We start from the raw sequence: 57414 nt of genomic DNA, 5'->3' as shown, positions 1-57414 counted from the left end.
CCTGGCGAATCGACGCCATCACTTTGGTCAGATCGTAGACGTGCGGCAGGACATTTTTACCGGCGGCGGTGAGACACATCCGCCGGCCAATTTTCTCAAACAGCGGGATAGCAAGCTCCTGCTCAAGCTGCTGGATATGAAAGGTTACGGTGGACTGGGTGCAGCACAGTTTCTGCGAGGCGCGCAGAAAGGATCCTTCTTCGACAACCGTTTTGAAGGTGATAAAGCGTCGCAGATCCATATTTCCTCTTTATATCGACATTCTCGAATTCAGAATGAAAAAACATTCATTTTTTTAAATTATCAGCTTCGGGTACTGTCTGCCAGTCAAGAGGAGAAAACACGTGACACCTACCCTGATTAGCGCCTTTTTAACTTACACCCTGATCACCGCCCTGACGCCCGGGCCGAATAATATTCTGGCGCTGAGCAGCGTCACCGCGCACGGCCTTCGACGGAGCATGCGGGTTCTGGCCGGCATGAGCCTGGGGTTTGTGAGCATCATGCTGATTTGTGCCGGGCTGACGTGCACTCTCGTTACCCTGGATGAGGGGATAACCTCCCTGCTACGCTGGGTCGGCGCGGGGTATGTCCTGTGGCTGGCCTGGCACATTGCGCGCAGCGACCCGGCCAGCGGTGGGCAGGAGGAGCGGCCTGTCAGCTTCTGGGCCAGCCTGGGGCTGCAGTTTGTGAATGTAAAAATTATCCTGTACGGCATCACGGCCCTGTCGACCTTTGTTCTGCCGGTGACTCGCGAGCCATTCTGGCTGGTGATGATAAGCCTGTTGCTATCAGTAATAGGCGTTGCCGGCAATCTTTGCTGGGCGCTGGCCGGTCAGCTGTTTCAGCCGGTGTTCGAACGCCATGGAAGAGGGTTAAATCTGCTGCTGGCGCTGCTGCTGGTCTGGTGCGCGGTACGAATGTTTATGGAATGAATTAAGGGAGCGTAACGCTCCCCTGCGGTTATTTATCCTGCGGCAGGGCGGCTTGCCCTTCATTTACCCAGGTCATAAAGATCCGGTAACCGATGGCCAGCAGGGTGGCGCCGAGGAACATACCGAGAATGCCGTTAGAGGCCATTCCGCCAAGGGCGCCCAGCAGCACCACGGGCATTGGCGCATCGACTCCGCGCCCCAGCAGCAGTGGTTTGAGGACGTTATCGGCCATACCGGCGACGATCAGCAGGACAGTATAGAAGATATCCATTCCGGTACTGTGGGTGCCGAGACTCCACATCAGCGCGATGGCCGGGGCCGTCACCAGGATCACCGGCACCTGTGCAATGCCGAGGATCAGGGCAAGTATAAAGAAGATCCCGACGGCGGGGATGCTGGCCATCAGCATGATCACCCCGACCAGCAGCGCCTGGATCAGTGCCACCCCGATGACGCCCTGGGCGACCGCGCGGATGGTGCTGGTGCACAGGCGGGTGAGGGTCACGCCTTTATTCTCATCGGTAATACGGATGGCAATACGCTGCGCGCTGATGGCGCCCGCCGCGCCCCAGGCCATCATAATACCCGAGACGATAAACGAAATAATAAAGCCAATCAGCCCGCCGCCCATGCTGGCTAATATGCTGAGGAACTGTTTGGCAATATCGCCAATTTGCGAACGGTAATTGCTGAGCAATCCTGGCAGATCCACGGACGCCCGCATCCACAGAGCGCTAAGCCGTTCGCCAACGATCGGTAAAGAGGCAATTCGTGAAGAGGGTGGGGGAATGGTAAAGCTCTGGCTGCCCATCCGGTCGATCATCGCGCTGGCGCTTTCCGCCAGCGAGGTGATCATCAGCACTGTGGGGATAATAATCAGTAAAATACCTAACAGCACCAGCACCACCGACGCCAGCCCCTGTTTACCGGCGAAAAGCCCGGCAAAATATTGATGTAAAGGATAGAGCGCCACGGCCAGAATCAACGCCCAGAGCATCATATTGACGAAGGGAGAAAAGACGGTAAAACAGAATGAGGCCAGCGCCAGAATAAGACTGAACCGAATAAACATATCGAGAAAGCGGGTGACCAGCCGTTTTTCTATTAACTGAAGATTATTATTATCCATTTTCCATTACGCTCATAAAATATGCATACGCCAACGCTCAGCCGGGTTCAACAAAACAAGCTGGCAACAGAAAAGTCATGCGTTTACAACGCAGAAGTTAATTGAAAATGATCTCCGCCCGTTTGGTTGTGGGCCGTTTAATGAGTGTAGAACAGAAATGAAGGGCGCCTTGTAAATATTCTGCTGGGCGCGGCAAGAGGAAATTCCGCTTTCTTTTCCCGCAGAAGGGGGAAGAAAGCGGAGGGGGATTAATCCAGAGTAAAAGGATCGGCATCGCGCCAGGCGGGGAATTTTTCACGATATTCCTGGAGGGCGCTCAGCGACAGTTCGGCGTCAAGACGAGTGGCCTGATGCGGATCGGCGGTGGCGACAATCTCCCCCTGGGGACTGATAATCCGGCTATCACCGCGGTAATGATGACCGTTGCCGTCGGTGCCGACCCGGTTACAGCCGGCGACGTAGGCCTGGTTCTCAATCGCGCGGGCGACCAGCAGCGACTGCCAGTGCAGCGAGCGCGGCGCCGGCCAGTTCGCCACATACAGCGCCAAATCATAGTCGTTAAGGTTACGCGACCATACCGGAAAGCGCAGGTCGTAACAGACCAGCGGCAGGATCCGCCATCCGCGCCATTCAAAGACCACGCGCTTGTCTCCGGCCTCATAGTGATGGTGTTCATCCGCCATACGAAACAGGTGACGTTTATCATAATGATGGACCGTGCCGTCAGGCTCGACCAGCAGGAAGCGGTTAACGGCCCCGCGCTCAGTTTGCAGCGCCGCGCTGCCGGCGATCAGCGCCTGGGTTTGCGCCGCCCGGGCATGCATCCACGCTACCACCTCGGCCTCGGGTAAAGATTGTTTTGCCGCTTCCATCGCAAAGCCGGTGGTAAACATCTCAGGTAAAACAATGATATCGCGCCCGACAATCCCTTCCAGTTGGCGATCAAAATGGCGCAGGTTAGCAGGGCCGTCCATCCAGACCAGCGGTTGTTGCAACAGCGTAATTTTCAGGCCAGGCACAATGGTCAACTCCATTCTCATGAGGGGGTTAGGTTAACTGTAACACCTTATCAGCCTCGCGGCGGTCCGCGGAATATTTTGTTAAAAAAATGCTACTAACAGGAACGGCGGGGGAAGGAGAGACGAAAAAAAGGCGGGGAAAATTCCCCGCCCGGCGTGTGATGTGGTTGTTGTTTTATTATGCGGCTTCAACGTTGCGAACTTTTTCCGGCAGCTTTACCGGCTGGGTTGCCAGCTCCTCTGGCGCAAAGTCGTCAACGTTAATGCTGCGCAAGCGACTGTGCTCTGCTCGGGTCAAAATGGCGGCTTCATCCTGACTGATTAAGCCTTTCGCCAGGGCATGGGCGGCCAGTTCGTCGAGACGGGTGAACGGCAGATTTTTACCCAACTCTTTGCAGATACGCTGGTGGATAGGATCGGCCGCCATCACTTCCAGCAGCGCCTCTTCCAGCAGGCCGACCGGGTTATGCTCGCTCGGCGTCAGGTACTGACCGCGACCGATGCGGGAGCGGGTGGCGCTGGGCACCTGCAGAATTTTAGCGACTTTATGGTCCAGCTTATCCGACGGCGCATGATGATGACGACCGGTCGGGAAGATGACCAGGCGCATTGCGCCAGCCACCAGACGGTTGGGGAAGTTTTTCAGCAGATCGTCGATGGCCTGCTCGGCCTGATGCAGCGCATCCTGCACCCCCCAGTGAACCAGCGGCAGATCGGCTTCATTGCGTCCTTCATCGTCATAGCGTTTCAGCACCGCCGAGGCCAGGTACAGCTGGCTTAACACATCCCCCAGACGCGCGGAGATACGTTCGCGACGCTTGAGACTGCCCCCCAGCACCGCCATCGAGACGTCTGACAGCAGCGCCAGGTTAGCGCTCAGACGGTTCATTTGCTGATAGTAGCGGCGGGTGACGTCGCGGGTCGGCGCGCTGCTGGTGCGTCCGCCGGTCAGGCCCAACCAGAAACTCCGTACTTTGTTACTGCCGACATGGCCGATATGTTTGAACAGCAGCTTGTCATAGGCGTTCAGGTCGTTGTTCTGCGCGGCAGCCATCTCCTCCAGCACGTACGGATGGCAGCGAATCGCACCCTGACCGAAGATCATCATGCTACGGGTCAGAATATTCGCACCTTCCACGGTGATGGCGATAGGCGCGCCCTGATATGCCCGGGCGAGGAAGTTGCCTTCGCCCAGCATAATGCCTTTCCCGCCGGTAATATCCATTGCGTCGATAATGGAGCGCTGGCCGCGGTGGGTGCAGTGATATTTCACGATCGCGGAGAGCACCGCCGGTTTCTCGCCGAGCATAATGCCGTAGGTGATCAGCGACGCCGCAGCATCCATCACATAAGCATTACCGGCAATGCGCGCCAGCGCCTCTTCAATGCCTTCCATTTTACCGATCGAGATTTTGAACTGGCGGCGAATATGGGCGTAAGCCCCGGTCGCCATAGCCACCGATTTCAGGCCGCCGGTGGAGTTGGACGGCAGCGTAATACCGCGGCCCACCGACAGACATTCAACCAGCATGCGCCAGCCCTGACCGGCCATCCCCGGCCCACCGATGATGTAATCGATCGGCACGAAGATATCTTTGCCGCGGGTTGGGCCGTTCTGGAACGGGACGTTAAGCGGGAAGTGGCGACGGCCAATTTCCACGCCCGGGGTGGAGGTCGGGATCAGCGCGCAGGTGATGCCCAGCTCTTCTTCCCCGCCCAGCAGACGATCCGGGTCAGAAAGTTTAAAGGCCAATCCCAGCACGGTGGCGATAGGCGCCAGCGTAATGTAGCGTTTGTTCCATGTCAGGCGCATACCCAGCACCTGCTGGCCCTGCCAGTCGCCCATGCAGACCACGCCGGTATCCGGGATGGCGCCGGCGTCGGAGCCCGCTTCCGGACTGGTGAGTGCGAAGCAGGGGATCTCCAGCCCGCGCGCCAGACGCGGCAGGTAATGGTTTTTCTGCTCTTCAGTACCGTAATGCTGCAGCAGCTCGCCCGGCCCCAGTGAGTTCGGGACGCCGACGGTGATCGCCAGAATGCCGGAGACGCCAGAGAGCTTCTGCAGCACCCGCGACTGGGCATAAGCGGAGAATTCAAGCCCGCCATACTCTTTCTTGATGATCATCGCGAAGAAGCGGTGTTCTTTCAGATACGCCCACAGCTCCGGCGGCAGATCGGCCATTTCGTGGGTGATGGCGAAGTCGTTAGCCATCCGGCAGGCTTCTTCCACCGGGCCGTCGAGGAAGGCTTGCTCTTCGGCGGTCAGACGCGGCTGCGGATAGTTATGCAGCTTATGCCAGTCAGGATTACCGCGAAACAGATCCCCCTCCCACCAGGTGGTCCCGGCGTCGATGGCCTCTTTTTCGGTACGCGACATCGGCGGCATGACCTTGCGGAAGGCGCGAAACGCCGGTGCGGAAATCATGGATTTACGCATAGGCGCAAAGTTAAACGGCAACAGAATGATCGCCAGCGGCAGCAGCAGCCAGATATTCCACAGACCGGCCGCGCCGAGCGCTGCGGTCCAGGCGAGCAAAATCACGCTGCTGAGCAGCAGGCTGACCCGGTGATAGAAGAGCGCACCGAGTAAAACAACGGTTGCAACAATACTCAAAATCATCATAGAGAAATGCTCCCTGTGCTTGTAGGAGGTCTGACCACTTGTGATGTATTGGTTGTAGTGCATGCCTTTTTATTTAGCAATGTGTTTACAAAATAATTACAACCTTGCTCACATTGTTGTATGCAAAAGCGGCACATAAAATCAAAAGGGCGGGGGATAACGCAGCCTGCTGCTTCTCGCTTCGGCGGCTATCCGGTACACTGCCAGGGTTATTCCACTCATACTGAAGGATTATCCTCATGTACCAGGATCTTATTCGTAACGAACTGAACGAAGCCGCGGAAACGCTGGCTAACTTTCTGCAGGACGAAGCCAATATCCATGCTATCCAGCGTGCCGCTGTCCTGCTGGCGGATAGCTTTAAGGCGGGTGGTAAAGTGCTGTCCTGCGGCAACGGCGGTTCACATTGCGATGCGATGCATTTTGCGGAAGAACTGACCGGACGTTATCGCGAAAACCGCCCGGGATATCCGGCCATTGCGATCTCCGACGTCAGCCATCTCTCCTGCGTGAGCAATGATTTTGGCTATGAGTATGTCTTCTCCCGCTACGTTGAATCCGTCGGCCGCGCGGGCGATGTGCTGCTCGGCATCTCCACCTCCGGCAACTCCGGCAACGTAATCAAGGCCATTGAGGCCGCGCGGGCGCAGGGGATGAAAGTGATCACCCTGACCGGTAAGGACGGCGGTAAAATGGCCGGTAGCGCCGATGTGGAAATTCGCGTGCCGCACTTTGGCTACGCCGACCGCATTCAGGAGATCCACATCAAAGTGATCCATATCCTGATTATGCTGATCGAAAAAGAGATGGCGAAAGGCTAACAGGCAGGTGAGTGTGTACTGTTGACGGCGGCCTCGCTTCGGCGCCGTCGTGATTTGTGATGGTGAGGTGATCTATGTGCGAACTGCTCGGGATGAGCGCCAATGTGCCAACAGATATCTGTTTTAGCTTTACCGGGCTGGTACAGCGCGGAGGCGGGACGGGGCCGCATAAAGACGGCTGGGGCATCACCTTCTATGAAGGCAAAGGCTGTCGCACATTCAAAGATCCGCAGCCGAGCTTTCAGTCGCCGATCGCGAAACTGGTCCAGGATTACCCCATTAAGTCCTGTTCCGTCGTCGCGCATATCCGCCAGGCCAATCGCGGGATGGTGGCCCTGGAGAATACTCATCCATTCACCCGCGAACTGTGGGGGCGTAACTGGACCTACGCGCACAACGGGCAGCTCAAAGGCTATAAGTCGCTGAAAACCGGCAATTTCCACCCGGTAGGTGAAACCGACAGTGAAAAGGCCTTCTGCTGGCTGCTGCACCGCTTAACCGAGCGCTACCCGCGTACGCCGGGCAATATGCTGGGAGTATTTAAGTATATCGCCACCCTGGCGGGGGAACTGCGTGAGAAAGGGGTGTTCAACATGCTGCTGTCGGACGGACGCTATGTGATGGCGTTCTGCTCGACCAACCTGCACTGGATCACCCGGCGGGCGCCGTTCGGCGTGGCAAAACTGCTGGACCAGGATGTGGAGATCGACTTTCAACGCGAGACCACACCCAACGATGTGGTCACGGTTATCGCCACGCAGCCGCTGACGGCCAATGAGACCTGGCATAAGATCATGCCAGGCGAGTGGGCGTTATTTTGTCTCGGGGAGCGAATAGTTTGAGGCCAGCTGCGGCTGGACAACCTCGTGGCTGAGCGGCTTGCTCACCACATAGCGGCCGTCGGTCACTGATACGACCGGCGGTTTGTGGGTTTGCTGGAAATAATCATAGCCAGGCTTCAGCTGTTTCCAGAAATCCGCATAGTAGGAGTATTTGTGGCGTTCCATATTGGCGTTGGTCATGCGGAACGGATAGATACTCACCTGCACGCTTGGCTGACCGAAGACTAAGGCGCCGGTCACGAACTGGAAGATCTCATCGATCCCGCTGTCGGTCATAGCGTAGCAGCCGACAGAGACGCAGTCGCCGTGGATCATCAGGTATTTCCCTTCATAACCATGGGCGCGATCGTAGGCGTTCGGGAAGCCGATATTGATCGCTTTATAGAAGCGGCTGTCGGGTTTGAGCTGGCTGCGGGTGACGTTATAGAACCCTTCCGGACTCTTGAAATCGCCCTGGCGCTGTTTCGGGCCCAGGCCTCCGGAGTAGTTGCAGATCCGATAGCTGTCGAGGAGCTGGTAGGTCTCACCCATTTTGACGTAAAGGTCGAGCATGCGCTCTTCTTTAAAGATCTCAATGTAAACCGGTGAACCCATTAATTGCTGCTTATATTCTTTGCTAACCGGCGTCGTCGGGCTGTTGCTGCTGAGCAGCCCGGCAAATGACATGCACGGCAGCAGAAGCATCGCAATAAATAATGCGATTTTGCGCATACTGCTTGTTCCTTGATAAAACAAAATAGCCACATTGCCAGGACGGCAAGAGAGACCCGAAATCAGAGTTTTCTGGATTTAGAGCGCTCACATTAGCATCACGGCATTTTTTCGCAAGGGCGACGTGGCGGCGTTTACAATTCCGCCTCACTTTATACCCTGCCAGCGACGAAAACACAGTGAGAACTTTGCGCAATAGCTCGCATTTTAGAAGCACTTATTGCCTCTCGCGCTACAGCCGACGCTCACGAAATGTTACACTTGCGCCGGTTCATCACCAGAGTAAGAAAGGATGCTTCTCTTCCGTCCTGAGCGCATCTGGCGCCGTTTCGCCCTTTCTTCTCTGCCATTCTGTCAATAAGCTGGCCCCGCCTGCGTCGGGGTTGAGGTTACGGATACCTGCTAACGATATGATTAAAATCACAAAAGGGCTGGATTTGCCCATAGCTGGCATGCCATTACAGCAGATTTCTCCCGCACCAGCGGTGAAGCGCGTCGCGCTACTCGGCGAAGAGTACGTCGGCATGCGTCCCGCCATGGCGGTCAAAGAAGGCGATCGGGTCAAAAAAGGTCAGATCCTGTTCGAAGATAAAAAGAACCCCGGCGTCTGCTTTACCGCCCCGGCGAGCGGGGTCGTCAGCGCGATCCACCGCGGTGAACGGCGCGTGTTGCAGTCGGTGGTGATTGATATCGAGGGCAATGACGCGGTGGCGTTTACGCGTTACGCCGCGGACGCGCTGGCTGAACTGCCGCGCGACACCGTGCAGCAGCAGCTGCTGGCGTCGGGCCAGTGGACCGCGCTGCGCACACGGCCATTCAGTAAAACGCCGCTCCCGGGCAGCGTGCCGGCCGCCATCTTTGTCAACGCTATGGATACCAATCCGCTGGCGGCGGAGCCGCAGCCGATTATTCTGGCCGAACGGGCCGCTTTCGACGCTGGCCTTACCGTGCTTACGCGTCTGACCGACGGGAAAGTCCATGTCTGCCAGCCCAGCGGCGGCAAGCTCGGCGGTCATCCTGTCGGCCAGGTCAGTTTTAACCAGTTCAGCGGGCCGCACCCGGCGGGGCTGCCGGGAACGCATATTCATTTCCTCGAGCCGGTGAGCCTGAATAAGCAGGTCTGGCACCTCAATTATCAGGACGCGATCGCCATTGGTAAGCTTTTCCTCGACGGGGAGCTCTACTGCGAACGGGTGATCGCGCTCGGCGGCCCGCAGGTGATATCGCCGCGACTGGTCAAGACGACGCTGGGCGCCAGCCTGGACGATCTGCTGGCAGGGGAGTTGCAGGAGGGGGAAAACCGGGTCATTTCCGGCTCGGTGCTCAGCGGCACCCGCGCCCATGGCCCCCACGCCTTCCTCGGGCGCTTCCATCTGCAGGTGAGCGTGGTTAAAGAAGGGCGGGAAAAAGAGCTCTTCGGCTGGGTGATGCCGGGCAAAGAGAAATTCTCGATTACCCGCACCACGCTGGGCCATTTCTTCAGGCGCAAGCGCTTTCATTTCTCTACCGATACCCACGGCGGCGAGCGGGCGATGGTGCCGATCGGCAACTACGAGCGGGTGATGCCGCTGGATATCCTGCCGACCATACTGCTGCGCGATCTGCTGGCCGGGGATACCGACAGCGCTCAGGCGCTGGGCTGTCTGGAGCTGGATGAAGAAGATCTGGCGCTGTGCACCTACGTCTGCCCCGGTAAGTATGAATATGGCCCTGCGCTGCGCAGCGTATTAACCCGGATTGAGCAGGAAGGATAAGAGATGGGCTTAAAGCATCTGATTGAAAAAATTGAGCCGCATTTCACGCACGGCGGCAAGCTGGAAAAATATTACCCGCTGTATGAAGCGGCGGCGACCATCTTCTATACACCAGGCCAGGTCACCCGCGGCGCGGCGCACGTGCGCGACGCCATCGACCTCAAGCGGTTGATGATCCTCGTGTGGTTTGCCGTCTTTCCGGCGATGTTCTGGGGGATGTATAACGTCGGGCTGCAGACCATACCGGCGCTGCATAAGCTTTACGGCGCCGAACAATTGCAGCAGGCGATCGCCAATAACTGGCACTATAGCGTCGCCCAGTGGTTAGGGGTGAGCTTCAGCGCCGACGCCGGCTGGCTGAGCATGATGACCCTGGGGGCGGTCTTCTTCCTGCCGATCTATATCACCGTCTTTATCGTCGGCGGCTTCTGGGAAGTGCTGTTCGCTATCGTGCGCAAGCATGAAATCAACGAAGGCTTCTTTGTCACCTCGATTCTGTTCGCGCTGATCGTCCCGCCCACGCTGCCGCTGTGGCAGGCGGCGCTGGGGATCTCCTTCGGGGTGGTGATCGCTAAAGAGATTTTCGGCGGTACCGGGCGCAACTTCCTCAACCCGGCGCTGGCGGGGCGTGCGTTCCTGTTCTTCGCCTATCCGGCGCAAATCTCCGGCGACCTGGTGTGGACGGCGGCAGACGGTTTTTCCGGCGCTACGCCGCTCTCCCAGTGGGCCAGCGGCGGCGGTGAAGCGCTGGTTAACGTCGCTACCGGCATCCCGGTGAGCTGGATGGACGCCTTCCTCGGCAATATTCCGGGCTCGATTGGCGAAGTCTCCACGCTAATGATCCTGATCGGCGGCGCGATCATCCTCTTTGGCCGCGTCGCGTCCTGGCGCATCGTCGCCGGGGTGATGATCGGTATGGTCGCCACCGCTACCCTGTTTAACGTTATCGGCTCCGACACCAACCCGATGTTCGCTATGCCATGGTACTGGCATCTGGTACTCGGCGGCTTCGCCTTCGGCATGATGTTTATGGCGACGGACCCGGTATCCGCCTCGTTTACCGATAAAGGGAAATGGAGTTACGGCGTGCTGATCGGCGTGATGTGCGTGCTGATCCGCGTGGTGAACCCGGCTTATCCGGAAGGGATGATGCTGGCGATCCTCTTCGCCAACCTCTTCGCACCGCTGTTCGATTACCTGGTGGTGCAGGCCAATATTAAGCGGAGGAAGTCGCGTGGCTGAGAAGAAAAGTAACGATAGCATCGGCAAAACGCTGCTGGTGGTGCTGGTGCTTTGTCTGGTCTGCTCCATCGTGGTAGCGGGCTCGGCCGTGGGGCTGAAATCCCGCCAGCAGGCGCAGCGGGCGCTGGATAAGCAGCGTAATATCCTGGCGGTGTCCGGCCTGATGCAGCCCGGCATGGATGCTGATGCGGTCGCCGACACCTTCGCGGCGCGCATTTCGCCGCGACTGGTGAATCTGGCGACCGGCGAGCTGCTGGAGAAAGACCCGGCAAAATTCAATCAGGCCCAGGCGCTGAAGGATCCGCAGCAGAGTATGGCGCTGGATGCCAGCCAGGATCCGGCGGGGATTAAACGCCGCAGCAATCTGGCGGAAATCTACCTGGTGCGCGACGCGCAGCAGAAGATTGAGCAGGTGGTGTTGCCCATTTATGGCAATGGCCTGTGGTCGATGATGTACGCCTTCGTGGCGCTGGACGTCGATGGCCGCACGGTGAAAGGCATTACCTACTATGACCAGGGGGAGACCCCGGGGCTGGGCGGCGAAGTGGAGAACCCGAACTGGCGCCAGCAGTTTGTCGGCAAGCAGGTGCTGGATGACAACGGCATGCCGGCGCTGAGAGTGGTCAAAGGCGGCGCGCGCGCTGGTGACCTGCATGCGGTTGATGGCTTATCGGGCGCCACGCTGACGTCAAATGGCGTACAGCACAGCTTTGATTTCTGGATGGGTGAACTGGGCTTTGGTCCGTTCCTGAAAAAGGTGCGTGAAGGAGGGCTGAACAATGGCTGAACAGAGCGAGATGAAAGAGGTGAAGCGCGTGCTGGTGGGGCCGCTCATCGCCAATAACCCCATCGCCCTGCAGGTGCTGGGCGTCTGCTCCGCGTTGGCGGTCACCACTAAGCTGGAAACCGCCTTCGTGATGACCATTGCGGTGACCCTGGTGACGGCGTTCTCCAGCATGTTTATCTCGATGATCCGCCACCACATTCCCAACAGCGTGCGCATCATCGTGCAGATGGCGATCATCGCCTCGCTGGTTATCGTGGTGGATCAGCTACTGCGGGCTTTCGCCTATGAGACTTCCAAGCAGCTGTCGGTATTCGTCGGGCTTATCATCACCAACTGCATCGTGATGGGGCGCGCTGAAGCTTACGCCATGAAGTCGCCGCCGCTGGCCAGCTTTATGGACGGTATCGGCAACGGTCTCGGCTACGGCGCGATCCTGATTATCGTCGGCTTCCTGCGCGAGCTTATCGGCAGCGGCAAGCTGTTCGGTATCACAGTGCTGGAGACGGTGCAGAACGGCGGCTGGTATCAGCCGAACGGCCTGTTCCTGCTGGCGCCGAGCGCGTTCTTCATTATCGGTTTACTGATTTGGGCCCTGCGTAGCTGGAAGCCTGAACAGCAGGAAAAGGAGTAATCGATGATGGCTCATTACATTAGCCTGTTTGTCCGCGCGGTGTTTGTTGAGAACATGGCGCTGGCCTTTTTCCTCGGGATGTGTACCTTCCTCGCGGTGTCGAAAAAGGTCTCCACCGCCTTCGGCCTCGGCGTTGCGGTGACGGTGGTGCTGGGTCTTGCCGTACCGATCAACAACCTGGTGTATAACCTGGTGCTGCGCGACGGCGCGCTGGTGGAAGGGGTAGACCTCAGCTTCCTGAACTTCATCACCTTTATCGGGGTGATCGCCGCGCTGGTACAGATCCTCGAGATGATCCTCGATAAGTACTTCCCGGCGCTATACAACGCGCTGGGGATCTTCCTGCCGCTGATTGCGGTTAACTGCGCGATTTTCGGCGGTGTGTCGTTCATGGTGCAGCGTGATTACAACTTCCCGGAATCCATCGTTTACGGCTTCGGCTCCGGCATCGGCTGGATGCTGGCGATCGTGGCGATGGCGGGGATCCGCGAAAAGATGAAGTACGCCAACGTGCCTGCCGGTTTGCGCGGGTTAGGGATCACCTTTATCACTACCGGGTTGATGGCGCTGGGCTTTATGTCCTTCTCCGGCGTGCAGCTATAAGGGCGAATAAGTATGGAAATTATTCTTGGCGTCGTGATGTTCACGCTGATTGTGCTGGTGCTGTCGGGGCTTATCCTGGCAGCGCGCTCAAAGCTGGTGAACGCGGGCGACGTGGTTATTGAGATCAATAACGAAGCGGATAAGCAGATCCGTACCCCGGCGGGGGATAAGCTGCTGAACACGCTGTCCAGCAACGGGATTTTTGTCTCCTCCGCCTGCGGCGGCGGCGGCTCCTGCGGCCAGTGTCGGGTGACTATCAAAGAGGGTGGCGGCGATATCCTGCCGACCGAGCTTTCGCATATTACCAAACGCGAAGCCAAAGCCGGCTGCCGTCTGGCCTGCCAGGTCGCGGTGAAGCAAAACATGAAGATTGAGCTACCGGAAGAAATCTTCGGCGTCAAAAAATGGGAATGCGAAGTTATCTCCAATGATAACAAAGCCACTTTCATTAAAGAGCTCAAGCTGCGGATCCCCGAGGGGGAGGTGGTGCCGTTCCGCGCCGGGGGCTATATTCAGATCGAATGCCCACCGCATAAAGTGGCCTATGCTGACTTCGATGTCCCGGATGAATACCGCTCGGACTGGGACAAGTTCAACCTGTTCCGCTACGTCTCTGAGGTGAAAGAGCCGACCCTGCGCGCCTACTCGATGGCTAACTATCCGGAAGAGAAGGGCATCATTATGCTCAACGTGCGCATTGCGACGCCGCCGCCGAAGGTGCCGGATGCCCCGCCGGGGATCATGTCGTCCTATATCTGGTCGCTGAAGCCGGGCGATAAGGTGACGATTTCGGGGCCGTTCGGCGAGTTCTTTGCCAAAGAGACCGACGCCGAGATGGTGTTTATCGGCGGCGGCGCCGGGATGGCGCCGATGCGTTCGCATATTTTCGACCAGCTCAAGCGCCTGCACAGCACACGCAAAATCAGCTTCTGGTACGGAGCGCGCTCGCTGCGCGAGATGTTCTACGATGATGAGTTTGAACAGCTGGCGCGGGATAACCCGAACTTTACCTTCCACGTTGCGCTCTCCGATCCGCTGCCGGAAGATAACTGGACGGGGCATACCGGCTTTATCCATAACGTTCTGTACGAGAACTATCTGCGCGATCATCCGGCGCCGGAAGACTGCGAGTTCTACATGTGCGGGCCGCCGGTAATGAATGCCGCGGTGATTAAGATGCTGAAGGATCTGGGCGTCGAGGACGAGAATATTCTGCTCGACGACTTTGGAGGCTGACGATGCTGACGGTGTTTGTCGCAACCTTTGTGATTTTTGCGCTGGTGATCCTCGGGATGTCGCTGGGCTACCTGGTGAAGCGCAAGAGCATTCAGGGCAGCTGCGGCGGGATCTCCTCGCTGGGACTGGAGAAAGTCTGCGATTGTCCTGAGCCCTGCGACGCGCGTAAGAAACGTCTCGCCCGCGAGGCGCAGCGCCAGCAGCGGCGCATTTTGTAATCTGTGAGGTTTCCGGGCAGATTACGCTCCCGATATTTCTTTTGCGTGATGCCACTCATGGCGCAGGGAGCGCACCGGGGGCGGCCAGTCGCCGCCGCCCCCGGGCTCCGGCCAGCACCGGCAGTTTCAACTGCCCCAGGCCCGGCGGTGAGTTAACAGCCAGTCCTGGAAGGGTAGGCCGGGTAAGGCGTAGCCGCCACCCGGCAACAACATGCCAGCAACGTTAGGCCGCTTTCGCGGCCTTTTTTAGCCATTGACTCCCTTACTGCCAGCTTTTCGCCTGCGCCGGGGAATCGACCATCACGCCGTCAGCGCCCAGCTCTTTCGCCGTGCGGTAATCTTCCGCACTGTTGATGCCGAAGAAGATAATGTGCGCTTTACCCTGCGAGCGGAAGCAATCCATCGCCTCTTTATCCCAGGTGAGCGTCGCCGGGGAGACCCCTACCCCAAGGGTGAATTTCTCCACCACCTCTACCTTGCGCTTCAGCTCCAGCCCATACCACTGCTCGCCTTCGCGCTGGCTGGCAGGTTGGCACTGATGGCTGAGCGAAATGCTGGCAAGTCTGGTGCGGGTTTCGCTGCGGGTGACGAAGCGGGGAATAGCCGGCGGCAGCGCGGCGATATAGCGGTCTTCGGTGGAATAGACCCGCACGCGATCGAGGCTGTGCGTAGCTTTTAACACCGCAAGCAGGCGCTCGCCCATCACGGTCGGGTCGGCATCCGGAGATTTAATGTCGATGTAGAAGAACGTGTGCGGCCATTGCTGCAAAACGGCTTGCAGCGTGGGAATGGTGGCCTGCCTACCGCGCCAGGGGTGGCTGTCATCACCCCATTTCCAGCCGGCATCGACTTTCGCCAGCTCGGCGGCGGTCAAACTGGAAATGTTGCCCTCGCTATTGGTCAATGCGGAAAGATCGCTTGACCGGTAGAGCACCGGCACGCCGTCGTGGCTTAACTGCACCGTGACCCAGATGGCCTCGGCGTTATTCTCCAGCGCCAGCTTAATGGCCGGCAGGGTATTTTCTGGCGCATCGCCGGTGCCGCCGCGATGGGCAATCAGCTGCGGGGCGGCCCAGGCGCCGGCGGAGGCCAGCAGGCAAAGTGCGGTAAGTATTTTCTTCATGATTATATCTTCCAGATTTATCGATTAACTTTATGAAAATAAACATAATTTATTGCATTTTTATGTTTTAACCGCTTTTCTGGGCGATGAAATAAAAAAAGCATAAAATTCGCAGCGAGTTTTGCTATGCTGTATGGGTATACAGTGTTGAGTCTGACGATGCGTAAAATTATCCATGTCGATATGGACTGTTTCTTTGCGGCGGTGGAGATGCGCGACAACCCGGCGTTGCGCGATATACCTCTCGCGATAGGCGGCAGTCGGGTACAGCGTGGCGTGATTAGTACCGCGAACTATCCTGCGCGTAAGTTTGGCGTGCGTAGCGCCATGCCGACGGCGACGGCGCTCAAGCTGTGCCCGCATCTCACGCTGCTTCCCGGCCGCTTTGATGCCTACAAAGAAGCCTCGAACCATATCCGCGAAATTTTCTCCCGCTATACCTCGCGCATTGAGCCGCTGTCGCTGGATGAAGCCTATCTTGATGTCAGCGACAGCGTGCATTGTCACGGGTCGGCCACCCTGATCGCCCAGGAGATCCGCGAAACCATCGAACGGGAGCTGCGCCTCACCGCCTCGGCGGGGGTAGCGCCGGTAAAGTTTCTTGCCAAAATCGCCTCCGACATGAATAAACCCAACGGCCAGTTCGTTATCGCTCCCCATCAGATGGCTGAGTTTGTACGGGCGCTGCCGCTGGCGAAAATACCCGGCGTCGGGAAGGTATCGGCGGCGAAGCTGGAAAATATGGGCCTGCGTACCTGTGGCGATGTGCAGAACAGCGATCTGGCCATGCTGCTTAAGCGCTTCGGTAAATTCGGCCGTATTTTGTGGGAGCGCAGCCACGGGATTGATGAGCGGGAAATCCATAACGACCGGCAGCGCAAGTCGGTGGGGGTGGAGCGGACGTTAGCGGAAGATATCCATGAATGGTCAGAGTGCGAAGCGATTATCGAAAATCTCTATCCCGAACTGGAGCGCCGGCTGGCGAAGGTCAAACCGGACCTGCTGATCGCCCGTCAGGGTATTAAACTGAAATTCAATGACTTCCAGCTGACCACCCAGGAGCACGTCTGGCCGCAGCTGAACAAAGCGGATCTGATTGCCACCGCGCACAAGACCTGGGATGAGCGCCGCGGCGGACGTGGCGTGCGCCTGGTTGGGCTCCACGTGACGCTGCTCGATCCGCAGCTGGAAAGGCAGCTTTTATTAGGGATTTAACCATGCACATTCGTCCTTACCGCGACAACGATTTACCACTGCTCTGTCGGATATTCCTGCGCGCGGTGCGGGAAACGGCCTGCCGGGACTATACTCCGGCGCAGATTGCGGCCTGGGCGCAGGTGGATGAGACGCGCTGGCGGCAAAAGCTGGCTGATGCAAACGGGCTGGTGGCGGAGATAGAGAGTCAACCGGTTGGCTTTATCACCGCTATCGGGACGCATATCGATTTGCTCTTTGTCTCGCCGGATCACGGCCGGCAGGGTATCGGCGGCGCGCTTATCGAGGCGCTCTGCGCTCAGTATCCTGCGCAAATCCTGACGGTGGACGCCAGTATTACCGCGAGACCCTGTTTTACGGCCCATGGCTTTAAGGTGGTGGCTGAGCAGCGGGTGGCGGCGCGCGGGGAGTGGTTTATTAACTACCGGATGGAAAGCGCGGGACGCTAAGGTGAGGGGGAGAAACCGGCGGCGGGCTGCCGCCGGTGGTGGTGCTTATTTAGCCGGAATGGCTTTCAGCAGCTCGGTCAGCAGCGTCCAGTACTGGCCGACGCTCTCGATATGGACCTGCTCATCCGGGGAGTGCGGACCGGTAATGGTTGGCCCGATGGAGACCATGTCCATCTCCGGATACGGTTTTTTGAACAGGCCGCATTCCAGACCGGCGTGGATGATCTGGATGTTCGGCGTCTTGTTGAACAGACGCTGGTAAGTCTCGCGCACCAGGTGCATCACCGGCGAGTTGGCGTCCGGCTGCCAGCCAGGGTAAGCGCCTTTGGCTTCGGTTTTCGCCCCCGCCAGTTTACCCAGAGATTCCAGCATGCTGACCACATAGTCTTTGCCGCTGTCGATCAGCGAGCGGATCAGGCAGTGGATCTGCACATTGTCATCGGTCATGGTGACGACGCCGACGTTCAGCGAGGTTTCTACTACGCCTTTCGCCACGTCAGAGTTGCGGATAACCCCGTTCGGCGTGGCATTCAGCAGGCGGATGAAACCGTCGCGGGAGGCCTGAGTCAGCGCCGCTTTGTCGTTCTCTACCGCTTCCAGGAGCACCGCCAGGTTCTTCTCTTTGGCCGCCAACTCGTTTTGCAGCAGCGCCTGGTAAGTATTCACCAGCGCTTTCAGCGCATCGGCTTTATCCGCGGCGACGGCGACAGTAGCGTACGCTTCACGCGGGATGGCGTTGCGCAACGTACCGCCGTTGAAATCAACCAGACGCAGATCCAGCTCATCGGCGTGGCCTGCAAGGAAGCGCGACAGCAGCTTGTTGGCGTTACCCAGACCGAGATGGATGTCACCGCCGGAGTGGCCGCCCTTCAGCCCTTTTAAGGTGACTTTAAAGCTCTGGAAACCGGCCGGAATCGCTTCGCGGGTCAGCGCCAGGTTAGAGGTGAAATCGATCCCGCCGGCGCAACCCATATAGATTTCGCCTTCTTCTTCGGAGTCGGTGTTGATCAGGATATCGGCCTGCAGCCAGTTGGCCTGCAGACCGAAGGCGCCGTCCATACCGGCTTCTTCGGTCATGGTCAGCAGCACTTCCAGCGGGCCGTGAGCGACGCTGTCGTCGGCCAGTACCGCCAGTGCGGACGCCATCCCGATACCGTTGTCCGCGCCCAGCGTGGTGCCGCGCGCTTTCACCCATTCGCCGTCAATGTACGGCTGGATCGGATCTTTGGCGAAGTCGTGGACGGTGTCGTTATTTTTCTGCGGCACCATATCGAGGTGCGCCTGCAGCGCTACCGGCTTACGGTTTTCCATACCGGCAGTCGCGCCTTTACGAATCAGAATGTTGCCAACCTGGTCGCGTTCCGCGTGTAAGCCTTTTTCTTTTGCCCAACCCATAATGTGCTCGGCGAGCTGTTCTTCGTGATAGGACGGGTGCGGGATGGAGCAAATCTTGGCGAAAATATCCCAAAGCGGCTGCGGGGATAGTTGAGACAGTTCAGACACGGTAAGTCTCCTTACAGACTCCTGCATACAGCGGTTGCAGGACGAGGGTTAGCGTTAAAATACACAACAAGCCCGGGCTTGCGCGATGGGGGTGAGAATACCACTTTCCACCGCCGCAGGTAGTGTAAACAACGCAAAAAGCGTTGCGCAAACCGCTTAACACTGGTTTTTAGTGCGTCAGATCTCTATAATCTCGCGCAACCATTTTCCCCCTCGAACATTATTTAAGCCGTATTACACAGGCTGGGACACTTCACATGAGCGAAAAATACGTCGTCACCTGGGACATGTTGCAGATTCACGCCCGCAAACTGGCCAGCCGTCTGCTGCCGGTTGAGCAATGGAAAGGCATTATTGCCGTTAGCCGCGGTGGACTGGTACCGGGAGCCTTACTGGCGCGTGAACTGGGCATTCGTCATGTTGATACCGTATGCATCTCCAGCTACGACCATGATAACCAGCGCGAGCTGAAAGTACTGAAACGTGCGGAAGGCGATGGCGAAGGCTTTATCGTTATCGACGATCTGGTGGATACCGGCGGGACCGCCGTGGCGATCCGCGAAATGTATCCCAAAGCGCACTTCGTCACCATTTTCGCCAAACCGGCAGGCCGTCCGCTGGTGGATGATTACGTGGTTGATATTCCGCAGGATACCTGGATTGAACAGCCGTGGGATATGGGCGTGGTGTTTGTACCGCCTATCGCAGGTCGTTAATTCTTCAGGACAGTGCTATTTACCGCGCCCGGCTTGCCGGGCGTGGTTTTTTTTATCCTCTAGCAGGTTACAATATCCGGAGTGGCACTACGACGGAGACTGCACATGTCACAGGCTAACCTCAGCGAAACGCTGTTTAAACCTCGCTTCAAACATCCCGAAACCTCTACGCTGGTGCGCCGGTTTTCTGCCGGAAAACCCCAGGCGATGCAGTCAGCGCTGAGCGGCAATCACGTCGAACACTGGTACCGTCTGATCAATCGCTTAATGTGGATCTGGCGCGGCGTAACCCCGCAGGAGATCCTTGATGTGCAAGCGCGCATTGTGATGAGCGAGGCCGAACGAACGGATCCCGAGCTGTTCGATACCGTCATCGGCTATCGCGGCGGCAACTGGATCTTTGAGTGGGCGAAAGAGGCGATGCAGTGGCAGCAAAAGGCCGGCCAGGAAGCCGATCCTTTGCTGAGCGGCCGCCACTGGCTGCATGCTTCGAACCTGTACAGCATTGCCGCTTATCCGCATATTAAAGGCGATGAGCTGGCGGAACAGGCGCAGGCTTTAGCCAACCGGGCGTATGAAGAGGCCGCCCAGCGGCTGCCTGGCGCCCTGCGCGAGCTGGAGTTCACCATCCCTGGCGGTTCGCCGATAACCGGCTTTTTGCATATGCCGAAAGGCGAGGGGCCGTTTCCGACGGTGCTGATGTGCGGGGGGCTGGACTCGCTGCAGACGGATTATTACAACCTGTATGAGAACTACTTCTCACCGCTCGGCATTGCCATGCTGACCATTGATATGCCCTCCATCGGCTTCTCGTCAAAATGGACGCTGAATCAGGACACCAGCCTGCTGCATCAGCACGCGCTGCGCCATCTGGAAAATGTGCCATGGATCGACCATACCCGGGTCGCCGCCTTCGGCTTCCGTTTTGGCGCCAATATTGCGGTGCGTCTCGGTTATCTGGAACCGCAGCGGCTGAAGGCCGTAGCCTGTCTGGGGCCGGTGGTCCACGGTCTGCTGGTGGATCCTCTGCATCAGGGGCGCGTGCCGGAGATGTACCTCGACGTGCTGGCCTCGCGGCTGGGCATGCATGACGCGTCCGATGAAGCGCTGCGCGTGGAGCTCAACCGCTACTCGTTAAAAACCCAGGGACTGCTGGGACGCCGTTGCCCGACGCCGATGCTCTCCGGCTTCTGGAAGGACGATCCGTTCAGCCCCGAAGAGGAGTCGCGGTTAATCACCTCGTCATCCGCCGATGGCAAACTGCTGGAGATCCCGTTTAACCCGGTGTATCGCAATTTTGATCACGCATTGCGACAGATCGCCCGCTGGATCAACCATAGATTTGGTTAATTTATTGCTAAATTCTATTGGTTTGGTAAAACAGTTGCATCACTAAAGGAGATCGCAATGACGTTACCGAGTGGACACCTGAAAAGTAAGTTGATCAAGAAATTCACGGCGCTAGGGCCTTACATTCGCGAAGAGCAGTGCCATGACAACCGTTTCTTTTTCGATTGCCTGGCAGTTTGCGTCAACGTTAAGCCCGCACCGGAGAAGCGTGAATTCTGGGGCTGGTGGATGGAAATGGAAGCACAAGAGTCACGTTTCACCTATAGCTACCAGTTTGGCCTGTTCAATAAAGAAGGGTCATGGCAGGCGGTCGACATTGACGACCCGGAAGTGAGCGACAGACTGGAAAAAACGCTGCGCGAGTTTCACGAGCGCGCCGCAGCGCTGCTGACCACCTTTAATCTGAAGCTGGAACCGGCCGACGATTTCAGCGAGCCGGTTCGCCTGCGCGCCTGATTGATCTACAGATACGATTTCTCCACGCCCGTGCGGCGTGGAGGAGCGTGACGAAGGCTTTGCCGCCCCACCCGCACTCTCCACCCCGCCACCTGACTCACACTGCCTGCGGCTGCAGCTTGCCGGCCATCGCCTGCTGAATAATCGGGATCGGCGTCAGTAAGTGCTCGCGCATCAGCGCGCTGGCCTGCTCGGCGTCGCGCGCCAGAATAGCGTCCACCAGGGTCTGATGCTGGACATGCTTATCTTCCAGCATCTCTACCGACAGGACGGTGGTGCGCAGCCAGATAAAACGGTAGCGGGCTGCCAGATCGAAGAGCCGCTCGCGCATTTGCAGCAGATACTGCGAACCGCAGCCGGCGACGATGGCGGTGTGAAACGCCTGGTGGCGCTGGTCCCACTCATCGAGTAAGCGCTCACTTGCCTCGCACGACTCCAGCTTGTTGAGCAGATGGGCGCGGGCCAGCAGCTCCGCCTCCCACTCATCGCCGCCGCGCTCGATGGCGAGGCGCACCAGCATGGCTTCCATGTCGGCGCGCGCGTCGAAGATATCGAGAAGCTCCTGTTCCGACATGGGCGCCACCCGATAGCCTTTCTGATTGACCACCGTCACCAGCCGCTCGGCCACCAGCTGCGAAAGCGCCTCGCGCAGCGGACCTACCCCCAGGGCATAGCGCGAGGTCAACAGGCTCATCCGTAGCTTCTCATCGGGTTGGTAGACCCCGCGGATGATGTCGTTTTTTAACCAACGGTACCCGTCAATGGCCGTCGCCTGGGAAATGGCGGTCATGATCTTACTCCTGAATACTCTTCCCGGCGGGGGCCGGGAACAGGGTTAACGCGTATTTTGCAGCGGCAGTTTTTGCCACAATACCAGCTTTTTCCAGCGCGACATAATCGGTACCGTACAAATAATTCCCAATGCTAACAGGCCGGTAGAGATCACCTCCAGCTGCTGCGCCGGACGGAACAGCATCACCACCAGCACGAAGGTGATAAAGGCGATCACCAGCCAGGTCAGGTACGGATAGAGCCACATTCTGAGACGGATCTCGCCGCCTTGCGCCTGAAGGATTTTACGCATCCGCAGTTGCGAAACGGCGATCACCAGATAGACCAGCAGGGCGATGGCGCCGGAGCTGTCGATGAGGAATTTAAACACCTTGGCAGGCGCGTAGTAGTTCACCACCACGGTGAGGAACGCCGCGCCGGTGGAGAGGAGCACCGCCACGTACGGCGTTTTGCTGCGGTTGGTCCGCCCCATGAAGGCCGGCGCATCGCCGCGGCGGCTCAGGGAGTAGAGCATCCGCGAGGCGGTATACAGCGCCGAGTTCAGACAGCTGGTGACCGACAGGAGGATCACGCCGTCCATAATCAGCTTGGCATAGGGAATATGCAGCAGCTCGAGCACCGAGCGGTAGGAGCCGATGCTCTTCAGCCCCGGCATATTCCATGGGATGAGGGCGACGACGATAAAGATCGAGCACAGATAAAAAATAGAGATACGCCAGATCACCGAGTTGGTGGCGCGCACGATATGTTTATCCGGGGTATCCGATTCGGCGGCGGCAATAGTGACAATCTCCGCGCCCATAAACGAGAACATGGTGATCAGCATCGCGCTCAGCACCGCGCCGAAGCCGTTGGGCATAAAGCCGCCGTGATCCCACAGACGCGAAATGCCGCTCACCTCGGCATACGGATAAAAGCCGGTAATGGCGACCGCGCCCAGTATGATAAACGCCAGAATAGCGACCACTTTGCACAGCGCCAGCCAGAACTCGAATTCGCCGTAGTTTTTGACGCTCAGCAGGTTACTGCCGGTGAGGGCGAGGGTAATGACCAGAGAGAACAACCACACCGGGACGCCCGGCACCCATGAATGCAAAATAATCGCCGCGATATTGGCTTCCAGCGGAATAACCAATACCCAAAACCACCAGTACAGCCAGCCGATGGTATACCCCGCCCAGCGGCCGATGGCTTTATCGGCGTAGGTGGAAAAGGAGCCGGTATCCGGCGTGGCGACCGCCATTTCGGCCAGCATACGCATAATCATCACCACCAGTAGTCCGGCAAACAGATAGGCCAGCAGCACCGCCGGGCCCGCCTCGGCAATGGCGACGCTGGATCCGACAAATAAACTCGCGCCGATCACCCCGGCGATAGATAACATCGTGACGTGGCGCGACTTCAGCCCCGCCCCTAAATCCTGTGATTGCGACAGTTGCCCCATCATTTACCCTCTCGAAGTGTGTCACCTGGGAGAGCGCCCCGACATTCCCGCGCCGGGGCACGCGTATTATTGTTGTTTTGCAGGTCTCGTCTTTATTCCCTTACTAACGTACTTCGTGTCCGCATGTCTGGTGTGCTATGCCTGTTTCGCCTCGGTAAAGCAGTCGGCGATGATCTTCAGCCCCTGCTCGATCTGCGCCTCTTCGATGGTCAGCGGCACCAGGATGCGCAGCACGTTGTAGTACGGTCCGCAGGAGAGCAGGATCAGACCTTTGTCGCGCGCCCGGGCGACAATATCCGCCGTCAGCCTGGCGTTCGGCCTGCTGTGGTCGCCCTCTTCAAACAGCTCAATGGCGATCATTGCTCCCAGACCGCGCACGTCGCCGATCTCCGGATGATCTTCTGCGATCGCCAGCAGGCCCTGGCGCAGGGTATCGCCGAGCTGGTTGGCTTTTTCCAGCAGATTCTCCTGCTCGAAAATCTGCAATACCGCCAGGGCGGCGGCGCAGGCGATGGGGTTGCCGGCGTAGGTGCCGCCCAGTCCGCCCGGGGCGATGGCGTCCATCACCTCCGCGCGGCCGGTGACGCCCGCCAGCGGGAAACCGCCGGCGATGGATTTGGCGAAGGTGGTGATATCCGCCGCGACGCCCATCTGCTCCATGGCGAACAGGGTACCGGTGCGGCCCGCGCCGCTCTGTACTTCATCGGCGATGAGCATAATGCCGTGCTCGTCGCACAGGGCGCGCAGGCGCTGCATAAAGGCCGGGGAGGCGGCATAGAATCCGCCTTCACCCTGCACCGGCTCGATAATGATGGCGGCGATATCTTCCGGCGCGGCATCGTTTTTGAAGATACGATGGATTCTGGCGATCGCCTCTTCATCGCTGACGCCGTGCAGCGCGCACGGATAGAGGGCGCGATAGACGTGACCCGGCATTAAGCCCATACCGGCGGAGTATGGATTCACTTTACCGGTCAGCGACAGGGTGTAGTGAGTGCGGCCGTGATAGGCGCCGGTGAAGGCGATCGCGCCGCTGCGCCCGGTTGCCGCGCGGGCGATCTTCACTGCGTTCTCCACCGCTTCCGACCCGGTGGTCACCAGCAGGGTTTTCTTGGCGAAATCACCAGGCACCTTCTGGTTCATCTTTTCGCACAGCGCCAGGTAGGGCTCGTAGGCCAGCACCTGGAAGCAGGTATGGGACAGCTTTTTCAGCTGGTCCTCCACGGCGGCGACAATCTGCGGATGCAGGTGGCCGGTATTGAGCACCGCGATACCGCCGGCAAAATCGAGATATTCCCGCCCTTCGACGTCCCACACCCGGCAGTTCTCCGCGCGCTCGGCGAAGACAGGATGGATCTGGCCGACGCCGCGCGGGACCGCGTCGTTGCGACGCGCCATCATTGCTTTATTGCTGTTCATCCGTCACCCCTGTTAAAGGCCAATACACATGTATTTGATTTCTAAGTAGTCTTCGATGCCGTACTTCGACCCTTCGCGGCCGAGGCCGGAGGCCTTAACGCCGCCGAACGGAGCGACTTCGGTGGAGATAATTCCGGTATTGATGCCGATGATGCCGTACTCCAGCGCTTCGCCGACGCGGAACACACGGCTCAGATCGCGGGCGTAGAAATAGGCGGCGAGACCGAACTCGGTATCGTTGGCCTGGGCAATGACGTCGGCTTCATCTTTAAAGCGGAACAGCGGGGCCAGCGGGCCGAAGGTCTCCTCTTTCGCCACTTTGGCGCTGTCGGGCACGTTGACCAGGATGGTGGGCTGGAAGAAGTTGCCGCCCAGGGCGTGCGGTTTGCCGCCGGTGACCACCTTTGCGCCTTTGGCGATGGCGTCGGCAATGTGTTCTTCAACTTTGGCGACGGCTTTCTCGTCGATCAGCGGGCCGGTCGTGACGCCCTCCTGCAGGCCGTCGCCGATGCGCAGTTTTTCCACCGCCTGCTGCAGCTTCTCGGCGAAACGGTCATACACCCCGTCCTGGACGTACAGGCGGTTGGCGCAGACGCAGGTTTGCCCGGCGTTGCGGAACTTCGACGCCAGCGCCCCCTCGACGGCTTTATCGAGATCGGCATCGTCGAAGACGATAAACGGCGCGTTGCCGCCCAGCTCCAGGGAGACTTTTTTGATGTCTTTCGCGCACTGCTCCATCAGCTGGCGGCCAATCTCGGTCGAGCCGGTAAAGGAGAGCTTGCGTACCAGCGGGTTGCTGGTCAGTTCGCCGCCGACCGCGCCGGCTGAGCCGGTGACGACGTTGAACACCCCGGCGGGGATCCCGGCGCGATTCGCCAGTTCGGCCAGCGCCAGCGCGGAAAACGGCGTCTGGCTGGCCGGTTTCAGGACCATGGTGCAGCCCGCGGCCAGCGCCGGGCCCGCTTTGCGGGTGATCATCGCCGCCGGGAAGTTCCACGGGGTGATGGCGGCGGTGACGCCGATGGGCTGCTTAATCACCAGCAGGCGCTTGTCGGCCTGGTGGCCCGGAATGGTGTCGCCGTAAATGCGTTTACCTTCTTCGGCGAACCATTCAATAAAGGAGGCGGCGTAGCTGATTTCGCCTTTGGCTTCCGCCAGCGGTTTCCCCTGTTCGAGGGTCATTAGACGGGCGAGATCGTCCTGGTTCTCCAGCATGAGATCGAACCAGCGGCGCAGAATATTCGCCCGCTCTTTGGCGGTGAGGGCGCGCCAGGCGGGAAGGGCGCGGTTAGCGGCTTCGATCGCTTGTCGGGTTTCGTCAGCGCCCATTTTCGGCACGCTGCCGAGCTGCTCGCCGTTGGCGGGGTTGGTCACCGCAATCACGTCGCCGTTGGGCGCATCGCGCCACTGACCATCAATCAGCGCCTGCTGGCGAAACAGAGTCATATCGTTGAGTTGCATAATCGCTTCCTGTCTTCAGGGGGTTAACGGGTAAAAGCGGCGTGTAGTGTCTCCACGCTACGTGCCGCACGCAGCGTGCGTCCGGGATTGCTCTGGCTGGCCAGCAGGGTCTGCACCTTGCTGACGATATGCGCGCCGATCGGGATAGCCGACGTCGCCGCGGGTGACGGCGCGTTACAGGTGTGAATGGAACGCGCGGTGGTGACGAAGAGAAAATCGTCGATCAGTTTGCCCTGCGGCGACACCGCCTGCGCCCGCACGCCGGCCGGCCACGGGCGCAAATCGCTTAATGTCAGGCTCGGGCAGTATTTCTGCACCAGCCGCAGATAGCCGCTTCGGCACAGCGAATTTTTCATTTCGCCCAGCCCGGAGCGCAGGTTGTTTTGCAGTACCCGGCGAATGCCGGGCGAGGTGAGGATCTCCAGGGTATCGGCCAGCGAAATATCGCGCTTGCGATAGCCTTCGCGCTTCAGGGCCAGCACGGCGTTGGGGCCGACGGTGACGCTGCCGTCGATCATGCGGGTCAGGTGGACGCCGAGGAACGGCATCGCCGGATCGGGGATCGGATAGATCAGATGGTTGACGATCTGATTGTGCTGCGCAGCGAGCTGAAAATACTCCCCGCGGAACGGGCAGATGATAAACCCGGGATCGACGCCGAGCATTTTCACCAGTCGATCGGCCATCAGCCCGGAACAGGTAATCAGCGTCGAGGCCTCATACTCGCCGCCCTGGCGGGTGTGGACGACCACGCCGCTGGCATGTTCTTTCAGGGCGCTGACTTCGGCGTTGTAGACGATGGCGCCGCCTTTCGATTCGAAGTTCTTCGCCATCGCCGCCGCCACGTCGCGGTAGCTGACGATGCCGCTGGAAGGGACGAAGATCCCGCCGAGTCCGCTGATGTTCGGTTCGCGCTCGCGCAGCTCCCCGGCGCTCAGCCATTCCCGCTGCAGGCCGTTGGCGGCGGTGCGATCCCACAGGGCGCGCATCCGCTCCATCTCCAGCGGCGAGGTGGCGACCAGCATCTTGCCGCAGACGTCGTAGCGGATGCCGTTCTGCTCGCAAAAGGCTTTGGTGGCGCGGTTGCCGGCGAGGCAAAACTGCGCCTTGAGGCTGCCGGGCGTGTAGTACACCCCGGCGTGGATCACGCCGCTGTTATGGCCGGTCTGATGGCAGGCCGGGCCGGCCTCTTTTTCCAGCAGCGCAATGCGGGCGTCCGGGTAAATCTCAATTAACTGCATGGCGGTCGACATGCCGATGATGCCGCCGCCGATAATCACGAAATCATACATCCGCTCAATTCCTTCGCCTGAAAACTCTTATTGATGAGTCTGGTAATGATTCGTGGAATACGCAAAGTAGCCGCGCTGGCGCATCAGCTCGCGGCGCAGGTCCGGGTGCGGCGTAAAGCGGTCGCGGCCGTGCAGCCAGAACAGGTTGTTTATCAACAGAAATTTGCCTACCGGAACCGGTACAGAAAGAATGTTTTTGCTGGTCTCCAGCGCGTCGGAGAGGCGGCTCAGCCAGGTGCCTTCTTCGAAATCTTTCGGCTGGACGAACTGGTCGATATAGCGCATCACCGGGCGACCCAGCTGGTCGACGTCGAATACCGGGTGGAAGACATCTTTGCTGACGTTTTTGCTCGGCGGCGCGGCCCAGCGCATCGGGCGGCGGGCGAGCGGGTCGCGGAAGAATTCGTCGAGGTGCTCCCAGTCGTCGAGATGCAGCAGCAGGGAATTGCCGCCCTGCATGTTCTGCTCGTCGATCTTCATCATCAGCACATAGTCGGTTTGCTCTTCGACGTAAGTGCCGTCGTTGTGCAGCTCCATCACCCGGTGCGGCTGGCGCAGATAGCTGTCGGAGTTATCGACGTTTTTCACCACGAAACGGGCGTAATACTGGCCGCTCATGGCGTCGAAATTGGAACGGCCAATCAGGTGCGCCACGGCGGTGGCCAGCTTGACCATCTCCTCGGCCTGGCTGACGTGATCGATCCCTTCGCCGTTGATCAGCAGCGCGCCTTCCGCGCGGTCGAGCAGCGTTTTGATCAGCAGCGGCTGCAGCTGGTTGCCGCACAGATCGTCGAGGATCTTGCCCACCTGGAAGCGTAAGAAAGATTTGTACTCCAGCGCCTGCACCGGCCACTGCGCGACCTGCTGCAGAAACTGGGCGGTGGTGTCGGCGGAAAAGGTGAGCTCCAGCAGGCGCGGCGACTGGGCGGAAGGGGCGACGGTAAAGCCAGGGAAGTGTTGAGCTAACGGCGCGGATGTCGGTTTTACTGCGGTCAGGGCGTTCATCAGGATCGTTCCTCGCAATGGAATGGAAGGTCAGGGTGATGTTCATTTCGTAGCCATAAATTAAAAATATCTACATTTTTATAAAATGCGTACGAAATGGCCTTTTTGTTTCTATTTTGTGATCTGCCAACAATTATTTAACAATGCGAGGGGGATAAGGCGGTGGTTAACGTTGTGGAACAAAGCGGGTGGCGGAAAAGGCAAAATGCCGGGGAGGGTGAAGGTAAATCATAACGCCGATCACAGTTTTTAATCTGTGCAATACCCTTACCAGATGAAGGTGTTAACATTCAGCCGGTAAATACCTTTCAATGCTCACCGAGGCTTCGATGCTGGAGAATGTCATTATCAGATAATCAGCTTCCCGACCTGCCCAGGCCGGACTGATTATCGCTGCGCTTAAACCTTACGCACACACCTGCGGGTGTAGGCATGTTTTCGCACATGATAATGAACAGGTTTCAGTATGAATTTATCCCGTCAGGAACAACGGACCTTACACGTACTCGCCAAAGGTGGCCGTATTGCGCACGTCCGCGATACCTCCGGCCGCATTACCGCCGTCGAATGCTACACCCGGGAAGGGCTGTTGCTGAGCGACTGCACCCTCGCGGTCTTCAAAAAGCTCAAAACCAAAAAGCTGATTAAGTCGGTGAATGGCCAGCCGTACCGGATCAACACCACCGGTTTGACCAACGTTCGCGCACAGGCGGACAACCGCTGATACAGCGACCCGGGCAGGGTCGCTGCCCGGGCGTATGGCTCTCAAGGAGAAAAACCCATGATCGATATCCCTCGCATTTTTACTATCAGTGAAAGCGAACACCGTATTCATAACCCCTTTACCCCGGAAAAGTACGCCACGCTGGGGCGAGCGCTGCGAATGGCGCCGGGCGCCTCCATTCTTGATCTCGGCAGCGGCTCCGGAGAGATGCTCTGTAGCTGGGCGCGCGATCATCAGATCGTCGGCACCGGGGTGGACATGAGCCTGCTGTTCAGCCAGCAGGCGGCCGCCCGGGCAGAGGCGCTCGGGGTGAGCGACCGGGTGACCTTTGTGCACCAGGATGCCAGCGGGTATGTCGCCAGTCAGCCGTGCGATATTGCCGCCTGCGTGGGGGCAACGTGGATCGGCGGCGGCGTGGCAGGCACGATTGCGCTGCTGAAGCAGAGCCTTAACCCAGGCGGCATGCTGCTGATCGGCGAGCCATGGTGGCGCAAACGCCCCGCCACGGCGGAAGAGGCGGTTGCCTGCGGCGCGCACTCTCCCGACGACTTCCTGACGCTGCCGGCGCTGGTCGCCCACTTCGGCGAACTGGGCTATGACGTAGTGGAGATGGTGCTGGCGGACCAGGAGGGCTGGGATCGTTATGAAGCGGCGAAATGGCTGACGATGCGCCGCTGGCTGGAGGCCAATCCGCACGATGACTTCGCGCCGGAGGTTCGCCAGCAGTTGACCACCGCGCCGCTGCACCATGTCACCTGGACCCGGGAATATCTCGGCTGGGGCGTGTTTGTCCTGATGGCGCGTTAACCAGCGTGTCGGTAGCGTCGGGAGGCGCTACCGACCATCTTCAGACCTTCAGCTCGTCGTAGCTGACCATGACGTGTTGGCGAAAGGCGGGCCGTGCGGTTAGCCGTGCATAATAGGCCGCAAGATGGGGGAGGGGACGACGGGGGATATCGATTGCAAAGTAGCGGTACAGCACATGACCAAACTGGATGTCGGCCAGGGTGAGCGTATCGCCCGCCAGATAGCGACTGCCGGCGAGACGTGCCTCGGCAATCGCCAGCTTTTTCTCCAGGGCCGTCACCGCCGCGGCGATGGACTGCGGATCCCGCTCGGCGGCAGGCGTGCGCACCACGCGCCAGAACACCGGCGCCGTAAAGCCGAGGGCAATATTCTGCTTTGACCACTCGGCCCAGCGATCAATCTCAGTACGAGCCAGCAGGTCGCCCGGCCAGAAGGCGTCGTCGGCGTAGCGACTGGCTAAATAGCGAAGGATCGCGCCGGTTTCCCACAGCGGCGGATTATCTCCATCCTGCAGCACTGGCACCGTACGATTGGGATTGAGCTGATAAAACGCCTCGCTGTCGGTACCGCCATAGCGATGGCCCACGTCGAAGCGGAGATAGTCCAGACCAAGCTCGCCAACACACCACATCAGCGCCTGCACGTTAGAGGAAGTTTTTCGGCCCCAGATAGTCAGCATCGGGATCTCCTGTGAACAGGGAAAGAAGGAGCATAGCAGGTAGGGTTGAAAACGGGAGGGGTCACAAAAGAAATGAGCCACCTCGCCGCGCAGGGGGCGGATGCGCTGGTCAGATGTTCAAACCAGGAGCGTCGCTGAGCCAGCTATTCAGCGCACAGAATGAGAGGAAGAAACAGAGGGCAACAGTTTGCCCTCTGTTTACTTAAGTGGTCTTGTACTAAGGTGTGGCGCTAAAAAACTCGCCAAATTTGACGGCCAGCCAGCCGACAGGCGTCGTGGCGCCGCCGACGATATTGGTGATCTCGGCCATCCCTTCCGGTACCGGAATATGTGAGTTCACCGCCGCCTGAGTATATTCTTGCGAAATGTCCGTCCCGACATACAGGATGCAGGTCACGATCAGGGTTCCGGTTATGAACATGCGGAACATATTTCGTTTACAGAACGGCGTGACCATTGCCAGCAGGAACATTAACGAAGCCAGATCGACAAAGGGAAGTACGCGGTTGCCGGGCAGAATGATAGACAGCACCACAGCCATAGGGATTAACAGCAGACCGGTCGCCAGTACCGAAGGTTCACCGATCAATAACGCCGTATCCATCCCGATGTAAAAATCGCGCCCCGGAAATTTAGCCTTCAGTTTTGCTTCAGCGGCATCACGAACAATCAACAATCCCTGCACCAGAATTTCAATCATTTTCGGCAGCAGCAGCATGGCGGCTGAAACCTTAATGGCCAGTGAAACGGCAGCGGAAATGTCATATCCAGCCAGGAAAGCCAACAGCAGTCCCAGCACAAACCCCAGGGTAAGAGGCTCGCCAAAAACGCCGAATTTTTTATTAATACTTTCCGGATCGAAATTGATTTTATTGATGAGCGGGATCTTATCAATGATGTAATTACAGGCAATGCCAAACGGCACGTAAGCTATACAGGTAAGATGTGGGAATGATATCCCTTTAAGATTATAGTTTTTTTGTAAATACGGCGCCGTTAAATCTGCGGCCAATAGCGTCAACACAAAAATAGCGAAAGTAATACCGACAGAAAGCCAGTAATTTCCCGTTCCGGCATAGACCACAGACCCCATGATCAGGAAAATCCAGTAATTAAAAATATCGATATTCACCGTTTTGGTTAATTTCAACAGAAGCATGGCCAGGTTGATGACGATAAAGCCCACCACGACGGGCAGCATCAGCGGCGAACCCCAGCCAATAGTCGATGCGGTAGGCCAACCGGTATCAACGACCGTTAACTGCAGGCCGATACGCTCAACCATCGCCTGCGATGCCGGGCCCAGGTTTGTCAGCAGCAGGCCAATCACCAGCCCCACCCCTTCAAAACCAATGCCGACCAGCATCCCTGCTTTAAATGCCGTACCGATTTTAACGCCAAAGCAAAGCGCGATAATAAAGAATATTACTGGCATCATTACTGATGCCCCCAGACTAATAATGCTGTTGATAATATCCATGATGATTCCTTAAAAGGCGGGCGAATTGGGCACGAGTTAACCCGTGCCCATTGGGCCCTGTTAATACCTTTAATGGTTCTTTTAGTATTTAACTGAGTTTCTTTAAAAGGATCTCAGCGAAGCGTTTGGGCGAATTACTGAATGCGTCAATGGTACTCCCGGCAATATGCGGCGTAATGGTCACGTTATTCAGGGTATAGAATGCACTGTCGTCAGGAAGCGGTTCGTCATCAAAGGTATCAAGCGCGGCGCCCATAATTTGCCCGGATCTGAGCGCATCAATCATCTCTTTTTCATTGATTAACCCGGAGCGTGCCGTGTTAACAATGATGGCACTGCGCTTCATCAGCGCGAAATGGTGTGCGTTAATCAGATTTTCGGTTTCCGGCGTCAGGCGAGCATGTAACGAGATAACGTCGGCGCGTTGTACCAGTTCGTCCAGTGAATCGACTTTCTCATAACGTTCATGGCCTGCAACGTACTTATCGTAAAAGATAATCTCCGTGCCAAAGCCGCTGAGAAATCCCGCGACCAGTTGGGCAATATGGCCGAGGCCAACCAGCCCCACGACTTTTCCGCCAAGCTCCGGGATCGCCTGATGGTTCGGGCTGTCTTTACGCCAGTATTTGTCACGCAGGGCATCGTGTGACCGGGCGATATTGCGCATTTCCGCCAGGATCATGCCGACCGTGAATTCAGCGACGCTGCGAGCGTTACGCCCAGGGGTGTTCATCACCTCAACGCCCCGGGCGTTCGCCACCTCAAGATTCACGTTTTCCACGCCACCGCGGAGTACGCCTACATATTTCAGCGTGGGTAGTTTATCGAACACCGCAGTATTGACGGGGGCAAACTGAGTGATCAGGATGTCAATATCACCCGCTCCCTGAAGCAGATCTTCCGGTAAGGCCACGGCTTCCGCGCCTTCCTGTTCAACCCGCAGATTATCTTCCTGAAGTTTCTCAATGGAGTCATGTGACCACTCGCGTACTTCGACTTCAATCCCGTTATCCCTGAGCGCTTTCAGTCCTGATTCCATCATTGCTGCATTGATAAACAGATCGGCAATTGCCAGACATTTCATAATGATTCTCCCTCGATTAACGCATCAACATACCGCCGGTAACGTCCAGAGTTGCTCCCGTCATATAGCTGGTCTTAGGAGAAACCATGAAGACACCGATGTCGGCAATTTCCTGAGGCTGAGCCACGCGGCCCACCGGAATACGACTGACGTAATAGTCAGGGTTTTGCTCAATGTTCTTACGGATCATCGCAGTATCCATGATCCCGACGGCGATATTGTTCACATTGATTTTTTGTTTGGCGACTTCCCGCGCCAGAGAAATAGCAAAGGCGACCAGACCGGCCTTACTTGCCGCGTAGTGCGCATGTCCCGTCGTGGAGCCGTGGAACGCGGCCTGCGAGGTAATATTCAGAATGCTGCCCATCCGGTCATGCTGCAGGCAGTGATTTACAAATAGCTGGCTGAGATGGAAGATGGCTTTCAGATTGACATTCATCACCAGATCCCAGTCCTGCGGGCTGATCTCGGTGACGTAGCCGCTCAGCCAGATCCCGGCGTTATTCACCAGAATGTCGGCTTTGCCCAGTCTGTCGATACAGGTGGCAAACAGATTTTCCCGGCTCTGTTCGTCAGAGAGATCGGTTTTAACCGCGATGATCTCTACGTTCGCGCTGGCCTTCACCGTTTCGATCAGCCGTTCGGGATGCTCTTCTTCCCGCATATAGGTAAAGCAGATATTGACGCCTTCTTTGGCGAGAGAAAGAACAAACTCTTTCCCCAGGCCGGTTGCGCCGCCTGTCACGATGGCCGTACGATTCGTTAAATTCAGATCCATTTTTTCCTCACTTAGTGCGCGATGTAGTTGCTGCAGCTTTTCCACGGCGACTGCATTTCTGATAACAGGTTTTTATAAAGCTGGTATTTGGTCTGGTAGACCCGGTGGTTTTCCGGATTAGGGGAGACGGTGCGTGAGACATGGACCATTTCGTTTGAGGCAGCAAATACCTCTGCAAACCAGCCCACCATGACGGCTGCGGTCATCGCGGTACCCAGGGTCCCGTGCTCTTTGACGTCAACAATTTCCAGCGTGGCCTGGAAGATATCGGCGAATATCTGTAGCCAGACCGGGGAGTTCGTGACACCGCCGGCAATACGAATTGTGCGGCTTAACTTCGGGTTAATATTGCGCAAGCGCTCGGTGTGGTAGAGATGGCTAAAGGCCACGCCCTCATAAATCGCCCGCAGAAAATGGGCTTTTTTATGAAAGCTGTTTACACCGATAAAGCCGGCCGAGGCGTCGGGAATGGTGTTAGAGCCAAACACGAACGGAAAGAACAGCAGGTGGCTTTCATCCGGCGTCGTGGACGAAACCAGCTTATTGCACAGGTCATAGACCGACGATCCTTGTTCGGCGGAGGTTTTCCGATCGCTCTCCATAAAGTTGTTAATAAACCACTCCAGGTTGCTCGCGGAGGTGGGGCTGGCCTCGGTGATGAGCCATTTACCCTCAATGGGATAAATGGAGGTCATAAACAGGTCTTTATCAATAACCGGGTGGTCGGTAACGTATTCGTTTATGCTCCAGGTGCCGGTGACGATCGCCATCTTATCGAGACTGTTGATCCCCGAGGCAATGGAAGAGGCCGAGATATCAAACACCCCGCCAGAAACCGGCGTACCTGCGCATAAACCGGTCAGACGGGCCACGTCGTCAGTGATTTTTCCGCAGCATTCCGTTGAGCGTTTGATGGGGGGCAATTTGTCCCGCAGTTCATCAAGTCCCCACCATGCCAGTAGTTCATCGTCATACTTGCAGTCACGTACGTTGATCAGGTTGGTGCCTGAGATATCGGTCAGCTCAAGAAAAGCCTCTCCGGTCAGGTAAAAACGGATCAGGTCCTTGACCATAAAAATATAACGCGCTTTTTGCAGCGTCTCGGGCTCGAAGTCCTTCAGCCATGCCAGCAAGGCGACAGGTTGTCCGGCCCAGATGGACTGCATTGTTTTTGGCAAAATGTCGGTAAGGAATTCTGGCGAGCGTTGCCATCTCTCAACGTACTCTTTTGCCCGGCTGTCGGTGGATATAATGCCGTTACGCACCGGGTGACCTTCTTCGTCAACCAGATACAGACCGTTACCATGACCGGTGACGGCCACTCCTTTTATCTGGCTGGCATCAATACCTGATTGCTCAATCGCTTTTTTAATCACTTCGACATTCGCGGCCCACAGCTCATCGATACTGCGCTCTGTGTGGAATTCCCGGGGTGTCAGCATCTGCGTGGATTTTGAGGCGATCGCGAGAACCTGTCCTTTACGGTCATAGATGGCTGCCTTGGTGACGGTTCCACCATTGTCGATGCCCATGACGTATTCATCTTTCATTCGCGTGGACTCCTTATTGGTTACCATAAGCCGGGCTCGCTGGTGGTTATCCCTTTAAATCCGGCATGGAATATTTTATCTACAAGGTATTTGCGCTTAACAAAGCCTCCGGCGATGAATACCACATCAAAGCCTTTCAAATTTCGGCTAATCAACTCCAGACACTGGCAGGCATATTCAGCAGGTAAGATTTCAATTGCGTCCGGTGGACTGTGTTTAACAATATCGAGCGACTGATCAAGCGATCGCGAATCGATAAGTAAAACCCGATATACGGTCAGCAATCCCTCTTTTTTGGCGTAGCGTAGCGCGGAGAGATTGGAAGAAATAACACCATCAACCTTATAATAATTTTTCAGTAGATTGATCCCCGCCTGATCCGGTTTGAAACCACCCAGTAATTCAAGGTGAACGAGGACTTTCTTACCGCTTTGATGGCATTTGCCAATCAGCGACTGCAGATTGCCGATATTCGCTTCGGATAGCAGCACATATTCTGACTGGCAGGATAATGCTTTCTCAAAGTATTTATACTTCCTGATGGAAGGGATGATGGTGTTATTTGAAATCATATTAATTTCCGATGTTATTTAGCCATGTAGAGGCTGTATGCATCTTCCGCTGTTGCGTTTTCATGGATGATGGCATTCAGACCTGCTACCACTTTCGCCGGCTGCGGATCCTGGGTAATGTTTCGTCCCACAGCCACGCCTTTCGCACCCATCTGCATACAGTGCTGAACAAATTTGAAGTAACCATCGATGCCGGTTTTTGGCCCCCCTAAGGCAAGCACCGGCACGCCAGCAGCTTCAACGATCAGTCGGTCCTCTGGTGAACCGGTAAAACGCGTTTTGATGACGTCCGCGCCCAGCTCCACCGCTGCGCGGGCCGATGCAGCGATGATCGCCGGATTGTTAGAGTCATCGCTGGTGACGGGATAACCATACGGGAGCGATTCGACAATCAGCGGTACGTTCCAGCGATCCGCTGCCTGCGCGAGTTGCATCGCCATAATGTGGGTTTTTTCTTCATTGAAGGCGCCGGGGAAGGTCATGCAGACCACTCCCTCGGCAGCGACTTTAAGCGCATCTTCGACGGAAAAAACGGGGGTAGTATCGGGAACGGTATTGTCAAAGATACTGACCGTGCTGTCGACGCGTAACACAACGGGAACGCTGTTCAGCGCTTCACGATAATTCTTCAACATGCCGTACGTGACGAGCGCACAATCCAGGCCGTGTTCCACCAGAGCAGGGAGCTGATTTATCGTATTATCAATACCATTTGTTTTCGTGGAAAAATAGTAGCCATCCAGCGCTAAGGTCACGGATTTACCATCTTTTGCGAATATTCTTGAGAGACGACGTTCTTTAGACATTTATTTACTCCTGAGATAAAAAACAAAAAAAAAGCCCTCAGAGACTCGCGTCTCTGAGGGCTTTCTGTTCACATACCCTTTTGATAATGGTTCGGGAATCCAAAGCATTATCAATGCAATTTTTTAGCAAAGTGAGAAAGGTTTAACTTTTGTTTAAATTAAATCTGTTCTCTTGCGTGATTAAATAACTAACACACGCGATAACTTACTGTCCAGTTGGTGTCGTTGAAATGAGAGATTCATCACATCAATATGTTGTATGACGTGAAAAGTGCCGGGTTAAATACAGAAACCGAACCCTTAAAAAACCAGGCAATAACGCATCCTGACAAGGGGGAGAACGCCAGGCGTTTATTTCATCCGCATGAAGAACCCATCCATGCATGCTCCTGCCTGCAGGTCGTCATCCACAAACGCGCATTTATTCCCGTCCGGATGGCGTACAAAAACGTTATAGCATCGTTGTCGGCATGGCGGTCTGTCCCCCGGAATGATTTTTTCCCGCCGCCCGGGCAAATTACTCGTCCGCTTTGTGCGCCCAGGCAGGCATCGCCGTCAGGTAACGTTTTGCCCGTTTCCGTGATTCCGCTACGCCCACCTTTTGCCAGGAGTCGAGAAAAGCCGCCAGACCGGATACGGCCTCTTCCCAGGATTTCAGATTACCGTCGCTGTCGCTGCAATACGCGCAATATTTATCGCTGGCCCCTTGCGCATCGGGTGCGGACATCGGCATTCCGCAGGCCTGGCAAAACCGTTCGTGCTGTGTCATAGAGCGCTCCTCCTGTCGTTGAGTTGTCTACTAAACATACAGAATTTACGCCTGGCGTTTAGCGTTTCAGATCAATAGATCCTGCCGTAACCGTTCTGGTGGATCTTCTGCCGGGGCGTGCGGGAGGGATAACGGGCAACGTACTCCGTATCGCGCAGCTATCGCCTCCCTTATTTCTTATTGATGCAATGGTTGATCGCAGGCCGCGAGGATGGATTCATGCATCGCTTCGGAAAGTGTTGGATGCGCGAAGATCATCGACAGGAGACTTTCATCTGTGGCCTCCAGGTGACGGGCGATGCCAAACCCCTGGATCAGTTCCGTGACCTGTGCGCCAACCATATGCGCGCCCAGCAACTCGCCGGTTTCAGCATCGAAAATCGTCTTCACAAAACCCTCTGTCTCGCCGCTGGCCAGCGCCTTACCATTATTCTGCCAGGAGAACTTACCGATCCTGACGGGCCGTCCCCTGGCCAGGGCCGTCGATTCCGTCAGGCCCAGACTGGCAACCTGGGGCCGGGCATACGTGCAACCGGGCACATAGTCGCGATCAAGCGGGTGGGCGCCTTCGACACCAGCCAGTGTCTCAACGCAGAGCACGCCTTCGTGGCTGGCCTTGTGCGCCAGGCACGGCGGGCCGGCTACATCGCCGATGGCATACAGCCCGAATACGTTAGTACGACAAGCGGTGTCCGTCTTGATAAAACCGCGGTCTAACTCGACGCCCAGCGTTTCCAGCCCCAGATCTTCAATATTCGGCTGTACGCCGACCGCCAGCAGCACACGTTCGACGTCCTGAGAATATTCGGCGCCGGTGTTTTTCATGGTGCAGCGCACCCCGGTCCCGGTGAGCTGTACTTGCGTCACCAGGGTCTGGGTATGGATCTGAATACCGCGTTTTTCGAATGACTTACGCACTGCTGCAGACACCTCGGCATCTTCCACTGGCAAAATCTGCGACGCCAGCTCGACCAGCGTCACTTTACAGCCCAGATCGTTATAAAGGCTGGCGAACTCGACGCCAATCGCCCCTGAACCGATGATTAATAGCGACCTGGGCAATAGCTTAGGCCGCAGCGCTTCGAAATAGGTCCAGATATATTCGCCATCTGGCGCGATGCCTGGTAATGCGCGTGGTCGGGCGCCCGTGGCCAGGATCACGTGATCGGCCCGGTAATCGCGCGTCTCCCCCCGGGCATCCTCGACCGTTATTTGCCCCTTGCCGCGCAGCCGCGCGGTGCCATCAATGACCTGCACGCCATTTTTCTTCAACAGGTACGCCACCCCGCCGGTGAGCTGTTGCGATACGGTACGGCTAAACTGCACCAGTTTCTGCAGATCGATGTTCACCTCACCCACGCTGATGCCCAGCTGACTGGCATGGGTGATACTGTGCGCGACCTCAGCGCCATGCAACAGCGCCTTGGTTGGAATGCATCCCCAGTTCAGGCAGATGCCGCCCAGATGTTGTTTTTCCACTAATGCGGTACGAAGCCCTAGCTGGCCGGCACGGATGGCGGCCACATATCCCCCAGGACCACCGCCGATGATTAGCACATCGTATTTATCGTGCATAGCTCGTCTCCTGGATAAACAACAAGGTTGGGGTTTCCGTCAGTCGCCTGAGTTCCCGGAGAAAAGCCGCACCTGCCGCGCCATCGATAACCCGGTGATCGCAGGATAGCGATACCGTCATTTGCTGGCGCGCGACGATTTGCCCGTCGCGTACTACCGCCCGCATTTCGCCGGCGCCAATGGCGAGGATTGCGCTTTGCGGTGGATTGATGATGGCGTCAAACTGCCGGACGCCGAGCATCCCCAGATTTGACACGCTAAAGGTCCCCCCCTGGAACTCTTCCGGCTTCAGCGTGCCCGCTTTGGCCCTGGTCACCAGCGAGTGAATTTCGTTCGATATGTCGCTAATCGATTTCCGGTTCGCCGAGCGGACAATAGGGGTAATTAGCCCGGCAGGCAGCGCAACGGCCACCGAAATGTCGGCATCCGCAAAGCGGCGGATACTTTGTGTCGCTTCATCAAACTGAATGTTGACGTCAGGCACGGCCACCAGCGCCAGGGCGCAGGCCTTCACCAGCAGGTCATTAACCGAAATCTTGACGCCGGGTACTTCGCGGTTAATTTCCTGACGTAGCGCTAACAGTCGTTCCAGATCGAGATCGACGCTCAAACGGAAATGGGGAGACTGTTGCTTGGACGTTTGCAGGCGAGAGGCGATAGCCCGCCGCATACCGGACATGGGGATGCTTTCATAGGGTACCGGGGTACTCTCCTGTACCGGGCTGGTCTGCGGGTGCTCGTCGAGTAACAACGCCGCGGCCAGCACATCATCGCGACTCACCCGGCCGCGTGAACCGCTGCTTCGGCAGTCATGCAAGTTGATACCCAGCTTGCCGGCCAGACGGCGCGCCAGCGGGGTGGCCGATACCTGGCTGTCATCGGCATGCGAGCGGGGCGCTTTGCTGCGACGAACGGGGGGCGTCGGGGAGGCCAGGCGACCGCCGGCGGCAAGGATCGCGCTTTCCAGATCAGAAACAGAGATACGATCCCCGCGCCCGCTGCCGCGGACTTTTTTCAGGTCGACACCCCAGCGGGCAGAGAGTCGTAACGCATGGGGCGTGGCATTAACCTGAGTCACATCGGTCACGCCTTGCAGACTGACGGGGATGTCGGTCTGCCCAACGGGGGGCTCGGGGCTGTTGGATGGCGGCGAAACAACGGAAGGTGGCTTAGCGCCTGCCTGTGCCGCTACGTCCGGTGCGGCAGCCTCCGTGCCAGGGGCTGCGGGTTTCGCCGTAGCCAGAGTGGCAGCGAATTCGTCCAGGTCAGCATCGCTGACCGAAGCGTCAGCCGCCAGGGCCAGCACGGCGCCTACCTGAAGCGTCTCACCCTCTCGGGCGAGTATCCGACGTAACGTACCGGCAAAGGGGGCCTCCAGCACATTGACGATTTTACTGGTTTCAATCTCACAGATTTCCTGCCCTGGGGTGAAGCTGTCACCCTCCTGGATTGCCCACCGAGCGAGCAAGCCTTCTTCCATGGAAAGCCCCCACTTTGGCATTTCAAGCGTCTTGATTTCGCTCATAGGTTAATCCTCCAGCACTTGACGGACGGCGGCTTCGATACGTTCTACGCCAGGGATCCAGAGTTTTTCGAGAGCAGGGGAGAACGGGACCGGGGTGTGTGGCGGCGTCACCAGCAGAACGGGCGCTTTGAGGAAATGGAATGCCTGGGACGCAATCAGCGCCGCGACATCATGCGCAAAACCGAAGCGTGCCGCGGATTCGTCGACAATCACTACCCGCCCCGTGGACGCCACCGATTCCAGAATCCCTTCCTCATCCAGCGGCGAAATGGTCCGCGGGTCGACCACCTCGACCGAGATCCCCTCTCTGGCCAGTTTGTCCGCCACCTGATTGGCTTTATGCACCATTGCCGACAACGCAATGATGGTGACGTCATCTCCTTCGCGGGTATAGTTGGCTACACCTAGCGGGAGGGTATAGCTCTCGTCCGGTACCTCGCCCTTGAGGTCGTACAGCATTTTATGCTCGCAGAAAACCACCGGGTCGTCGTCGCGAATTGACTGGATTAACAGACCTTTGACGTCATAAGGCGTCGAGGGCACCACCACCTTCAGCCCTGGCGTGGTGGCAAAGATATTATAGGGTGACTGTGAATGCTGGGCCGCGGCGGAAAACCCCGCGCCGATCATCCCTCGCATCACCAGCGGGGCTCTGGCTTTGCCACCAAACATGTAGCGGAACTTGGCCGCCTGGTTGTACAGCGCATCGTGACTCACGCCAAAAAAATCCATGAACATCAATTCCGCGACCGGCCGCAGACCCGTCGCTGCGGCGCCCGCCGCCATACCGATGATGGCCGACTCGGTAATGGGCGTGTCGATCACCCGATCGGAGCCGAACTGCGTCCACAGCCCTTTAGTGACGCCGAGCACACCGCCAAAGGCTTCTATCTTCGCCTCTTCGGGCGCATTTCCGCCATGACCGCCACGCAAATCTTCACCGATGAGCACCACGCGTTCATCGCGTTCCATTTCCTGAGCCAGGGCTTCCTTGACCGCTTCACGATAGGTTTTAATCGCCATAGTTATCACCCTCAGTATGAGACATAAACGTCTGTCAGCAGGTCTTCCGGAGCCGGATAGGCGGCGGCGCGGGCCTTCAATACCGCATCGTTGACAAGGGCTTCTACTTCCTCGTCAATCGCCGCCAGTTCTTCCTGGGTGATATGCTGTTTGACCTTAGCGGTGAAAATCTTCAGCGGATCATGTTGTTCACGCAGGCGTTGCACTTCACCTTCCGCGCGGTATAGCGCGGGATCCCCCTCAAAATGACCGTGCCAGCGGAAGGCTTTGGCCTCAATGACGCTTGGGCCACCGCCTTCTCGCGCACGTTTGACCGCCTCTGAAGTGGCCTCATAAACGGCAAAGAAATCGGTGCCATCAACGGTCACTGCCGGCAGGCCGAAGCCAGCGGCGCGTCGGGCGATATCACGCCCACCCACGGCGTAGTCATGACCGGTCCCTTCGCCGTAACCGTTGTTCTCGAAAATAAAGACGGCCGGAAGCTGGAGCACGACGGCCATATTGATGGCTTCAAAGACCAGGCCCTGATTAGAACCCCCATCGCCCGTAAAAGAGACACCGACGTTGCCGGTTTTTAGCGTCTTTGCCGTTAGCGCGGCGCCGATGGCCAGGGGAGGGGCTCCCCCAACGATAGCGTTCGCTCCCAGCATTCCTTTCGACAGATCGGCAATATGCATCGACCCACCCTTACCGCGACATAACCCGCTGTCCTTGCCGAATATTTCGGCCATCATGCCGTGAATGTCGCACCCTTTAGCAATACAGTGGCCATGTCCACGGTGTGTTGAACCAATAAAATCTGCGCTCGTTAAATTTTCGCAGACCCCCACCGCGATGGCCTCCTCACCGGTGTAAAGGTGAATGAAGCCGGGAATATCACCGCTGGTATTTTCCTGATGCAACCGCTCTTCAAAGGTCCTGATCTCCCGCATCTTGCGGTAAGCCTGCAATAACGCCTGTTTGCTGAGCATGATTTAATTCTCCTCAATAAAGGTCACCCAGGCGGGGCCAACAGACAGGGCGGATAACCCTGGCCACACCCATGCAATGAATCTACGAGCGGTTAAAGGGAGTGCGAAGCCACCTTCATGGGGGGGTAGGTGGGGGTTTTCATGCTTGAGGTCAAACTTTCTAAATTTTGTGTAGCTATAAAGTTTGGCGGCCCCATGTCATCCCGGGGGCTGGCGTACAATTGAAAAAAAACAAAGCGAGTAGATAACCACGGATGAAGCCATCGGATTTAGAAAGTCGCCAATCACCATCACTGGTCTCCGGGCCATTGCGGCTGACGCGAGGCTTGCCGCTAATCCTGACCAAATTCGTCCCGCCTCGCTCCTCGATACAATTGCTGGAGCGCCCCCGGCTTCTTCAGCTTCTCAATCCCGTTCAGCAGTGCCGGCTGGGCGTCGTTTGCGCCGGCGCTGGATTTGGCAAAACCACGCTGTTGGCGCAATGGCATCAGCAGATGGTCGCCCAGGGGGAACGTATCGCCTGGCTGAGCCTCGATGAGGATGATGATGACGTATGGCAGTTTATTCCTTACCTGCTGCAAGCATTGCGTCCACTCTATGCTGACTGGGACGCCGATTTCTGGCGTGATATGGAAGAACAGAAGCTCTCCAGCTCCGAGCAGCTGCTGGCCGGGCTCATTAACCAGCTACACTACTGCCCGCATGACATATACCTGATTATCGACGACTTCCACGTGATTAACGATCGTGGGGTCTATGAAGCGCTGGGGTATTTACTCAAGCATGCGCCTGCCGCCTTGCATCTGATCATTGGCAGCCGTTTCCACCCGAATCTTGCGCTGAGCCAGCTGCAGGCCCAGGACCAACTGGTGGAGATCTATGATCGAGACCTGCAATTCACGCTAGAAGAAACGAAACACTATTTTAGCCGCACGGTTGCGCTACCCCTCAGCAACCACCATGCACAGCGGCTACAGTCTGCGACAGAGGGCTGGATCGCAGGGATGAAGATCGCTTCATTGTCCGCAGAATTACAGCATGATCCCGAGCATCTGTTGCGCAATATGCATGGAGGAACACGGTCCATTGCCCGCTATCTTAAAGAGGTGGTCCTGGACCCGCTGCCGGTAGAGGTGCTTGATTTCCTGGTGAAAACGTCCTTCCTCAGTCGGTTAAATGCCGAACTATGCAATGCAGTGACAGGACGAGATGACAGTCAAGCAATGCTGGCATGGATTGAGCGACACAACCTTTTTTTGTCAGCCCTTGACGAACAAGGCTACTGGTTCCGCTACCATCCTCTGTTGCAGGAAAATCTTCGGACCATGCTGCAGCAGAACAACGCTATTAACCGCAAACAGCTACATGAATTAGCCAGTCATTGGTTCGTCGAACAGAAACTGTGGTCTGAGGCGGTACGCCATGCGCTCAGCGCAGGCAAGCCGGTGCATAGCCCCGGGCAGGACGGCGCAAGCGCTCAGTCACTGGCGGAAGAAGGGGATATCGATACCCTGATCTCATGGATGCATCATTTACCGCCCAGCACCGATCCTGCGCGCATTGACCTGCAAATTAATCTGGCCTGGGCACTGGCGCATTATTTCCACTTTGATGAGTCGAGGCAGCTGCTTGATAACCTCGATCAGATGGTGCTTCATCATCGTGAGGATTTAACCCGCAGCACCTGGTGTAAATTGCGCGTTGTGCGGGCAATTTGCGAAGCCTTTGCTGAAAACATCCCGGAGAGTCTGGCTATTGTTCAGCCGTTGCTGGCCGAAGTGCCCTGCGGCGACACCTGGGTTGATGGTCTGATATGCAATATTCTCAGCTATTGCCATGTTGTTAACCAGCGCTATCACGACGCGCTGGAGGTTCAGCAGCATATGCCCTCTACGGAAAGTCCTTTAGATAATCTGTTTGTCTCGGTTTATCGCGCGTTTATCATTGCCCAGTGCCATCTATGTCAGGGCGATCTGGGAAAAGCCGAGTGGTACGCAGAGAAAACGTTGCGCCAGGCTGAATGTTATACCGGCACCCAGTCGACCAGTGGCGCGACGCTGGCGCCGCTGTTGGCGGAGATAGCCTATGAATGTCAGAGGGGTGACTCGCCCGAGCATCTGTTAGCCGACCGGCTCGAATTCATCGACCGGTTCAGTCCACCCGACGCGCTGAGTCGTTGCTATACCTATCTCGCGCGTCAAGCCTTAGGTAGCGATATGCCCTATGAGGCCGAGCGATTGCTGGAGCATGCGCAGCGCCTTGCGGTGTCTCGCGGCTGGCAACGGCTCCAGGCCATGATGTTAGCCGAGCAGGTGAGGGTGCGACTGCAGCGCGGCAATTTCACCGGCGCAGAGCAACTGCAACGGCAGCTTGAACAAATGGCCGCCAGCTTCAGAATGGATGCCGAACATCCCTGCCAACGCGCCATCGTTATGTCTGCATCCCTTAGCCGCAGCCGGCTTCTTCTCGCCAGAGGCCAGGCGCCGCAAGCCTGCATTTTACTGGCTGAGATGGTCTCCGATCAGGAAAGCCGGGGGGACAGGTTAACCGCAGCGCGTCTGCGTACGCTCTGGTCATTAGCCTTGTGGAACAGCGGCGAAACTGCCGCTGCGCGCATGACATTTCAACCAGTGCTGCAGCTGGCTGAACAACAGCATCTCAAGGGCCTCTTTCTTGACGCTGGCGATACCTTGCAACCTTTGCTTATCGGTATGAATGATTTCTCTTCGGCTTGTACAGAGGAAGGGGGAGTGCAAGGTCCCTGGGCAGACAAGCGCGCGCCTGCGGACAGAACACCGTTTAATAGTGGAAGCCCCGATATTCATGGGGAACTCAGCGAGCGAGAGTTGCAGATATTACAGCTGATCGCTGAAGGTCAGATGAACAAAGAAATCGCCCGCTCCCTCGCTATTTCTGCCGAGACGGTCAAGTGGCACATCAAAAACATCTACGCGAAGCTTAAAGTGAATAGCCGCACTCAAGCGATGAGCCGGGCGCTGGAGATGAAATTACTGGATTAACGGTTTGAACAGGGGGGCTTGGATAGGAAATCTTAATAAGACGAGCCACTTTCTTAACGGGGCTATGAGCTATGGATAATTGAGGTACTGCTGAGCACATGGGAGCTATCTCTGAACAATGATGGCAGTTTTGATGCCCTGGCTCATCGATAAGGACATTGAGGTTAGGGGGGCGACGCCAAGGGAAAGTCATCCCAGAGAGGCTTTAGGGGAGTGTTTTCTTTAACGTTTTAATTGAGGTGGTGCCGATAATAGGAACATACTCATACCACAACCACATGAATTTAAAATGCTTATTGGTGTTTTATTTTTAAGATACCCCAAAAGTACCCCCAAACATGCTTCTAAGATTAAATTCCAATAGCAATTTTCAAAGTTGAAGAATCGAAAAAGATGAGCAATGGCCGTTAGGCCACTTGCGAGCTAGTGCTCCCGTAGATGTAGATTGTCAAAGTAATAACTTTGTGAAAATCAGTCATCGTCTTCAGGCCCGGTTTCTCGGTGGCCATCGCAGAAACTACAGCCAGTCATTCCGCTAAACTCATCAACACTAGTACTGTGATAAGTACAATATTCACACTGCTCAACATTTTCGAAAATTCCAAAACAGTAAGTGCATAGGTATTTTTCTCCGAACTCACAGACAGTATCGTTCTGCTCACACTCTGAACATCCTGCGGAGACAGATAAAGTGCCATATTCATCCGGTAAAAAACTACTCGTATCAAAAAGCTCATAACGAGATGCGGTATGTTGGCACTTACTACATTCAAAGTCCGATTCTTCCCAAGCCTTCAGTATTTGATTTTCATCGCATTCAGGGCATGAAAATTCAACCAATCTGTCCTGTGTAGTACTACATACAAGACAGGAAGATGACTTAAACGAATACTCTTCAAATTCAAACGTGGTTTTAAGAGGTGCAGCAACTTTCTTGCATAAATGACATTCAATAACTCGGCCGCCCTTACTGACATGTTCCTCTAATATTTTCTTAACCTCCTGAAATTTAATATCTGCATAATAACTGTTATTTATGAGTAATTGAGTTTCTTGACTTGCAAGATAATGACCCAATGCTCCTTCAAAGAGAGATTTCCAATCTTCACGCATCAACCGATTCAGGGCGAACCAAGCATCAGCCTGCGCAATCAGTAGCTTCTCCTTGGCTTGGTCATTTAATGCATCGTGATAAAAATGAACAACTCGATTTCTATGCTGCCTAATTATATCAAATGATGACACAGTGGAAGCATGTAGAGGTTTCTCGAGAACATCCCTCAACCGGTCACATGTCTCTGAAAAATTTATTGACTGGAAATCACCAGTAAGATATTTCGAACGTATGATTTTTTTTCCGCTACAAACAAGCGACCAATGTTCATGTGCAAGCGGAACTTTGAGTAACAATTCTACAGCCGTCCAAAAACTAACAATAGAATGTGTTGGAAACGTTGTGAATTCGGTCTAAGCCTTTTTTAAAAAATCCATTCCATTATCAAGTAGACCTCTAACTTCCGGTGAAAGCTCAAGCACTTCTGCTTTAAATGATCGAATAGTCATTAATTTGGCCTTGTGAAAAATTTAATTCCTAATAAAAGACAACGACACATAGTTACTCGTCCAACCTAATATCACTTAATATAAAAACAAAATGCTAACTAACGTCACTTACGCTATTCATCCTTGTTATAACGATTAAAATATTCGTTTTCTTTGTCACTGAATTTATCATCAGCATTCAGCAACTTGAGTAAAACTTCTTTCTCTGCATTTTTCTTTCGTCTTATGATTATTGCCGTTTTCAATTCAGAAAGTGATATATCAAAATCACGTAAGGAAATAAATGATAATACTGCTATGAATAACAATGCTATCGTCAGTGATGCTAAGTATCTTGCATATTCAACATCATCCTTAAACACCTGAAGTAGAAAAATAACTCCAGCACTAAAAACGTAAAATAGCATCCAATATCCAATCTTTCTCATAAAGACTGAAATACTTCTACTTAACCTGTCAGTTTGAACCGAATTCAACCCTTCACTTTCAAGAAGCTTTTCAAATTTTGACTTTAGACTCCAGGCGTAGGTAACCAAAGGTGTCAAAACTCCCCCGCCTATAATCAAATGTAACCAACCACTTAAGTTATTTATCCTTTCAGGCTCAGAAAAATAATAAAATGAGCCTGAAAAGATAATTATGGTCAGTATAAACCTGAAAACATTATTCAGCTTCAGCATCTAATTCGCCTAACCGGATTTGTTCAACTAACCATTCTCTAATCTTCATATACATCTCTTCTGGATCTGCTATTCCATTAATAAACTTAAGTTTAATTTTCTTAGAAATAACTAAACTATCACCTTTGATTTTCCCCACCTTATCAAGTGTTAATTCAACATCATCAGGATGGCTATGCCTTAATGCTTGGCTGATATTATTAATTATTGCTTGGGAGGTTTTTTTGGCTTTGTAATTATAGCTTATTTCCACCGAAACGTTAATATTACCTTTATCAATAGCATCACCTGAGAAGACATCATCTGTAAGCCCATAGTTTTCGCGCTCTCTATCAGTAAAAAGAACTTTAATGATATCCAGCCCCAACCCCTTCGGAGTTACTTTAACATGATTTGTTTTTATTGCTTCTGATGTTATCGTTTCTCTGGCGTTCTCAACAGGCATATTACTAAGCGTATCTACCAAAGGCGTACCGATTCTAACCCTCTTGGTATTATTATTCATTATTTTGTCTCTTTGCTGCTTTGGTAACTCAGCATTGAGCATTACAGAACCTTGGGTAATTACCCCTGCTTTTTTTAATAACCACGTAATGTATTTTTCCAACTCTCGAGTTCTTAGAACTGGTGACTGAATTACCACCACATGGTTTCTAAGAAATGCCATGTGCATTATTGAATCAAGAAATTCACGTCTTTTACCATCTACAGAAACCGGCGGCGCTATTTGGTCTATTGATAAGAAAGAAGCGCTTTCATCAATAGTTATAATACTTTTATTTGCGCCATCACTATAGCGAACTAATTCATTGAATAATATACTCCATCTCTCTATTTTATTATTCAAAAATTGCCTTGCCTGTTGAATATCACCATCTTCGCCATCATGGCTGTCAACACTTACAGTCTGGTAACGGTCTTTAACCGCAGAAAGACGATTCAGCGCAACCGCAATCATCTCTTGTAAGGTTTGATCCACATTCTCGCCGATGACTTTTGCAATACGATAATGAAGAGTTTTGTCCTTGTACTCAACCACCGGCTCTTTGATTGCTGTAATTTTTTGAGACATTGAGAAAATCCTTGTTTTTTTCTAAAGAAATTACTACAAACATGGAAAATCACAACCTTTCTAGTGCTATTAATCCTTATAAACGTTACAACGATAGCAACTTAAGGAAGCAACTGTAACTTAGAGCGCCTACAGCCAAAAATCCCCGCTGGCGGTGCCGGTGAGTGACAAGTTTTGCAGATGCATCCAACGAGATGAACCTGAAGTTTTCTAAAGCGATAGCGGTTGACACTTTACCCCTAGTTTTCCCCAGTAAGACATAACAAACCATAACAGGCTGACACCTGCCCAGCTTCGCATCAGGACTAACAAAAGCTAACCGCCGGGCTCAACAAATCTCAACGCAAGCCCTTTACACTTCCGCTGCAAAAGCTGTTCGCGGGCGTCAGGATCCGTTAGGTTGGGTTGATACTTTTCCCTGTTTCTCGCGAAAAAGTGTCAAGTTTGAGGGGCTGGGGGTTTACAGTTTTTCACCGTCCAGCAGATAGAGCGCCCTTAATTCTCCTCCCGTTTCGCTTCCATAGGATCGATACCCCCAGCGATACCCCTTTTGGCTTCTTCACGTTTTGCCCGAGCATCGGCCAATGTGGCATCAGGATACACGCCAAGCGCTAACAGCTTCTCTTTGCCGGCTACACGATACTTGAGCCGCCAGTATTTGCCGCCATTAGGTTTGAGCAAGAGATACAGACCACCACTATCAGCCAGCTTGTAAGACTTCTTTTAGGCTTGGCGGCGTCTACCTGATGGGCGTTAAGTTTCACTTGTGGGGAAACTCCTTTAGGCCGAACAGCAAACACCGCCATAAGCCCCTCAAACGAATGTAGCTTTCAGGTAACTTTAGTAGACGTAGAAATAATAAAAGGGGCGGTAAAACGCAGATTATGAGTGGGTTTAGTGAGCTTTAGTAGCCTTGGGGAGACGTTAGAATGGTGCCGATAATAGGAGTCGAACCTACGACCTTCGCATTACGAATGCGCTGCTCTACCAACTGAGCTATATCGGCCCTGCAAGAGGTGTTCACGAGCGTGAATCACGAGGCAAAAGGTTAGAACTTAGCGGGCGATGCGTCAATAGCCAGTGGAATCAACTGCCTATTTTTGCATCGCCCGTTCTCATTTACGCACGAATGGTATCGTCGCCGAAACCAATCCACTTATAGGTGGTTAACGCTTCCAGCCCCATCGGGCCGCGGGCGTGCAGCTTCTGGGTGCTGACCGCCACCTCCGCGCCGAGGCCGAACTGGCCGCCGTCGGTGAAGCGCGTGGAGGCGTTCACGTAGACCGCGGAAGAGTCCACTTCATTGATAAAGCGGTTGGCGTTACGCAGGGTCCGGGTCAGGATGGCGTCGGAGTGCTGGGTGCCATGCTCGCGGATATGGGCGATAGCCTCATCCATATCAGCCACCACCTTGACGTTCAGATCCAGCGACAGATACTCGTCGTCATACTGCTCCGCTTTCACCGGCTCGACCTTCGCAGGGCCGTTCTGCAGCGCGGGGAGGGCGGAAGGGGCGGCGTGCAGGGTGACGCCGCTCTCGGCCATCTGCTTGCTTAACGCCGGCAGGAAGGTGTCGGCGATGTTACGGTGCACCAGCAGCGTTTCCACGGTATTGCAGGTGCTCGGCCGCTGGGTCTTGGCGTTGACGATGATCTTCAGCGCAGGGGTGATCTCGGCGGTTTCATCAACGAAGATATGGCACACGCCAATCCCGCCGGTGATCACCGGGATCGTTGACTGCTCGCGGCACAGCTTGTGCAGGCCCGCGCCGCCGCGGGGGATCAGCATATCGATGTATTTATCCATCTTCAGCATTTCCCCCACCAGCGCGCGATCCGGGCTCTCGATAGCCTGTACCGCGGCGGGCGGCAGACCGCACTCCTGCAGCGCCTGCTGGATCACCTTCACCGTGGCGGCGTTGGTGCGCCAGGTCTCTTTCCCGCCGCGCAGGATCGCTGCGTTGCCGGTTTTCAGGCACAGGGAGGCGACGTCGACCGTCACGTTGGGACGCGCTTCATATATCACGCCAATCACCCCCAGCGGGACGCGGCGACGTTCAATACGCAGACCGCTGTCCAGCAGCCCGCCGTCGATCACCTGGCCGACCGGGTCGGCCAGATTGCACACCTGGCGCACATCGTTGGCGATGCCGCTCAGACGCGCCGGGGTCAGCGCGAGGCGATCAAGCATCGCTTCACTCAGGCCATTGGCGCGAGCTTCGGCTAAATCTTCCGCGTTGGCGCGCAGAATATCGTCGGTCTGCGCTTCCAGATAATCGGCGATCTTTTCCAGTACCTGGTTCTTTTCCCGGCTGGAGAGTAACGCCAGCTGCCAGGAGGCCGCTTTGGCGGCAATGCCCATTTGTTCCAGCATTTTCAGCTCCTTAACGGATGATCATATCATCGCGGTGGACGGCCACCGGGCCGTATTCATAGCCCAGAATGGCATCGATTTGCTGCGAGTGCTGGCCGGCGATAAGGCGCAGCGCATCGCTGTTGTAGCGGCTAACGCCGTGAGCGATATCGCGCCCTTCGCTATTGCGGATGCGGATCACTTCGCCGCGGGAGAAGTTGCCGCTGACGATTTTGATGCCTTTTGGCAACAGCGAACTGCCTCTTTCGAGGATCGCCTGGGTCGCGCCCGCATCGACGGTCAGTTCACCGGCCGGCGGCGCGCCGAAGATCCAGCGCTTACGGTTCTCCAGCGGAGACTCCTGCGCGTGGAAGCAGGTGCCCACCGGCAGGCCTTCCATCGCGTGGCCGATGACGTCCGGACGGTTGCCGGCGGCGATGATGGTATCAATCCCCGCGCGGCAGGCGACGTCCGCGGCCTGCAGCTTGGTGCCCATGCCGCCGGTGCCGAGTCCGGAGACGCTGTCGCCGGCGATGGCGCGCAGCGCGTCGTCGATGCCGTAGACGTCTTTAATCAGCTCCGCCTGCGGGTTGCTGCGCGGGTCGGCGGTGAACAGGCCAGGCTGGTCGGTTAACAGCAGCAGCTTATCCGCCCCGGCGAGGATCGCGGCCAGCGCGGAGAGATTGTCGTTATCGCCCACTTTGATTTCCGCGGTGGCGACGGCGTCATTTTCGTTAATGACCGGGACGATGCTGTTATCCAGCAGGGCGCGCAGGGTGTCGCGGGCGTTGAGGAACCGTTCTCTGTCTTCCATGTCGGCGCGGGTCAGCAGCATCTGGCCAACGTGAATGCCATAGATAGAAAACAGCTGTTCCCACAGCTGGATCAGACGGCTTTGTCCCACCGCCGCCAGCAGCTGCTTGGAGGCGATGGTGGCGGGCAGTTCCGGGTAACCAAGGTGCTCGCGCCCGGCGGCAATGGCCCCGGAGGTCACGATGACAATACGGTGTCCCATGGCGTGCAGCTGTGCGCACTGGCGCACGAGCTCGACGATATGGGCGCGGTTCAGGCGACGGGACCCGCCTGTTAAAACACTGGTGCCCAGTTTTACCACCAGCGTCTGGCTTTCACTCATGATTCTCTGCCGTTCAAAAGGAATATCGATATCGAGCTGATGTTGTAGCAGGAGTCGGCCCGCTTGCCAACACCCGGGGCGGCGGGCGCGCCATTTTATTGCGCGGGATCGGGCATTCTGGAGAGGGAGTATGACAAAAATATGTCAGATACATTTAAATACGCTTTTTTATAAAAAGTTCCACCTTGTCATAAATATTTAATCTCCCGGCGTTAAAAAACCTCCTGTTTTTGATGGGCGAGCGCCCGCAATTGAATAGCGCGTATAAATAAATCACCAGGACTGAATAATGAAAAAGAGTACTCTGGCATTAATGATGATGGGCTTTGTGGCTTCAACGGCGACGCAGGCAGCGGAAGTTTATAATAAGAACGCGAACAAGCTGGATGTGTACGGCAAGATCAAAGCCATGCATTACTTCAGCGACTATGACAGCAAGGATGGCGATCAGACCTACGTGCGTTTCGGTATTAAAGGCGAAACGCAGATTAACGAAGACCTGACCGGCTATGGCCGTTGGGAATCTGAATTCTCCGGTAACAAAACCGAGAGCGACTCCAGCCAGAAGACTCGTCTGGCGTTTGCCGGGCTGAAGCTGAAGAACTACGGCTCCTTCGACTACGGTCGTAACCTTGGCGCCCTGTACGACGTGGAAGCCTGGACCGATATGTTCCCGGAATTCGGCGGCGATTCCTCTGCTCAGACCGATAACTTTATGACCAAGCGCGCCAGCGGTCTGGCGACCTACCGTAACACCGACTTCTTCGGTCTGGTGGATGGCCTGGATATGACCCTGCAGTACCAGGGTAAAAACGAAGGTCGTGAAGCGAAGAAACAGAACGGCGACGGCGTTGGGACCTCGTTAAGCTATGACTTCGGCGGCAGCGACTTCGCCGTCAGCGCGGCCTACACCAGCTCCGACCGTACCAACGATCAGAACCTGCTGGCTCGCGGTCAGGGTTCGAAAGCGGAAGCCTGGGCGACCGGCCTGAAATATGACGCCAACAACATCTATCTGGCGACCATGTACTCTGAAACCCGTAAGATGACCCCGATCAGCGGCGGCTTTGCCAACAAAGCGCAGAACTTTGAAGCGGTGGCGCAGTATCAGTTCGACTTCGGTCTGCGTCCGTCCCTCGGCTATGTGCTGTCGAAAGGGAAGGATATCGAAGGGGTGGGGAGTGAAGATCTGGTTAACTACATTGACGTGGGCCTGACCTACTACTTCAACAAAAACATGAACGCCTTCGTGGATTACAAAATCAACCAGCTGAAAAGCGATAACAAACTCGGCATCAACGATGACGACATCGTCGCGCTGGGCATGACCTACCAGTTCTGATCTACTTCAGAACTATCCGCCGCAGCCCTGGCTGCGGCTTTTTTTTAGCGGCGGTTCTTCGCCAGATGCAGGGTGTCGCTGTTCATGGTGATCTGCGCGTTATACTCCTTCGGCAGACGGCGCGCCTGATAGAACGCCGACTCCCAGTAAGGGTTGTCCAGCGAAGAGCGCATCACGCCCTGGCTGCTCGAAGCGTGAAGGAAATTATGATCGGTATCGTAAAAGCCAACGTGCATGCCGGCCCGGGTGCGGAAGAAAACCAGATCGCCGGGACGTAAATCGCGCTTATTGACCCGCACGCCCATGTGCAACAGCTCGCGGGTGGTGATCCGCTCCATCGGCAGGTTAAAGCGATCCTTCAGCGTGCGCCAGACGAAACCCGAGCAGTCGACGCCGCTTTGTTCAGTCCCGCCCCATTCATAGGGGGTTCCCTGCCAGGTGTGCATCTGATCATGCAGGGCCGCCACCACCGGGATCAGATCGTCCGATCCGCTATCAATGGTCATATCCGCATGAGATTTTGTGTGTTTTGCCTGTTTCGGTGAGGAGGAGCATCCTGCCAACAACAAAAAAGGAATTAACAAGAGAGCATGCTTCAGTTTTGGCTTCATATCGTTATTTTCGAAGTAGCAAGCAGACTGCTTTGTTTTATAGCCGATTAAAAAGAACGGCTAAATAAGCTGATGCCGCCTTTACGTTTATTTACGATTAAAAATAAACAACGATGGAATGGATCAGCCATAAAGGGCAGTTGTCACTTCGCAACAGCCTGTGCCAGGATTCTGTCATCAACATCTCACGAGGCATTCCATGACGCATAACGCCATCGCCGCCGAGACTTTACCCGACGCCGCTTTCGACGCGGGGTGGATGACGTCTGCGCCTCATTATTGCTTCGCCACGCTCTGCCCACCGCCTCCCCCTCCAGACCGGGTTGTTTTCGGCGCTTAACGCCGTCTTTCCAGGCGCTTACCTGCCGGTATGACGCTTGATACCTTGTGTTTGACGTTCGGGAGCATGCTATGCACGTTCGCTATTCTCTGCTCGCCTCGCAGGCGACAACGGCCACCTTTGTGCTGCTGTGGGGCAGCGCGGCCATTTTCACCCGCTGGGGACTGGACAACGCCTCGCCGATGGCGCTGCTGGTCTTTCGTTTTCTGGTTGCCCTGGCAGCGCTGGCGCCGCTGGCCATCGCCCGTCGACGCTGGCTGCCCGCGCCGGGCACTCGCCTGCAGACAGCGGCCACCGGCCTGATGCTGATTGGCGGCTATTCGGTCTGTTACTTCGAGGCGATGGTCAACGGCGTGACGCCGGGGCTTATCGCCACCATCATGGGGATCCAGCCCATCCTTACGCTTTGCGTGGTGGAGCGCCGCCTGCAGGGGCGGCGGCTGCTGGGGCTGCTGATTGCCCTGGCGGGGCTGGTGCTGCTGGTGTGGCGCAGCCTGGCGGCGTCGCCGATGGCGATGACAGGGATCCTGTTTGCGCTGGCGGCTCTGCTGCTGATGACCTTTGGCGCGCTGTGGCAAAAGCGCAGCCGCCAGTCGCCGGCGGATGTCCTGCCGCTGCAGTATGCCGTTAGTCTGGGGCTGTGCCTGTTGATCGCCCCGGTCAGCGGCTTCCGGTTTACCGTTAACGCCGGGTTGATTATTCCGGTGCTGTTTCTCGGGCTGCTGATTTCGGTGGTCGCCCAACTGCTGCTGTACCGTCTGCTGAGCGCGGGGAATATCGTCAATGTCACCAGCCTCTTTTATCTGGTGCCAGCGATCACGGCGCTGCTGGATTATCTGCTGCTGGGCAATCGTCTGCCGGCGGCGGCGATGGTCGGTATGGTGGCGATCGTCGGCGGGATTGTGCTGGTGTTCCGCACCGGCAAGGTCCGCGCCGGCTGACGGCGAGCCGGGCGCGGTGGCGTCCGGTTCATTTTCCTGTCATCTTTTTTACGCATGCTCCCGGCAGCTTATTTTGACCAGTAAGGGAAGGTACCATGGGCAACACGCTGACGATTTTCGATCTCGATAACACCCTGATACAGGGCGATAGCAGTACGATCTGGAGCCAGTTTATGGTTCGCGAAGGGCTCGCGACGCAGAAGGGGTATCTTGCCCGCGAGGCGCGGCTGATGGCGGATTATGACCGGGGAGAGATGAATATCGCCGATTATGTGGCCCTGATCCAGGCGCCGCTGGCCGGAATACCGAAATCGGACGTAGACGCGCTGGTGGCCCGCTGCGTGCGCGAGGCGATCCTGCCCCGGGTCTATCCCCAGGCGTGGGAACTCATTCGTCGTCTGCGGGCCGAGGGGGAGCAGATGCTGATTATCTCCGCCTCGGTTAGTCTGCTGGTGCAGGCGGTGGCCGCCGCGCTGGAGATTGAGCAGGCGCTGGGCATTGACGTGGCGATGGTCGACGGCGGCTACAGCGGGGAGATTGCCGGGATCCCCAGCTATCAGCAGGGAAAGGTGGCGCGTCTGGCGCAGTGGCGCGAGGCGCATCCGCAGTATGACGGCGAGGTGACTTTTTACACCGATTCCATTAACGATCTGCCGCTGTGCCTGCATGCGGATCGCGTGCGGCTGGTCAATCCCTGTCCGCAGCTGCAGGCGGCCGGTGCCGGATATGGCTGGCCGGTGCTGAGCTGGCGGCTGGAATAGCAGACCGGATAAATGCTTCTGCGGGTTCAGTCGTTGTCGGCTGGGCAAGGCGTGAGCCGCTATCCGGCATAAAGGGGGCTTCGTACTGGCGGTCGTTGCCCGGCGGCGCTGCGCTTGCGCGGGCCTACAGACTGAGCTGGCGGCTGGAATAGCGGAGCGGATAAATGTTTCTGCGGGTTCAGTCGTTGTAGGCCGGATAAGGCGTGAGCCGCTATCCGGCATAAAGGCGGCTTCGTGCCGGCGGTCGTTGCCCGGCGGCGCTGCGCTTGCGCGGGCCTACAGACTGAGCTGGCGGCTGGAATAGCGGAGCGGATAAATGTTTCTGCGGGTTCAGTCGTTGTAGGCCGGATAAGGCGTGAGCCGCCATCCGGCATAAAGGCGGCTTCGTGCCGGCGGTCATTGCCCGGCGGCGCTGCGCTTGCACGGGCCTACGGGGTGTGAGCCTGTGAGAGGAACTTGTAGGCCGGGTAAGGCGCAG

Annotated in this window: 52 protein-coding genes, 1 tRNA gene and 1 pseudogene (1 of these 54 only partly in view); 21 read left to right on the top strand and 33 right to left on the bottom strand. The window is 56.3% G+C overall.

The annotated features are described in order from the left end of the window. Positions 1–241 carry the start of a LysR family transcriptional regulator gene (locus tag ABLV52_RS12800; RefSeq protein ID WP_065813146.1) on the bottom strand. The gene continues 641 nt to the left of window position 1, outside the view, so the window shows 241 of its 882 coding nt (coding positions 1–241); its start codon is at positions 239–241; its stop codon lies beyond the left edge, outside the window. A gap of 103 nt (positions 242–344) precedes the next feature. Between ABLV52_RS12800 and eamB the strand changes: the two genes are divergently transcribed. Then, on the top strand, positions 345–935 hold the full coding sequence (eamB, locus tag ABLV52_RS12795) for a cysteine/O-acetylserine transporter (RefSeq protein WP_348890463.1): 591 nt from the start codon (positions 345–347) through the stop codon (positions 933–935). Between the two features lie 28 nt (positions 936–963). Here eamB and ABLV52_RS12790 read toward each other — a convergent pair whose 3' ends face one another. The 3 genes from ABLV52_RS12790 to fadE form a co-directional block, all read right to left on the bottom strand. After that, positions 964–2064 carry an AI-2E family transporter gene (locus tag ABLV52_RS12790; RefSeq protein WP_348890462.1) on the bottom strand — a complete coding sequence of 367 codons (1101 nt, stop codon included), beginning with the start codon at positions 2062–2064 and terminating at the stop codon, positions 964–966. 248 nt (positions 2065–2312) lie between these two features. Then, a complete protein-coding gene (locus ABLV52_RS12785) occupies positions 2313–3083 on the bottom strand; it encodes an amidohydrolase (RefSeq protein ID WP_023288501.1) in 771 nt (256 codons plus the stop codon). 178 nt (positions 3084–3261) lie between these two features. Further along, positions 3262–5706, bottom strand: coding sequence for an acyl-CoA dehydrogenase FadE (gene fadE, locus ABLV52_RS12780; RefSeq protein ID WP_032453035.1), 2445 nt, complete (start codon positions 5704–5706; stop codon positions 3262–3264). 239 nt (positions 5707–5945) lie between these two features. Here fadE and lpcA point away from each other — a divergent pair, with 239 nt between their 5' ends. Together lpcA and ABLV52_RS12770 are read left to right on the top strand one after the other, a co-directional pair. Next, positions 5946–6527 carry a D-sedoheptulose 7-phosphate isomerase gene (lpcA, locus tag ABLV52_RS12775; protein ID WP_004145825.1) on the top strand — a complete coding sequence of 194 codons (582 nt, stop codon included), beginning with the start codon at positions 5946–5948 and terminating at the stop codon, positions 6525–6527. A 74-nt stretch (positions 6528–6601) separates the two neighbouring features. Further along, the gene (locus ABLV52_RS12770) at positions 6602–7369 is read left to right on the top strand and encodes a class II glutamine amidotransferase (protein WP_004204630.1); all 768 of its coding nucleotides are present in this window, start codon (positions 6602–6604) and stop codon (positions 7367–7369) included. On the opposite strand, the gene dpaA is transcribed toward ABLV52_RS12770, so the two are convergent. After that, positions 7340–8080: a peptidoglycan meso-diaminopimelic acid protein amidase gene (gene dpaA, locus ABLV52_RS12765; RefSeq protein ID WP_348890461.1), complete on the bottom strand. Its 741-nt coding sequence runs from the start codon at positions 8078–8080 to the stop codon at positions 7340–7342. The genes ABLV52_RS12770 and dpaA overlap by 30 nt on opposite strands. 410 nt (positions 8081–8490) lie before the next feature. Between dpaA and ABLV52_RS12760 the strand changes: the two genes are divergently transcribed. Genes ABLV52_RS12760 through nqrM form a run of 7 tightly spaced genes read left to right on the top strand, consistent with a single transcriptional unit; the run spans position 8491 to position 14551 of the window. Beyond that, positions 8491–9834, top strand: a complete 1344-nt coding sequence (locus tag ABLV52_RS12760; protein WP_032453036.1) for a Na(+)-translocating NADH-quinone reductase subunit A — start codon at positions 8491–8493, stop codon at positions 9832–9834. 3 nt (positions 9835–9837) lie between these two features. Next, a complete protein-coding gene (locus ABLV52_RS12755; protein ID WP_023288505.1) occupies positions 9838–11076 on the top strand; it encodes an NADH:ubiquinone reductase (Na(+)-transporting) subunit B in 1239 nt (412 codons plus the stop codon). Continuing rightward, positions 11069–11863, top strand: a complete 795-nt coding sequence (locus tag ABLV52_RS12750; RefSeq protein ID WP_032453038.1) for a Na(+)-translocating NADH-quinone reductase subunit C — start codon at positions 11069–11071, stop codon at positions 11861–11863. Before ABLV52_RS12755 ends, ABLV52_RS12750 begins: the two co-directional genes overlap by 8 nt. Next, positions 11856–12494 (top strand): NADH:ubiquinone reductase (Na(+)-transporting) subunit D, encoded by a 639-nt coding sequence (locus ABLV52_RS12745; protein WP_023288507.1) that lies wholly within the window; start codon positions 11856–11858, stop codon positions 12492–12494. The genes ABLV52_RS12750 and ABLV52_RS12745 overlap by 8 nt, the downstream gene beginning before the upstream one ends. A 6-nt stretch (positions 12495–12500) precedes the next feature. Next, positions 12501–13097, top strand: coding sequence for an NADH:ubiquinone reductase (Na(+)-transporting) subunit E (nqrE, locus tag ABLV52_RS12740; protein WP_004177335.1), 597 nt, complete (start codon positions 12501–12503; stop codon positions 13095–13097). A 12-nt stretch (positions 13098–13109) separates the two neighbouring features. Continuing rightward, positions 13110–14333, top strand: a complete 1224-nt coding sequence (nqrF, locus tag ABLV52_RS12735; protein WP_004204637.1) for an NADH:ubiquinone reductase (Na(+)-transporting) subunit F — start codon at positions 13110–13112, stop codon at positions 14331–14333. Between the two features lie 2 nt (positions 14334–14335). Continuing rightward, positions 14336–14551 (top strand): (Na+)-NQR maturation NqrM, encoded by a 216-nt coding sequence (gene nqrM, locus ABLV52_RS12730; protein WP_004204638.1) that lies wholly within the window; start codon positions 14336–14338, stop codon positions 14549–14551. Positions 14552–14813: 262 nt separating this feature from the next. Here nqrM and ABLV52_RS12725 read toward each other — a convergent pair whose 3' ends face one another. Next, positions 14814–15674, bottom strand: coding sequence for a glycerophosphodiester phosphodiesterase family protein (locus ABLV52_RS12725; protein WP_117135889.1), 861 nt, complete (start codon positions 15672–15674; stop codon positions 14814–14816). A gap of 159 nt (positions 15675–15833) precedes the next feature. On the opposite strand from ABLV52_RS12725, the gene dinB reads away from it, so the two are divergent. Then, a complete protein-coding gene (gene dinB / locus ABLV52_RS12720; RefSeq protein ID WP_348890460.1) occupies positions 15834–16889 on the top strand; it encodes a DNA polymerase IV in 1056 nt (351 codons plus the stop codon). A 2-nt stretch (positions 16890–16891) separates the two neighbouring features. Continuing rightward, positions 16892–17338 carry a GNAT family N-acetyltransferase gene (locus ABLV52_RS12715; RefSeq protein ID WP_044521129.1) on the top strand — a complete coding sequence of 149 codons (447 nt, stop codon included), beginning with the start codon at positions 16892–16894 and terminating at the stop codon, positions 17336–17338. Between the two features lie 45 nt (positions 17339–17383). Here ABLV52_RS12715 and pepD read toward each other — a convergent pair whose 3' ends face one another. After that, complete coding sequence (pepD, locus tag ABLV52_RS12710) at positions 17384–18841, bottom strand: cytosol nonspecific dipeptidase (protein WP_023288511.1); 1458 nt, start codon at positions 18839–18841, stop codon at positions 17384–17386. A gap of 257 nt (positions 18842–19098) precedes the next feature. Between pepD and gpt the strand changes: the two genes are divergently transcribed. The 3 genes from gpt to crl all read left to right on the top strand — a co-directional run bounded on the left by gpt (position 19099) and on the right by crl (position 21363). Further along, positions 19099–19557 (top strand): xanthine phosphoribosyltransferase, encoded by a 459-nt coding sequence (gene gpt, locus ABLV52_RS12705; protein WP_002889733.1) that lies wholly within the window; start codon positions 19099–19101, stop codon positions 19555–19557. A 105-nt stretch (positions 19558–19662) separates the two neighbouring features. Continuing rightward, positions 19663–20907 (top strand): esterase FrsA, encoded by a 1245-nt coding sequence (gene frsA, locus ABLV52_RS12700; RefSeq protein WP_023288512.1) that lies wholly within the window; start codon positions 19663–19665, stop codon positions 20905–20907. A gap of 57 nt (positions 20908–20964) precedes the next feature. Beyond that, positions 20965–21363 carry a sigma factor-binding protein Crl gene (gene crl, locus ABLV52_RS12695; protein ID WP_002889793.1) on the top strand — a complete coding sequence of 133 codons (399 nt, stop codon included), beginning with the start codon at positions 20965–20967 and terminating at the stop codon, positions 21361–21363. 97 nt (positions 21364–21460) lie between these two features. Here crl and csiR read toward each other — a convergent pair whose 3' ends face one another. From csiR to glaH, 6 genes are all read right to left on the bottom strand, one after another. Beyond that, entirely contained in the window at positions 21461–22153 is a 693-nt protein-coding gene (csiR, locus tag ABLV52_RS12690; protein ID WP_348890459.1) for a DNA-binding transcriptional regulator CsiR, read from the bottom strand. 45 nt (positions 22154–22198) lie between these two features. Next, positions 22199–23599: a GABA permease gene (gene gabP / locus ABLV52_RS12685; protein WP_032453065.1), complete on the bottom strand. Its 1401-nt coding sequence runs from the start codon at positions 23597–23599 to the stop codon at positions 22199–22201. Between the two features lie 135 nt (positions 23600–23734). Next, positions 23735–25018 carry a 4-aminobutyrate--2-oxoglutarate transaminase gene (gene gabT / locus ABLV52_RS12680; protein ID WP_348890458.1) on the bottom strand — a complete coding sequence of 428 codons (1284 nt, stop codon included), beginning with the start codon at positions 25016–25018 and terminating at the stop codon, positions 23735–23737. Between the two features lie 12 nt (positions 25019–25030). Continuing rightward, entirely contained in the window at positions 25031–26479 is a 1449-nt protein-coding gene (gabD, locus tag ABLV52_RS12675) for an NADP-dependent succinate-semialdehyde dehydrogenase (protein ID WP_023288516.1), read from the bottom strand. Between the two features lie 23 nt (positions 26480–26502). Continuing rightward, entirely contained in the window at positions 26503–27771 is a 1269-nt protein-coding gene (gene lhgO / locus ABLV52_RS12670) for an L-2-hydroxyglutarate oxidase (RefSeq protein ID WP_048334105.1), read from the bottom strand. Between the two features lie 27 nt (positions 27772–27798). Further along, positions 27799–28776, bottom strand: a complete 978-nt coding sequence (glaH, locus tag ABLV52_RS12665; RefSeq protein ID WP_048334107.1) for a glutarate dioxygenase GlaH — start codon at positions 28774–28776, stop codon at positions 27799–27801. A 466-nt stretch (positions 28777–29242) separates the two neighbouring features. Between glaH and ABLV52_RS12660 the strand changes: the two genes are divergently transcribed. Both ABLV52_RS12660 and ABLV52_RS12655 read left to right on the top strand, forming a co-directional pair. Further along, positions 29243–29500: a YjhX family toxin gene (locus ABLV52_RS12660; protein WP_032453046.1), complete on the top strand. Its 258-nt coding sequence runs from the start codon at positions 29243–29245 to the stop codon at positions 29498–29500. A 57-nt stretch (positions 29501–29557) separates the two neighbouring features. Then, positions 29558–30307, top strand: a complete 750-nt coding sequence (locus ABLV52_RS12655) for a class I SAM-dependent methyltransferase (RefSeq protein WP_050533125.1) — start codon at positions 29558–29560, stop codon at positions 30305–30307. 40 nt (positions 30308–30347) lie between these two features. Here the strand turns inward: ABLV52_RS12655 and ABLV52_RS12650 are convergent, their stop codons facing one another. From ABLV52_RS12650 to ABLV52_RS12595, 12 genes are all read right to left on the bottom strand, one after another. Continuing rightward, positions 30348–30986 (bottom strand): glutathione S-transferase family protein, encoded by a 639-nt coding sequence (locus tag ABLV52_RS12650; RefSeq protein ID WP_348890457.1) that lies wholly within the window; start codon positions 30984–30986, stop codon positions 30348–30350. A 217-nt stretch (positions 30987–31203) separates the two neighbouring features. Then, positions 31204–32466, bottom strand: coding sequence for a PTS transporter subunit IIC (locus tag ABLV52_RS12645; RefSeq protein ID WP_023288522.1), 1263 nt, complete (start codon positions 32464–32466; stop codon positions 31204–31206). Positions 32467–32554: 88 nt separating this feature from the next. Continuing rightward, on the bottom strand, positions 32555–33550 hold the full coding sequence (locus ABLV52_RS12640; protein ID WP_044521147.1) for a 2-hydroxyacid dehydrogenase: 996 nt from the start codon (positions 33548–33550) through the stop codon (positions 32555–32557). A 16-nt stretch (positions 33551–33566) separates the two neighbouring features. After that, positions 33567–34328 (bottom strand): SDR family oxidoreductase, encoded by a 762-nt coding sequence (locus ABLV52_RS12635; protein WP_023288524.1) that lies wholly within the window; start codon positions 34326–34328, stop codon positions 33567–33569. Positions 34329–34339: 11 nt separating this feature from the next. Next, a complete protein-coding gene (locus tag ABLV52_RS12630; RefSeq protein WP_048296783.1) occupies positions 34340–35878 on the bottom strand; it encodes an FGGY-family carbohydrate kinase in 1539 nt (512 codons plus the stop codon). A 20-nt stretch (positions 35879–35898) separates the two neighbouring features. Next, positions 35899–36450: a glycerol-3-phosphate responsive antiterminator gene (locus ABLV52_RS12625; protein WP_002889866.1), complete on the bottom strand. Its 552-nt coding sequence runs from the start codon at positions 36448–36450 to the stop codon at positions 35899–35901. 14 nt (positions 36451–36464) lie between these two features. Further along, positions 36465–37256 (bottom strand): phospho-2-dehydro-3-deoxyheptonate aldolase, encoded by a 792-nt coding sequence (locus ABLV52_RS12620; RefSeq protein ID WP_002889868.1) that lies wholly within the window; start codon positions 37254–37256, stop codon positions 36465–36467. 517 nt (positions 37257–37773) lie between these two features. After that, entirely contained in the window at positions 37774–38025 is a 252-nt protein-coding gene (locus ABLV52_RS12615) for a zinc ribbon domain-containing protein (RefSeq protein ID WP_023288528.1), read from the bottom strand. A gap of 177 nt (positions 38026–38202) precedes the next feature. Further along, positions 38203–39600 (bottom strand): dihydrolipoyl dehydrogenase, encoded by a 1398-nt coding sequence (gene lpdA / locus ABLV52_RS12610; protein ID WP_348890456.1) that lies wholly within the window; start codon positions 39598–39600, stop codon positions 38203–38205. After that, entirely contained in the window at positions 39590–41125 is a 1536-nt protein-coding gene (locus ABLV52_RS12605; RefSeq protein ID WP_348890455.1) for a 2-oxo acid dehydrogenase subunit E2, read from the bottom strand. The genes lpdA and ABLV52_RS12605 overlap by 11 nt, the downstream gene beginning before the upstream one ends. A 3-nt stretch (positions 41126–41128) precedes the next feature. Next, positions 41129–42148, bottom strand: a complete 1020-nt coding sequence (locus ABLV52_RS12600; RefSeq protein ID WP_048334116.1) for an alpha-ketoacid dehydrogenase subunit beta — start codon at positions 42146–42148, stop codon at positions 41129–41131. A gap of 11 nt (positions 42149–42159) precedes the next feature. Beyond that, a complete protein-coding gene (locus ABLV52_RS12595) occupies positions 42160–43119 on the bottom strand; it encodes a thiamine pyrophosphate-dependent dehydrogenase E1 component subunit alpha (RefSeq protein WP_002889884.1) in 960 nt (319 codons plus the stop codon). Positions 43120–43373: 254 nt separating this feature from the next. Here ABLV52_RS12595 and ABLV52_RS12590 point away from each other — a divergent pair, with 254 nt between their 5' ends. Then, positions 43374–46139 carry a LuxR C-terminal-related transcriptional regulator gene (locus tag ABLV52_RS12590; RefSeq protein WP_348890454.1) on the top strand — a complete coding sequence of 922 codons (2766 nt, stop codon included), beginning with the start codon at positions 43374–43376 and terminating at the stop codon, positions 46137–46139. A 471-nt stretch (positions 46140–46610) separates the two neighbouring features. Here the strand turns inward: ABLV52_RS12590 and ABLV52_RS12585 are convergent, their stop codons facing one another. From ABLV52_RS12585 to proB, 7 genes and pseudogenes are all read right to left on the bottom strand, one after another. Beyond that, on the bottom strand, positions 46611–47384 hold the full coding sequence (locus ABLV52_RS12585) for a hypothetical protein (protein WP_348890453.1): 774 nt from the start codon (positions 47382–47384) through the stop codon (positions 46611–46613). Between the two features lie 431 nt (positions 47385–47815). Then, positions 47816–48382 carry a hypothetical protein gene (locus tag ABLV52_RS12580; RefSeq protein WP_348890452.1) on the bottom strand — a complete coding sequence of 189 codons (567 nt, stop codon included), beginning with the start codon at positions 48380–48382 and terminating at the stop codon, positions 47816–47818. Beyond that, positions 48366–49454, bottom strand: coding sequence for a hypothetical protein (locus ABLV52_RS12575; RefSeq protein WP_348890451.1), 1089 nt, complete (start codon positions 49452–49454; stop codon positions 48366–48368). Before ABLV52_RS12575 ends, ABLV52_RS12580 begins: the two co-directional genes overlap by 17 nt. Positions 49455–49955: 501 nt before the next feature. Beyond that, positions 49956–50218 (bottom strand): annotated as a pseudogene (locus ABLV52_RS12570) (Arm DNA-binding domain-containing protein); the annotation flags it as partial. 166 nt (positions 50219–50384) lie between these two features. Beyond that, positions 50385–50460, bottom strand: a tRNA-Thr gene (locus ABLV52_RS12565). Positions 50461–50573: 113 nt separating this feature from the next. Beyond that, positions 50574–51827, bottom strand: a complete 1254-nt coding sequence (proA, locus tag ABLV52_RS12560) for a glutamate-5-semialdehyde dehydrogenase (protein ID WP_348890450.1) — start codon at positions 51825–51827, stop codon at positions 50574–50576. Between the two features lie 10 nt (positions 51828–51837). Continuing rightward, a complete protein-coding gene (gene proB / locus ABLV52_RS12555; protein WP_008805306.1) occupies positions 51838–52941 on the bottom strand; it encodes a glutamate 5-kinase in 1104 nt (367 codons plus the stop codon). Positions 52942–53230: 289 nt separating this feature from the next. Between proB and phoE the strand changes: the two genes are divergently transcribed. Next, positions 53231–54283, top strand: coding sequence for a phosphoporin PhoE (gene phoE, locus ABLV52_RS12550; RefSeq protein ID WP_023288537.1), 1053 nt, complete (start codon positions 53231–53233; stop codon positions 54281–54283). Between the two features lie 44 nt (positions 54284–54327). Here the strand turns inward: phoE and ABLV52_RS12545 are convergent, their stop codons facing one another. Then, positions 54328–54894: an NlpC/P60 family protein gene (locus tag ABLV52_RS12545; protein ID WP_032428599.1), complete on the bottom strand. Its 567-nt coding sequence runs from the start codon at positions 54892–54894 to the stop codon at positions 54328–54330. Between the two features lie 411 nt (positions 54895–55305). Between ABLV52_RS12545 and ABLV52_RS12540 the strand changes: the two genes are divergently transcribed. Then, positions 55306–56175 (top strand): DMT family transporter, encoded by an 870-nt coding sequence (locus ABLV52_RS12540; RefSeq protein ID WP_348890449.1) that lies wholly within the window; start codon positions 55306–55308, stop codon positions 56173–56175. A gap of 95 nt (positions 56176–56270) precedes the next feature. Further along, positions 56271–56936, top strand: coding sequence for an HAD family hydrolase (locus ABLV52_RS12535; RefSeq protein WP_023288539.1), 666 nt, complete (start codon positions 56271–56273; stop codon positions 56934–56936). Positions 56937–57414 lie beyond the last annotated feature (478 nt).

It is taken from the genome of Klebsiella sp. GB_Kp056, from assembly GCF_040064755.1.
Taxonomy (GTDB): domain Bacteria; phylum Pseudomonadota; class Gammaproteobacteria; order Enterobacterales; family Enterobacteriaceae; genus Klebsiella; species Klebsiella quasipneumoniae.
The sequence above is the reverse complement of the archived record's forward strand: the minus strand, read 5'-3'. Positions and strand labels throughout refer to the sequence as shown.

What these genes read in the sequence shown, in the direction of transcription:
- ABLV52_RS12655 (WP_050533125.1), top strand. Translation starts at nt 29,558, where the DNA reads ATGATCGATATCCCTCGCATTTTTACTATCAGTGAAAGCGAACACCGT.
- ABLV52_RS12605 (WP_348890455.1), bottom strand. Translation starts at nt 41,125, where the DNA reads ATGAGCGAAATCAAGACGCTTGAAATGCCAAAGTGGGGGCTTTCCATG.
- ABLV52_RS12645 (WP_023288522.1), bottom strand. Translation starts at nt 32,466, where the DNA reads ATGGATATTATCAACAGCATTATTAGTCTGGGGGCATCAGTAATGATG.
- glaH (WP_048334107.1), bottom strand. Translation starts at nt 28,776, where the DNA reads ATGAACGCCCTGACCGCAGTAAAACCGACATCCGCGCCGTTAGCTCAA.
- ABLV52_RS12540 (WP_348890449.1), top strand. Translation starts at nt 55,306, where the DNA reads ATGCACGTTCGCTATTCTCTGCTCGCCTCGCAGGCGACAACGGCCACC.
- ABLV52_RS12545 (WP_032428599.1), bottom strand. Translation starts at nt 54,894, where the DNA reads ATGAAGCCAAAACTGAAGCATGCTCTCTTGTTAATTCCTTTTTTGTTG.
- ABLV52_RS12770 (WP_004204630.1), top strand. Translation starts at nt 6,602, where the DNA reads ATGTGCGAACTGCTCGGGATGAGCGCCAATGTGCCAACAGATATCTGT.
- ABLV52_RS12595 (WP_002889884.1), bottom strand. Translation starts at nt 43,119, where the DNA reads ATGCTCAGCAAACAGGCGTTATTGCAGGCTTACCGCAAGATGCGGGAG.
- ABLV52_RS12600 (WP_048334116.1), bottom strand. Translation starts at nt 42,148, where the DNA reads ATGGCGATTAAAACCTATCGTGAAGCGGTCAAGGAAGCCCTGGCTCAG.
- ABLV52_RS12575 (WP_348890451.1), bottom strand. Translation starts at nt 49,454, where the DNA reads ATGTCTCAAAAAATTACAGCAATCAAAGAGCCGGTGGTTGAGTACAAG.
- nqrE (WP_004177335.1), top strand. Translation starts at nt 12,501, where the DNA reads ATGGCTCATTACATTAGCCTGTTTGTCCGCGCGGTGTTTGTTGAGAAC.
- ABLV52_RS12715 (WP_044521129.1), top strand. Translation starts at nt 16,892, where the DNA reads ATGCACATTCGTCCTTACCGCGACAACGATTTACCACTGCTCTGTCGG.
- nqrF (WP_004204637.1), top strand. Translation starts at nt 13,110, where the DNA reads ATGGAAATTATTCTTGGCGTCGTGATGTTCACGCTGATTGTGCTGGTG.
- ABLV52_RS12620 (WP_002889868.1), bottom strand. Translation starts at nt 37,256, where the DNA reads ATGTCTAAAGAACGTCGTCTCTCAAGAATATTCGCAAAAGATGGTAAA.
- crl (WP_002889793.1), top strand. Translation starts at nt 20,965, where the DNA reads ATGACGTTACCGAGTGGACACCTGAAAAGTAAGTTGATCAAGAAATTC.
- ABLV52_RS12635 (WP_023288524.1), bottom strand. Translation starts at nt 34,328, where the DNA reads ATGGATCTGAATTTAACGAATCGTACGGCCATCGTGACAGGCGGCGCA.
- ABLV52_RS12615 (WP_023288528.1), bottom strand. Translation starts at nt 38,025, where the DNA reads ATGACACAGCACGAACGGTTTTGCCAGGCCTGCGGAATGCCGATGTCC.
- ABLV52_RS12580 (WP_348890452.1), bottom strand. Translation starts at nt 48,382, where the DNA reads ATGCTGAAGCTGAATAATGTTTTCAGGTTTATACTGACCATAATTATC.
- ABLV52_RS12535 (WP_023288539.1), top strand. Translation starts at nt 56,271, where the DNA reads ATGGGCAACACGCTGACGATTTTCGATCTCGATAACACCCTGATACAG.
- lpdA (WP_348890456.1), bottom strand. Translation starts at nt 39,600, where the DNA reads ATGCACGATAAATACGATGTGCTAATCATCGGCGGTGGTCCTGGGGGA.
- ABLV52_RS12725 (WP_117135889.1), bottom strand. Translation starts at nt 15,674, where the DNA reads ATGAAGAAAATACTTACCGCACTTTGCCTGCTGGCCTCCGCCGGCGCC.
- nqrM (WP_004204638.1), top strand. Translation starts at nt 14,336, where the DNA reads ATGCTGACGGTGTTTGTCGCAACCTTTGTGATTTTTGCGCTGGTGATC.
- proB (WP_008805306.1), bottom strand. Translation starts at nt 52,941, where the DNA reads ATGAGTGAAAGCCAGACGCTGGTGGTAAAACTGGGCACCAGTGTTTTA.
- lpcA (WP_004145825.1), top strand. Translation starts at nt 5,946, where the DNA reads ATGTACCAGGATCTTATTCGTAACGAACTGAACGAAGCCGCGGAAACG.
- ABLV52_RS12660 (WP_032453046.1), top strand. Translation starts at nt 29,243, where the DNA reads ATGAATTTATCCCGTCAGGAACAACGGACCTTACACGTACTCGCCAAA.
- gabT (WP_348890458.1), bottom strand. Translation starts at nt 25,018, where the DNA reads ATGAACAGCAATAAAGCAATGATGGCGCGTCGCAACGACGCGGTCCCG.
- dpaA (WP_348890461.1), bottom strand. Translation starts at nt 8,080, where the DNA reads ATGCGCAAAATCGCATTATTTATTGCGATGCTTCTGCTGCCGTGCATG.
- ABLV52_RS12650 (WP_348890457.1), bottom strand. Translation starts at nt 30,986, where the DNA reads ATGCTGACTATCTGGGGCCGAAAAACTTCCTCTAACGTGCAGGCGCTG.
- proA (WP_348890450.1), bottom strand. Translation starts at nt 51,827, where the DNA reads ATGCTGGAACAAATGGGCATTGCCGCCAAAGCGGCCTCCTGGCAGCTG.
- ABLV52_RS12590 (WP_348890454.1), top strand. Translation starts at nt 43,374, where the DNA reads ATGAAGCCATCGGATTTAGAAAGTCGCCAATCACCATCACTGGTCTCC.
- csiR (WP_348890459.1), bottom strand. Translation starts at nt 22,153, where the DNA reads ATGACCGCCATTTCCCAGGCGACGGCCATTGACGGGTACCGTTGGTTA.
- gabP (WP_032453065.1), bottom strand. Translation starts at nt 23,599, where the DNA reads ATGGGGCAACTGTCGCAATCACAGGATTTAGGGGCGGGGCTGAAGTCG.
- gpt (WP_002889733.1), top strand. Translation starts at nt 19,099, where the DNA reads ATGAGCGAAAAATACGTCGTCACCTGGGACATGTTGCAGATTCACGCC.
- ABLV52_RS12745 (WP_023288507.1), top strand. Translation starts at nt 11,856, where the DNA reads ATGGCTGAACAGAGCGAGATGAAAGAGGTGAAGCGCGTGCTGGTGGGG.
- ABLV52_RS12790 (WP_348890462.1), bottom strand. Translation starts at nt 2,064, where the DNA reads ATGGATAATAATAATCTTCAGTTAATAGAAAAACGGCTGGTCACCCGC.
- dinB (WP_348890460.1), top strand. Translation starts at nt 15,834, where the DNA reads ATGCGTAAAATTATCCATGTCGATATGGACTGTTTCTTTGCGGCGGTG.
- ABLV52_RS12760 (WP_032453036.1), top strand. Translation starts at nt 8,491, where the DNA reads ATGATTAAAATCACAAAAGGGCTGGATTTGCCCATAGCTGGCATGCCA.
- phoE (WP_023288537.1), top strand. Translation starts at nt 53,231, where the DNA reads ATGAAAAAGAGTACTCTGGCATTAATGATGATGGGCTTTGTGGCTTCA.
- frsA (WP_023288512.1), top strand. Translation starts at nt 19,663, where the DNA reads ATGTCACAGGCTAACCTCAGCGAAACGCTGTTTAAACCTCGCTTCAAA.
- lhgO (WP_048334105.1), bottom strand. Translation starts at nt 27,771, where the DNA reads ATGTATGATTTCGTGATTATCGGCGGCGGCATCATCGGCATGTCGACC.
- ABLV52_RS12755 (WP_023288505.1), top strand. Translation starts at nt 9,838, where the DNA reads ATGGGCTTAAAGCATCTGATTGAAAAAATTGAGCCGCATTTCACGCAC.
- fadE (WP_032453035.1), bottom strand. Translation starts at nt 5,706, where the DNA reads ATGATGATTTTGAGTATTGTTGCAACCGTTGTTTTACTCGGTGCGCTC.
- ABLV52_RS12630 (WP_048296783.1), bottom strand. Translation starts at nt 35,878, where the DNA reads ATGAAAGATGAATACGTCATGGGCATCGACAATGGTGGAACCGTCACC.
- ABLV52_RS12640 (WP_044521147.1), bottom strand. Translation starts at nt 33,550, where the DNA reads ATGAAATGTCTGGCAATTGCCGATCTGTTTATCAATGCAGCAATGATG.
- gabD (WP_023288516.1), bottom strand. Translation starts at nt 26,479, where the DNA reads ATGCAACTCAACGATATGACTCTGTTTCGCCAGCAGGCGCTGATTGAT.
- ABLV52_RS12625 (WP_002889866.1), bottom strand. Translation starts at nt 36,450, where the DNA reads ATGATTTCAAATAACACCATCATCCCTTCCATCAGGAAGTATAAATAC.